General features: G+C 50.1%; 56 protein-coding genes and 6 tRNA genes (1 of these 62 only partly in view). 36 read left to right on the top strand and 26 right to left on the bottom strand.

Annotation, left to right across the window (positions count from 1 at the left end; genetic code table 11):
• On the bottom strand, positions 1–1,236 hold the 5' portion of the coding sequence (locus FMR86_RS18720; protein WP_163352927.1) for an efflux transporter outer membrane subunit. Its footprint begins 261 nt before the window's first position; only the first 1,236 of its 1,497 coding nucleotides appear in the window; its start codon is at positions 1,234–1,236; its stop codon lies off the left edge, out of view.
• A gap of 147 nt (positions 1,237–1,383) precedes the next feature.
• Here FMR86_RS18720 and FMR86_RS18715 point away from each other — a divergent pair, with 147 nt between their 5' ends.
• The 4 genes from FMR86_RS18715 (at position 1,384) to FMR86_RS18700 (ending at position 4,944) form a co-directional block, all read left to right on the top strand.
• Complete coding sequence (locus FMR86_RS18715; protein WP_163352926.1) at positions 1,384–2,085, top strand: response regulator; 702 nt, start codon at positions 1,384–1,386, stop codon at positions 2,083–2,085.
• A complete protein-coding gene (locus FMR86_RS18710; protein ID WP_163352925.1) occupies positions 2,085–3,458 on the top strand; it encodes a cell wall metabolism sensor histidine kinase WalK in 1,374 nt (457 codons plus the stop codon). The genes FMR86_RS18715 and FMR86_RS18710 overlap by 1 nt, the downstream gene beginning before the upstream one ends.
• A gap of 168 nt (positions 3,459–3,626) precedes the next feature.
• Positions 3,627–4,466 (top strand): hypothetical protein, encoded by an 840-nt coding sequence (locus FMR86_RS18705; protein ID WP_163352924.1) that lies wholly within the window; start codon positions 3,627–3,629, stop codon positions 4,464–4,466.
• A 52-nt stretch (positions 4,467–4,518) separates the two neighbouring features.
• Positions 4,519–4,944 carry a GNAT family N-acetyltransferase gene (locus tag FMR86_RS18700; protein WP_163352923.1) on the top strand — a complete coding sequence of 142 codons (426 nt, stop codon included), beginning with the start codon at positions 4,519–4,521 and terminating at the stop codon, positions 4,942–4,944.
• Positions 4,945–5,004: 60 nt separating this feature from the next.
• On the opposite strand, the gene trpA is transcribed toward FMR86_RS18700, so the two are convergent.
• The 12 genes from trpA to FMR86_RS18640 all read right to left on the bottom strand — a co-directional run bounded on the left by trpA (position 5,005) and on the right by FMR86_RS18640 (position 17,120).
• Positions 5,005–5,775, bottom strand: a complete 771-nt coding sequence (trpA, locus tag FMR86_RS18695) for a tryptophan synthase subunit alpha (protein ID WP_163352922.1) — start codon at positions 5,773–5,775, stop codon at positions 5,005–5,007.
• Between the two features lie 159 nt (positions 5,776–5,934).
• A complete protein-coding gene (trpB, locus tag FMR86_RS18690; protein ID WP_163352921.1) occupies positions 5,935–7,113 on the bottom strand; it encodes a tryptophan synthase subunit beta in 1,179 nt (392 codons plus the stop codon).
• Between the two features lie 162 nt (positions 7,114–7,275).
• Positions 7,276–7,893: a phosphoribosylanthranilate isomerase gene (locus FMR86_RS18685; RefSeq protein ID WP_163352920.1), complete on the bottom strand. Its 618-nt coding sequence runs from the start codon at positions 7,891–7,893 to the stop codon at positions 7,276–7,278.
• Entirely contained in the window at positions 7,890–8,669 is a 780-nt protein-coding gene (locus FMR86_RS18680) for an indole-3-glycerol-phosphate synthase (RefSeq protein ID WP_163352919.1), read from the bottom strand. The genes FMR86_RS18685 and FMR86_RS18680 overlap by 4 nt, the downstream gene beginning before the upstream one ends.
• A gap of 3 nt (positions 8,670–8,672) precedes the next feature.
• The gene (gene trpD / locus FMR86_RS18675; RefSeq protein WP_163352918.1) at positions 8,673–9,662 is read right to left on the bottom strand and encodes an anthranilate phosphoribosyltransferase; all 990 of its coding nucleotides are present in this window, start codon (positions 9,660–9,662) and stop codon (positions 8,673–8,675) included.
• Between the two features lie 96 nt (positions 9,663–9,758).
• Positions 9,759–10,331, bottom strand: a complete 573-nt coding sequence (locus tag FMR86_RS18670) for an aminodeoxychorismate/anthranilate synthase component II (RefSeq protein WP_163352917.1) — start codon at positions 10,329–10,331, stop codon at positions 9,759–9,761.
• Positions 10,312–11,727 (bottom strand): anthranilate synthase component I family protein, encoded by a 1,416-nt coding sequence (locus FMR86_RS18665; RefSeq protein ID WP_163352916.1) that lies wholly within the window; start codon positions 11,725–11,727, stop codon positions 10,312–10,314. Before FMR86_RS18665 ends, FMR86_RS18670 begins: the two co-directional genes overlap by 20 nt.
• A 312-nt stretch (positions 11,728–12,039) precedes the next feature.
• Positions 12,040–12,816, bottom strand: coding sequence for a prephenate dehydrogenase/arogenate dehydrogenase family protein (locus FMR86_RS18660; RefSeq protein WP_163352914.1), 777 nt, complete (start codon positions 12,814–12,816; stop codon positions 12,040–12,042).
• Positions 12,817–12,818: 2 nt separating this feature from the next.
• The gene (aroA, locus tag FMR86_RS18655; RefSeq protein WP_163352913.1) at positions 12,819–14,153 is read right to left on the bottom strand and encodes a 3-phosphoshikimate 1-carboxyvinyltransferase; all 1,335 of its coding nucleotides are present in this window, start codon (positions 14,151–14,153) and stop codon (positions 12,819–12,821) included.
• 44 nt (positions 14,154–14,197) lie between these two features.
• Positions 14,198–15,301: a prephenate dehydratase gene (gene pheA / locus FMR86_RS18650; protein WP_163352912.1), complete on the bottom strand. Its 1,104-nt coding sequence runs from the start codon at positions 15,299–15,301 to the stop codon at positions 14,198–14,200.
• A 7-nt stretch (positions 15,302–15,308) separates the two neighbouring features.
• Positions 15,309–16,292, bottom strand: coding sequence for a 3-dehydroquinate synthase II family protein (locus FMR86_RS18645; RefSeq protein ID WP_163352911.1), 984 nt, complete (start codon positions 16,290–16,292; stop codon positions 15,309–15,311).
• Between the two features lie 30 nt (positions 16,293–16,322).
• Complete coding sequence (locus FMR86_RS18640; RefSeq protein ID WP_163352910.1) at positions 16,323–17,120, bottom strand: 2-amino-3,7-dideoxy-D-threo-hept-6-ulosonate synthase; 798 nt, start codon at positions 17,118–17,120, stop codon at positions 16,323–16,325.
• A 558-nt stretch (positions 17,121–17,678) separates the two neighbouring features.
• Here FMR86_RS18640 and FMR86_RS18635 point away from each other — a divergent pair.
• The 7 genes from FMR86_RS18635 (at position 17,679) to FMR86_RS18605 (ending at position 26,998) form a co-directional block, all read left to right on the top strand.
• On the top strand, positions 17,679–19,049 hold the full coding sequence (locus tag FMR86_RS18635; RefSeq protein ID WP_163352909.1) for an ammonium transporter: 1,371 nt from the start codon (positions 17,679–17,681) through the stop codon (positions 19,047–19,049).
• A gap of 31 nt (positions 19,050–19,080) precedes the next feature.
• Positions 19,081–19,410, top strand: coding sequence for a P-II family nitrogen regulator (locus tag FMR86_RS18630; RefSeq protein WP_163352908.1), 330 nt, complete (start codon positions 19,081–19,083; stop codon positions 19,408–19,410).
• A gap of 274 nt (positions 19,411–19,684) precedes the next feature.
• On the top strand, positions 19,685–20,905 hold the full coding sequence (locus tag FMR86_RS18625) for an EAL domain-containing protein (RefSeq protein ID WP_163352907.1): 1,221 nt from the start codon (positions 19,685–19,687) through the stop codon (positions 20,903–20,905).
• Positions 20,906–21,001: 96 nt separating this feature from the next.
• Positions 21,002–21,901 carry an EamA family transporter RarD gene (gene rarD, locus FMR86_RS18620; RefSeq protein ID WP_163352906.1) on the top strand — a complete coding sequence of 300 codons (900 nt, stop codon included), beginning with the start codon at positions 21,002–21,004 and terminating at the stop codon, positions 21,899–21,901.
• A gap of 63 nt (positions 21,902–21,964) precedes the next feature.
• The gene (locus FMR86_RS18615; RefSeq protein WP_163352905.1) at positions 21,965–24,259 is read left to right on the top strand and encodes a diguanylate cyclase domain-containing protein; all 2,295 of its coding nucleotides are present in this window, start codon (positions 21,965–21,967) and stop codon (positions 24,257–24,259) included.
• A gap of 26 nt (positions 24,260–24,285) precedes the next feature.
• Positions 24,286–25,701 (top strand): aspartate ammonia-lyase, encoded by a 1,416-nt coding sequence (gene aspA, locus FMR86_RS18610; protein WP_163352904.1) that lies wholly within the window; start codon positions 24,286–24,288, stop codon positions 25,699–25,701.
• Between the two features lie 70 nt (positions 25,702–25,771).
• Complete coding sequence (locus tag FMR86_RS18605; protein ID WP_163352903.1) at positions 25,772–26,998, top strand: aromatic amino acid transport family protein; 1,227 nt, start codon at positions 25,772–25,774, stop codon at positions 26,996–26,998.
• Between the two features lie 45 nt (positions 26,999–27,043).
• Here FMR86_RS18605 and FMR86_RS18600 read toward each other — a convergent pair whose 3' ends face one another.
• The 10 genes from FMR86_RS18600 to FMR86_RS18560 all read right to left on the bottom strand — a co-directional run bounded on the left by FMR86_RS18600 (position 27,044) and on the right by FMR86_RS18560 (position 37,610).
• Positions 27,044–28,042 (bottom strand): discoidin domain-containing protein, encoded by a 999-nt coding sequence (locus tag FMR86_RS18600; RefSeq protein WP_163352902.1) that lies wholly within the window; start codon positions 28,040–28,042, stop codon positions 27,044–27,046.
• 169 nt (positions 28,043–28,211) lie between these two features.
• Positions 28,212–28,475, bottom strand: a complete 264-nt coding sequence (locus FMR86_RS18595) for an RNA-binding protein (protein WP_015852943.1) — start codon at positions 28,473–28,475, stop codon at positions 28,212–28,214.
• A 249-nt stretch (positions 28,476–28,724) separates the two neighbouring features.
• Positions 28,725–30,281, bottom strand: a complete 1,557-nt coding sequence (locus FMR86_RS18590; RefSeq protein ID WP_163352901.1) for a DEAD/DEAH box helicase — start codon at positions 30,279–30,281, stop codon at positions 28,725–28,727.
• A 229-nt stretch (positions 30,282–30,510) separates the two neighbouring features.
• The gene (locus tag FMR86_RS18585) at positions 30,511–31,221 is read right to left on the bottom strand and encodes a sulfotransferase domain-containing protein (RefSeq protein WP_163352900.1); all 711 of its coding nucleotides are present in this window, start codon (positions 31,219–31,221) and stop codon (positions 30,511–30,513) included.
• A 169-nt stretch (positions 31,222–31,390) separates the two neighbouring features.
• Complete coding sequence (locus FMR86_RS18580) at positions 31,391–32,599, bottom strand: hypothetical protein (RefSeq protein ID WP_163352899.1); 1,209 nt, start codon at positions 32,597–32,599, stop codon at positions 31,391–31,393.
• Positions 32,600–32,606: 7 nt separating this feature from the next.
• Positions 32,607–34,463 (bottom strand): carbamoyltransferase, encoded by a 1,857-nt coding sequence (locus FMR86_RS18575; protein ID WP_163352898.1) that lies wholly within the window; start codon positions 34,461–34,463, stop codon positions 32,607–32,609.
• Positions 34,464–34,469: 6 nt separating this feature from the next.
• Positions 34,470–34,619 carry a DUF5989 family protein gene (locus tag FMR86_RS20465; protein WP_203545008.1) on the bottom strand — a complete coding sequence of 50 codons (150 nt, stop codon included), beginning with the start codon at positions 34,617–34,619 and terminating at the stop codon, positions 34,470–34,472.
• Between the two features lie 12 nt (positions 34,620–34,631).
• Positions 34,632–35,018 (bottom strand): SxtJ family membrane protein, encoded by a 387-nt coding sequence (locus FMR86_RS18570; protein ID WP_163352897.1) that lies wholly within the window; start codon positions 35,016–35,018, stop codon positions 34,632–34,634.
• A 222-nt stretch (positions 35,019–35,240) separates the two neighbouring features.
• Positions 35,241–36,659, bottom strand: a complete 1,419-nt coding sequence (ahcY, locus tag FMR86_RS18565) for an adenosylhomocysteinase (RefSeq protein ID WP_163352896.1) — start codon at positions 36,657–36,659, stop codon at positions 35,241–35,243.
• 39 nt (positions 36,660–36,698) lie between these two features.
• The gene (locus tag FMR86_RS18560) at positions 36,699–37,610 is read right to left on the bottom strand and encodes a metalloregulator ArsR/SmtB family transcription factor (RefSeq protein WP_163352895.1); all 912 of its coding nucleotides are present in this window, start codon (positions 37,608–37,610) and stop codon (positions 36,699–36,701) included.
• A gap of 193 nt (positions 37,611–37,803) precedes the next feature.
• Here FMR86_RS18560 and FMR86_RS18555 point away from each other — a divergent pair, with 193 nt between their 5' ends.
• The 9 genes from FMR86_RS18555 (at position 37,804) to FMR86_RS18515 (ending at position 41,860) form a co-directional block, all read left to right on the top strand.
• Positions 37,804–38,307, top strand: a complete 504-nt coding sequence (locus FMR86_RS18555) for a DUF721 domain-containing protein (protein WP_163352894.1) — start codon at positions 37,804–37,806, stop codon at positions 38,305–38,307.
• A gap of 37 nt (positions 38,308–38,344) precedes the next feature.
• Positions 38,345–38,692, top strand: coding sequence for a hypothetical protein (locus FMR86_RS18550; RefSeq protein ID WP_163352893.1), 348 nt, complete (start codon positions 38,345–38,347; stop codon positions 38,690–38,692).
• A gap of 85 nt (positions 38,693–38,777) precedes the next feature.
• Positions 38,778–38,852, top strand: a tRNA-Gln gene (locus FMR86_RS18545).
• A 21-nt stretch (positions 38,853–38,873) separates the two neighbouring features.
• A tRNA-Glu gene (locus tag FMR86_RS18540) sits at positions 38,874–38,951 on the top strand.
• 96 nt (positions 38,952–39,047) lie between these two features.
• Positions 39,048–39,125, top strand: a tRNA-Glu gene (locus tag FMR86_RS18535).
• A gap of 149 nt (positions 39,126–39,274) precedes the next feature.
• Entirely contained in the window at positions 39,275–40,657 is a 1,383-nt protein-coding gene (locus tag FMR86_RS20460) for an FkbM family methyltransferase (protein ID WP_203545006.1), read from the top strand.
• A gap of 245 nt (positions 40,658–40,902) precedes the next feature.
• Positions 40,903–41,172, top strand: coding sequence for a type II toxin-antitoxin system ParD family antitoxin (locus tag FMR86_RS18525; protein WP_163352892.1), 270 nt, complete (start codon positions 40,903–40,905; stop codon positions 41,170–41,172).
• A 5-nt stretch (positions 41,173–41,177) separates the two neighbouring features.
• Positions 41,178–41,483, top strand: coding sequence for a type II toxin-antitoxin system RelE/ParE family toxin (locus FMR86_RS18520; protein ID WP_163352891.1), 306 nt, complete (start codon positions 41,178–41,180; stop codon positions 41,481–41,483).
• A 38-nt stretch (positions 41,484–41,521) separates the two neighbouring features.
• Complete coding sequence (locus FMR86_RS18515; RefSeq protein WP_163352890.1) at positions 41,522–41,860, top strand: hypothetical protein; 339 nt, start codon at positions 41,522–41,524, stop codon at positions 41,858–41,860.
• Here the strand turns inward: FMR86_RS18515 and FMR86_RS18510 are convergent.
• Positions 41,857–43,206 (bottom strand): D-serine ammonia-lyase, encoded by a 1,350-nt coding sequence (locus FMR86_RS18510; protein WP_373682504.1) that lies wholly within the window; start codon positions 43,204–43,206, stop codon positions 41,857–41,859. The two genes, FMR86_RS18515 and FMR86_RS18510, sit on opposite strands and share 4 nt — an antisense overlap.
• Positions 43,207–43,358: 152 nt before the next feature.
• Between FMR86_RS18510 and FMR86_RS18505 the strand changes: the two genes are divergently transcribed.
• The 3 genes from FMR86_RS18505 to FMR86_RS18495 all read left to right on the top strand — a co-directional run bounded on the left by FMR86_RS18505 (position 43,359) and on the right by FMR86_RS18495 (position 43,749).
• Positions 43,359–43,433 (top strand) — tRNA-Gln (locus FMR86_RS18505).
• A gap of 60 nt (positions 43,434–43,493) precedes the next feature.
• A tRNA-Glu gene (locus FMR86_RS18500) sits at positions 43,494–43,571 on the top strand.
• A 100-nt stretch (positions 43,572–43,671) separates the two neighbouring features.
• Positions 43,672–43,749 (top strand) — tRNA-Glu (locus tag FMR86_RS18495).
• A gap of 65 nt (positions 43,750–43,814) precedes the next feature.
• On the opposite strand, the gene FMR86_RS18490 is transcribed toward FMR86_RS18495, so the two are convergent.
• On the bottom strand, positions 43,815–44,228 hold the full coding sequence (locus tag FMR86_RS18490; RefSeq protein WP_163352889.1) for a hypothetical protein: 414 nt from the start codon (positions 44,226–44,228) through the stop codon (positions 43,815–43,817).
• 98 nt (positions 44,229–44,326) lie between these two features.
• Here FMR86_RS18490 and FMR86_RS18485 point away from each other — a divergent pair, with 98 nt between their 5' ends.
• The 11 genes from FMR86_RS18485 (at position 44,327) to FMR86_RS18435 (ending at position 54,297) form a co-directional block, all read left to right on the top strand.
• Positions 44,327–45,214: a LysR family transcriptional regulator gene (locus FMR86_RS18485; protein ID WP_163352888.1), complete on the top strand. Its 888-nt coding sequence runs from the start codon at positions 44,327–44,329 to the stop codon at positions 45,212–45,214.
• A gap of 93 nt (positions 45,215–45,307) precedes the next feature.
• A complete protein-coding gene (locus tag FMR86_RS18480; protein WP_163352887.1) occupies positions 45,308–46,048 on the top strand; it encodes a DUF3800 domain-containing protein in 741 nt (246 codons plus the stop codon).
• Between the two features lie 160 nt (positions 46,049–46,208).
• Positions 46,209–46,739 (top strand): HD domain-containing protein, encoded by a 531-nt coding sequence (locus FMR86_RS18475; protein ID WP_163352886.1) that lies wholly within the window; start codon positions 46,209–46,211, stop codon positions 46,737–46,739.
• A 258-nt stretch (positions 46,740–46,997) separates the two neighbouring features.
• The gene (locus tag FMR86_RS18470) at positions 46,998–47,552 is read left to right on the top strand and encodes a GAK system XXXCH domain-containing protein (protein ID WP_163352885.1); all 555 of its coding nucleotides are present in this window, start codon (positions 46,998–47,000) and stop codon (positions 47,550–47,552) included.
• A gap of 9 nt (positions 47,553–47,561) precedes the next feature.
• Positions 47,562–48,704: a hypothetical protein gene (locus tag FMR86_RS18465; protein WP_163352884.1), complete on the top strand. Its 1,143-nt coding sequence runs from the start codon at positions 47,562–47,564 to the stop codon at positions 48,702–48,704.
• Positions 48,705–48,798: 94 nt separating this feature from the next.
• Complete coding sequence (locus FMR86_RS18460; protein ID WP_163352883.1) at positions 48,799–49,071, top strand: amphi-Trp domain-containing protein; 273 nt, start codon at positions 48,799–48,801, stop codon at positions 49,069–49,071.
• Between the two features lie 2 nt (positions 49,072–49,073).
• A complete protein-coding gene (locus FMR86_RS18455) occupies positions 49,074–50,732 on the top strand; it encodes a PhoU domain-containing protein (RefSeq protein ID WP_163352882.1) in 1,659 nt (552 codons plus the stop codon).
• A gap of 24 nt (positions 50,733–50,756) precedes the next feature.
• On the top strand, positions 50,757–51,632 hold the full coding sequence (locus FMR86_RS18450) for a GAK system ATP-grasp enzyme (protein ID WP_163352881.1): 876 nt from the start codon (positions 50,757–50,759) through the stop codon (positions 51,630–51,632).
• Positions 51,632–52,732, top strand: coding sequence for an HprK-related kinase B (locus FMR86_RS18445; RefSeq protein ID WP_163352880.1), 1,101 nt, complete (start codon positions 51,632–51,634; stop codon positions 52,730–52,732). Before FMR86_RS18450 ends, FMR86_RS18445 begins: the two co-directional genes overlap by 1 nt.
• Positions 52,733–52,750: 18 nt before the next feature.
• The gene (locus FMR86_RS18440; RefSeq protein ID WP_163352879.1) at positions 52,751–53,938 is read left to right on the top strand and encodes a GAK system CofD-like protein; all 1,188 of its coding nucleotides are present in this window, start codon (positions 52,751–52,753) and stop codon (positions 53,936–53,938) included.
• Between the two features lie 26 nt (positions 53,939–53,964).
• The gene (locus FMR86_RS18435) at positions 53,965–54,297 is read left to right on the top strand and encodes an amphi-Trp domain-containing protein (protein WP_163352878.1); all 333 of its coding nucleotides are present in this window, start codon (positions 53,965–53,967) and stop codon (positions 54,295–54,297) included.
• 76 nt (positions 54,298–54,373) lie between these two features.
• On the opposite strand, the gene FMR86_RS18430 is transcribed toward FMR86_RS18435, so the two are convergent.
• The gene (locus tag FMR86_RS18430; protein WP_163352877.1) at positions 54,374–55,126 is read right to left on the bottom strand and encodes an ABC transporter substrate-binding protein; all 753 of its coding nucleotides are present in this window, start codon (positions 55,124–55,126) and stop codon (positions 54,374–54,376) included.
• 154 nt (positions 55,127–55,280) lie between these two features.
• Between FMR86_RS18430 and FMR86_RS18425 the strand changes: the two genes are divergently transcribed.
• A complete protein-coding gene (locus tag FMR86_RS18425; RefSeq protein ID WP_163352876.1) occupies positions 55,281–55,817 on the top strand; it encodes a hypothetical protein in 537 nt (178 codons plus the stop codon).
• Between the two features lie 115 nt (positions 55,818–55,932).
• Positions 55,933–56,796, top strand: coding sequence for a nitroreductase family protein (locus FMR86_RS18420; RefSeq protein WP_163352875.1), 864 nt, complete (start codon positions 55,933–55,935; stop codon positions 56,794–56,796).
• Positions 56,797–56,946: the final 150 nt, after the last annotated feature.

Below are 56,946 nucleotides of genomic sequence, written 5' to 3'. Positions count from 1 at the left end.
CCCTGCTTCATCAAGGTTAAGCTTTGCGGCCTGCAACTGGTTCTTACGGGCGGCAATATATTCATGCTGCCACTTTTCCTGCACCAGTGAATCCTGCACTTCCTTGAATGCAGTGTAGACCGTGTCCTTGTAGTTCAGCAGCCGCTCATCAACCACGGCCCTTGTGCGCTCGACCTCGGCCTTACGCTTGTAGCCGTCAAAGATCGGCCCGGTGATAGATGAAGCAAGAGAGGTCATCCAGCCGGAAAAAATATTTGCAAGCTGGGCACTGGAAAACATGGCCTCGGCTGAAAGAGTCATGGAAGGCAGACGGTCAGCCCTTGCGGCACTTACGGCCCAGTCCGCGGATTGCAGGTTCAGTCCTGCGGCGCGTACATCCGGGCGCATGGAAAGAAGATCAAAGGGAATTCCCAGTCCCGGCAGAACGGGCAGATCAGGAAAATCAGCAGTAGCCACATCAATGGCTCCGGCGGGTTTACCCAGCAGATAGGCCAGTTCATGCAGCTTCAGCTGCTCCTGGGATTCCACCGGAGGAATAAGGGCCCTTGTGCGGGCTGTGGTTTCCCGCTGCTGAAAAACATCAAGGGCGGTAGCAAGGGAGTTGCGGAAACGGAGTTCGATAAGTTCGAGGTAGGTTTCGTTGGTTTCCAGCTGTTTCTGATAAATGGCCTTTTTCTTGCGCTGCAACTGGATTTCCAGCCAGCGTTTGACCACTTCGGAAGCCACGGTCATGGCTGCGGAATTTACATCCTCACGAGAAGAAAGATAATCAAGCTCACCGGAAGCGGAGTTGGCCTCGATTTTTCCCCAGAGGTCTATTTCATATGATGCGGCCAGCCCCAGCTTGTGGGAATCACTGTCAGTGGCTCCCTTGGAACCTTCGGTGCCGTCATTGCCGGAACGGGAATTGGTATAGGTCCCGGAACCGTCCAGTTTGGGGTAAAGGTCGGCCCGCGACTTCACTGCCGTGGCCCGCAGCTGACGCAGCTTGGCCCAGGCGATACGTACATCAAAGTTGGCCTGCAGGGCCTCTTGCACCAGTCTGTTAAGCTCTTCATTATGAAAGCTTTCCCACCATTTGCCCGGCTCACGCGGTTCACTGGAGTAAAGTTCATATTTCGGAGGCACACCCAGAGTCAGGGTACTGCGCTGATCCGGCCTGAACGGAGAGCATGCGGAAAGCCCGAACAGGGCCAGCATACAGATCGCGGTTAATTTCAACTTTGTTGAGGACATATTTTTATTCTCCATTGCTTTCCATTTTCCATTCTAATACCCAGAAAGGTGCAAAAGAGTATTTTGCTGATGCTAAAAGTTGTAAACAAATGTAAAAATCGATCATTTCCCCTTCCACCAAAGGGACTGGATAGGTAGGCTTGAAAAATGGAACAACAACACCCCGTACTCATAGTTGATGATGATGCAAAACTCAGGGAACTGCTTACCCAGTATCTTGAAGGATACGGTTACGAGGTCGACACTCTTCCTTCCGGTGAAGGACTGGTCGAAAAAGTAAAAGAGACTTCACCGGGAATCGTCATTCTCGACATCATGATGCCCGGCAAGGACGGCCTTGAAGTGCTGCGTGAACTGCGCCCGCATTCCAACGTCCCGGTAATCATGCTCACTGCCAAGGGCGAGGATACCGACCGCATTGTCGGTCTTGAACTGGGCGCGGATGACTATATTTCCAAGCCCTTTAATCCCCGCGAACTGCTGGCCCGCATCAAAGCGGTGCTGCGCCGGGCACAGGAACCGGGCCGACCTTCAGAGCAGAATTCCGGAAATCTTAAAGTCGCCGGGGTGATTCTGCATCTGGCCCACCAGAAGCTGGAAATAGAAGGCGAATCAGTGGAACTTTCCTCCACGGAATACAAGCTGCTCAAGTCCTTGATGGATAATCCCGGCCAGCCCATGACCCGCGATGACCTGATGACCTCGGTCTGGGGCAAGGATTTCAACGCCTTTGACCGCAGTATCGACGTACATATCAGCAAGCTGCGCGCGCTCTTCAAACCCTACCCGGACCATGAATCCCGCATCAAAACCGTCTGGGGAACCGGATACATGTTTGTGAGCGAATAATGAAAATCAGCCGTACCTATCTCAAAATTTTTATTTCCTTCATGCTCGTGCTGCTAGTCTCTGAACTGATCATCTACGGCCTGCTGCACATGTCATGGGACAAAAGCCCGCGCGTCCACCACATGGAACGTCAGATTTTAACGGTAAAAAATCTCGTGGAAATGCAACTGGGCGAAAATCACACTTCTCCGGAACAGGAAAGAAGGCTGATCACTCCCCTGCTGAAAAACCTCAGCCTCTCTCTGGAGGCATACATATGGATAACCGGTCCGTACGGCGAGATCGTGGCCTCTTCAGCCCCCAAAATTCCGGATATGACCGAATTCACATCCGGGGAAACCGCAAGATCACGAGAAGGTATTTACGTCTATAAAAAGCGGAATGACGGCATGAAAAGCGTATACGGACTGTACACTGGCAAGCTTCCGATGGGATATCCATTCACCTACCATTTGTACCATTCCTTTCCCAAATTTGATGAGGAAAGCTGGTTCCTGCGGGCGCAATTAATCCTGACCGTCATTGCCGCCATCTTTCTCATCCCGGTATCAAGACGGGTCATCCGCCCGCTCAAGGAACTTACCGCCTCGGCAGCCAAAATGGGAAAAGGAGACCTTAAACAGCGGGTGGAAATCAAGGGTAAGGATGAAGTTGCCGAGCTGGGCAAAGCCTTCAACAACATGGCCGAAGGCTTGGAAAAAATGGTCAAATCCAGCCGCGAACTGACCGCCAATGTTTCTCATGAACTACGCAGTCCGTTGGCAAGGATGCGTATCTCCCTTGAAATGCTCAAGGAACGCATTGCGGACGGCAACACTTCCGGCTGCGATAACTTTGTGAACGGCATGCAGGCGGAAATAACCCACATGGACGAACTCATCGGCAGGATCATTGAATTTTCAAAGCTGGATATGCATAAACCTCCAGCCATGAATGAAACCGCTGACATGAAAGAGCTGCTCACCGAACTGCTGGAGCAGTACAAACATATTGCCGAGCGCAACAACCTGAAAGTTGAAACCGAACTTGCGGACCTCAAGCTTGCCGACTGCAACCGCAACGGCATCCGCATCATCATGGATAATATCCTCGGTAACGGCTTCAAATATACTGATCCAGGCGGAACCGTCTCAGTACGGATGTATGAACATGAAAACGGGGTGCGCATAGAAACCACCAACACCCACGCCCCCCTGCCTGAAGAAGAACTGGAAAATATATTCAGCCCCTTCCACCGTCTTAAGGCACAGGAAATCCCCGGTTCCGGTCTGGGGCTTGCCGCTGCGAAAAAAATTGTCCGTATCCACGAAGGAGAAATCCGGGCAGAGAATTGCGAGGAAGGATTTAAAATTATCGTCACAATACCAGCATAAAAATAAGCAGGCTAAAGACCAGGAAATTATCCGGCCCTGATCTTTGTTTTTTAAATCTAACTACATTATTCTAGATATTGCCAGCCAACTAGTATATTCTATAACAGCACTCAATTTCCAACATCTAAACAGCCGCATTACATAGGACATCAAAATATATGGATTAAAATGCGCCAATTCTGCCTTATATTACTTGTGCTGCTGGCATGTTCATTTCATCAATCTGCTGAAGCAGGCACCCAAAAAATAATCAGCGTTGCCGCAGTTCCCGGAACTGAAGAAGAGTATAGAAACTTCATAGATTCCAAGGGCGGCAATCCCCTTGCGGTCAATGATTTCAGTTCACTGCACGCTCACCGCTGGGTCCTAGCCCTGACGCTCATGCAGCAGGCCCTGTACAAAGGGGGGATGGATGCAAAATTATGTTTCATAACCTTCCCTAATTCCGCAAGATGTCTGGCCGAGGTAAAAAGCGGACGCACCCCCCTGCTGGCCTCAGATATGTGGGAAATCAACTTCGACGATTCAGTATACAAAACCCGTGCTATCATCCCCAAAGGATTCTTTGAAAAGGGTATTTACCATACTCTGCCCTCACCCTTGCCGAAATCAATCTCAACACTTTCCGAGCTGCAAAAATATACCCCGCTAATTGTTTCAGGCTGGGGAACCGACATCAGAGTCCTTAAGGAGATGGGCTTTGACAATATCATATATGCCCCCCACCACCTGCTTTTCGGAAAAATGCTGAGTAGGAAAAGAGCGGATTTCACCCTGCTTGAATTCAGCAAGGAAGATGATTTCAATTGGGAGATAGATGACCATCTCCTATATCCGGTCAAGGATGTAAAAGTAGTGTTTCCCTACAGCAGACATCTCATGGTCTCTAAACAACATCCGGATGGAGCGGATATTTTTAATGCCCTGCAAAAAGGTTTAAAAATACTGGATGAAGAGGGTACCCTAAAAAAGCACTGGAACAGGCAGGACAGAAAGACCCGCGAATAAAGGATTGGAAAATTATCTGGCCGGAGCAAAGTATAAAAGATATAAATCGGCAATGAACATCACTTTGCACTTCGAAATAAATAATATCGACTGGTTTAAGATAGCTGAAATTTTCGAGAAAGCACCGCTGGGCACCCGCGACCCGAAAAAACTGGCCCGGGCCGCAGCAAACAGCGCACTGGTCTGCTTTGCAAAGGACGGTGATGAATTCATCGGCTTTGCCCGCGCTATCAGCGACGGTGAATTTCAGGCCGCAATCTACGACCTCTGCATCCTCCCCGGATACCAGTCCCACGGACTGGGCAAAGAAATCATGACCTCCATGATGGAAAAACTCGGCCCGGTCAGCGTCATTCTCTATGCCGTACCGGGCAAGGAAGGATTCTACCGCAAACTCGGCTTCAAACCCATGACCACCGCTATGGGATGCTTTATCGATGAAGCCGGGATGATTGAGCGGGGGTATTTGGAGGGGTAAGAAAACTCCCGCCAGCACCAGCCAACGGGAGTTTCTTCATTCAACTAATTCCAATCAATTCTACTTCTTCCAGACCTTCATAAACTCAGCACTGCTCTTGCCTGAATCAATATGCTTGATCAGCGCGGAACCGAAGACTGCCGCATCAACCACTCCGTCCAGTTCCTTGAGCTGGGACGGTTCCTTGAGGCCGAAGCCGAGAGCTACCGGGATGTCAAAGACTTCCTGTGCTTTGGCGAGACCCAGCTTAACCTCCTCAGGCAGGGAAGCTGTTCCCCCGGTGGTACCCAGAACTGATACATAGTAGCAGAAGCCGTTTCCGCCCTTGGAGTAGAGAGCCATGCGTTCCTGTTCAGTATTAAGTCCCACCAGCGGGATGAGCGCGATGTCATACTTAGCAAGCATATCGCGGAATTCCACACCTTCCTCAAAAGGCAGGTCGGCGATAATCAGCCCGTTGACCCCGGCAGCACAGGCATCCTTGGCGAACTGCTCCAGACCGTACTGCAGTACCGGGTTGTAGTAACCCATGAGCAGCACTCCGGCGCTGATCTTGGCGCGGTGCTCGGAAAGCCCGGCCAGAATCCACCTCAGATCGATACCGTCCTCTAGGCATTTCAGGGATGCAGCCTCAACCACCGGACCGTCGGCCACGGGATCGGAAAAAGGCATGCCGATTTCAATTACATCCGCACCGTTTTCATCCAGTTCCAGAATCTCCTTCCAGAACTGGTCGCGGTTGGGGTATCCGCCGGGCAAGAACGGAATCAGTCCGATACGCCCTTCAGCCTTAGCTTCATTAATTTTATCTGCAAGTTTGGTAATACTCATTTTAAATTTTCCTCATTAGCCCATTAATCAGACACAGGCTGTTCAAAAATGGTGAGATGCTAGGCGCGAAAAAAGTTCAAGGCCGAAGCGTACTCCTCGTACGTGAGGATTTGAACTTTTTGAAGCAACGACGCAGATCGCCGTTTTTCAACAGCCTGACTATTTGGCATGTTCAGCAAGGTAATCTTCGAGAATGCCCATGTCCTTGTCGCCGCGACCGGACAGGTTCACAATTACGTTAGCGTCTTTGGGGATGGAATCCCGGTTCTCCAGCACCCATGCCACAGCATGTGAACTTTCCAGCGCGGGCAGGATGCCTTCCTTGCGGCAGAGCATCTGGAACGCGTTCAGTGCCTGATGGTCATTCACGGTGCCATACTGAGCGCGGCCTGATGCGTGCAGATGCACGTGCTCGGGGCCGACACCGGGATAATCCAGACCGGGAGCAATGGAGTGCGAAGGCAGGATCTGGCCTTCATCGGTCTGCAGCAGCAAAGTATTCATGCCGTGAAGCACTCCGGGGGTTCCCAGATTAATAGGTGCGGAGTTGGTGCAGCCCGGTTCCCCGGTTCCCGCAGCTTCTACGCCCACGATCTTGACCGACTCTTCCTGAACAAATTCGTGGAACATGCCGATGGCGTTGGAACCGCCGCCCACACAGGCTACGACCATGTAGGGAAGTTCCCCGGTCTTCTCCTTGAACTGTGCCTTGGCTTCACGGCCGATAATGGCCTGAAATTCACGTACCAGCAGCGGGAAGGGGTGCGGTCCCGCAGCAGTACCGAAACAATAGTGAGTTGTGCGCTGGTCGGCGATCCATTTACGCAGGGCAGCGTTAATGGCGTCTTTCAAAGTCTGGGTGCCGGATTCCACGGGTACGCATTTCGCGCCCAGCAGTTCCATGCGCCGGACGTTATGGGACTGGCGTTTCACATCCAGTGCGCCCATGTAGATTTCACAATCCAGATCAAGAAGGGCTGCGGCAGTTGCAGTTGCAACACCGTGCTGTCCGGCACCTGTTTCGGCCAGCAGCATGGGTTTGCCCATCATCTTGGTCAGCAAAGCCTGCCCCACGGTGTTGTTAACCTTGTGCGCTCCGGTATGGGCGAGGTCTTCACGCTTGAGCCAGAGGTTGAAACCCAGTTCGCGGGAGATGTTCGCGCAGTGGGTCAGCGCGGTGGGACGGCCTACGAAATCGGTCAGCAGTCTGGTGAATTCCTGCTGGAATTCGGCGGATTTCATGATCTTTTCCATGGCCTCTTCAAGTTCCAGCAGCGGCGGCATGAGCAGTTCAGGTACAAACTGTCCGCCGTAATCTCCAAAATATCCTCGTTTCATGATCTTATCCTTATTTAGATATGCCTTCGGCGACCCTGCCGGGGGCCTTAAACCCTTTTCCAAAAGGGTTTAAGAATCCCAAAACGTTTTAGTAGGGCTTTGCCGTTTTGTTTGACCAACCGTCATTGAATCAAAACGACCCGAAATACGTGTTAATATTTTCTACCGACCTATGGCTTCAAAAGCCGCAGCCAGTTTCTTTTCATCTTTTTTACCGGGTTCCGATTCCACGCCGGAATTTAAATCGACTCCGTTGGGTTCGGCTATAAACAATGCCTCTTTTAAATTATCGGCGGAGAGGCCACCCGCCAGCAGCCATGGACCCGGAATGGTTACATCTTTAAAAACATCGAAAGGTAATGATACCCCATGGCCTCCCCCGCAATTTCCGGCATCAAAGAGCATGTAGCTGCAATACGGTGCGAAACGGTCAATATCAGTCTGGAATTCTTTAACCGAATCATACTTCTGAGGCCAGAGCACTTTAATTACCCGCTCTTTACCTACAGTCTTGCAGAATTCTTCATTCTGTCCGCCGTGCAGCTGCGCAAAATCAAGTGCGCCGTTTTTCAGGATTTCAATCACTTCCGCCGCACTCTGCTTGACGAATACGCCTACTTTTTTTGCCCCCTCAGTTTTGATGGAACGGACAAAATCCGCATCCACATTGCGCGGGCTGGAAGGATGGAAAATGAATCCCAGAAAATCCGCGCCCAGCTCTTCGCACATGGCTGCATCTTCCACGGAAGTCATGCCGCAGACCTTGATCAGCAGGCTCATGACCGTCCCCCGGCAACCAGCTCGGCCAGCTTGGCCTGCGGGTCAGGACTGGACATAATCGAGGTGCCGATGAGCACGGTATCGTAACCCAATCCGTTCATCTGTGCGCAATCTTCAGGCTCACTGATTCCGCTGGCGCAGATCCAGATTTCGCCCCCGTCCTTCTGTTTGATGAATTCAATGGAACGGTTCATGTCGATGCCCAAGGTATCAAGGTCGCGGTTGTTGATCTGGATGATCCGCGCCCCGGCCTGCTTGGCCCGTTTGAGGTCGACTTCATCAAAGGCTTCCACCACCGCATCAAGACCTGCCGCATGGGTCTGCTCGATCATCTCTTTAAGATAACCGTCATCCGCGAACATACGCACGATGACCAGCAATGCCGAAGCCGGAGTCGCAAGAGTCTGCTCGATCTGCATCAGATCGGTCAGGAAATCCTTGCGCAACATGGGCAGTCCGCTGGGTTTAATCTCATCAAGATAGCTGAGATTACCCTTGAAGTATTCTTCCTCGGTAAGCACGGAAATAGCCGAAGCACCGCCCGCAGCGTACATTTTGGCAACATCCGCCGCGCTCAAGCCGAGGTTGATGTCACCCTTGGACGGGGAAGCCCGCTTGTATTCGGCAATGACCTTCAGCCCGGATTCATCCCGGCGGATGGCATCGGCAAAGGAAGCCCGCCCGCCCGCATAAGGGGTAAACGTTTTTCCTTCGGCCTGCATTTTAGCGAGCATGTCCAGCTCAGCCTGTTTTGCTTTTCTGAATTTATCCAGCATGGCTTAGTATTCCTTATCCACGCCCTGCGCGACTTTGGTCTTTGCTTTTTCCATACCTTCAGCCAGAGATACATTGTCCAGAATGGAGATTGCCGCGCCGAGGTTGATGGCAACCATATCGAGCATGGCCTGCGGTGCAGTTCCGGCCAGCACTTTGCGCATGGCTGCCAGTGCTTCATCCCGATTAGCCACCGCAACGTCTTCAGGTTTGGTCAGAGCAAATCCGTAATCCGCCGGATCAATCTTAACTTCGGTCAGTCCACCGTTTTCCACCAGAATGGTATCGTTCACACCAAAGGGGGTAAGTTCGTCAAAGTTGGCTGCCCCGTGAACAACGTAAGCCTTCTCAACATTGCTCAGTGCCAAAACCTCGGCCATGAGCCGCAGAATTTCCGGTCTGCCCACGCCCACAATCTGGTGGGTGGGACGAACGGGGTTCAGCAGGGGTCCCATGAGGTTAAACAGGGTCGGAATGCCCAGTTCTTTGCGGATGGGAGCGATCTTTGCGAAGGCAGGGTGGTAATTGGGGGCAAACAGGAACACAAATTTGTCCCGCAGCAGCACATCACGCGCATCATTTACATCCACTTCCAGCGAAATACCCATGGCCTCCAGCACATCAGCACTGCCGCAGGTGGAAGAAACCGCCCGGTTGCCGTGTTTGGTAACAAGGTAGCCCATGTCGGCAAGGTAAAGTGACACCGCAGTGGAGCAGTTAAAGCTGTTGGAGCCGTCACCGCCGGTTCCGACGGTATCGATGCATTTGCTGTTAATACCCTTGATCAGCTTGGCTTCACGCAGGGCCGCACGCACTCCCGCTGCAACTTCCACCGCTTTTTCACCTTTGATTCTAAGGCCCATGAGCAGTGCGCCCGCTTGGGCCTGAGTCATTTCACCGGAAAAGAGTTCCTCAAAGACCGCATCAGCCTGTTCAGTGGTCAGGTCCTGACCTGCGCTCAGTGCAGTCAGTGCTTCTGTTACTATCTGTGACATATTAATATCCTCGTGTATGCGAAGCTTAATAAAAGTTTTAGGAGAGTCCAGAGAACCCTTTTCCAAAAGGGTTCTTTGGCCGCCGGAGGCATGCCTTTAAATATTTCCATCCAAAAAGTTCTTCAGCAGCTTCGGACCATCCGGGGTCAAAATAGACTCCGGGTGGAACTGCAAGCCTGTCCACGGACGGTCTTTATAACGCAAGCCCATGACTTCATCCTGATCAGTCCATGCGGTCAGCTCCAGCTTGTCCGGGGCTTCGTCCACGTTGACCACCAGTGAATGGTAGCGGCAGACGTTGAACGGATTATCCAGTCCAGTGAAAATGCCTTCATTCTTGTGATGAATGTCAGAAGTCTTGCCATGCATGATCCGCCCGGCGCGAACAACAGAAGCCCCTCCGAAATGGCCGAGGGTCTGGTGACCGAGACAGACGCCGAGTACCGGAATTTCCTTGGGCAGCCGGGAGAGGAACTCAAGGGACAGCCCTGCGTTTTCCGGGTTGCTCGGTCCGGGGGAAAGAACAACCCGCTCCAGCTTGCCGGATTCGGCCAGCTCGAGGATTTCCTCACGGTCATTGCGCAGCACCAGCGGATCAGCACCGAGCTGCTGGAAAGCCTGCACCAGATTGAAGGTGAAAGAATCAAAATTATCTACGAGTAAAAACATCACCGCCCTCCGACTGCAGAATTTCCTTCAGAACCCTTGCCTTGTTGTTGCATTCCTTCCATTCCATTTCAGGATCGGAATCATAAACGATCCCGGCCCCGGCCTGCCAATGGCACTTGCCGTCCCGAATCCACATGGAACGGATGGTGATCCCGGTATCAAGGTTCACGGTATCCTTGTCCAGACCGATGAAACCGATGCAGCCGCCGTAAGGCCCGCGCGGAACTTCCTCAATCTCGGAGATTATTTCCATGGCCCGGATTTTCGGGGCACCGGAAAGGGTTCCCGCCGGGAAGGTGGCCTGCAAGACGTCGATGGCATCGTGATCGTCACGCAGGTCCGCTTCCACGTAGGAAGTAATATGCATAACGTGGCTGAAGTATTCGATCTGCTTGAATTTCTCCACAGAAACGGAACCGGGTTTGGCAATACGTCCGAGATCGTTGCGGCCGAGATCGACCAGCATGACATGTTCGGCAATTTCCTTGGGATCTGCGAGCAGCTCCTCAGCAAACTTGCGATCCCCGGCAGCATCCTTGCCGCGCGGACGGGTTCCGGCGATGGGCCGTACTTCCAGCCTGCCCTTTTCGCAGCGGGCCATGACTTCCGGGGATGAGCCGAGCAGAATTTCTTCGCGGCTGAACTTCATATAAAACATGAACGGAGAAGGATTGGCCTGACGCAGTCGGCGGTAGAGATCAAAGGAATTGCCGCTGAACGGCGCAGAGAAACGGGTGGAAAGGACCACCTGAATGCACTCACCGTCGGCAATCAGATCCTTAACCTTGTTGACCCCTTCCATATATTTTTCTTTACCCGGAACAGCCACCGGATCACCGACCTTGGTAGGTTCGCAGGTTGCGCCGAAAACCGGAGGGGTAAACTCAAGGTCAGCGTCTTTATCAATGGAAAGGAAACAGCAGCTGTGCTTGAGGTGATCAAAAAGAACAACCTTACCGGGCAGAGCCAGCTTCACTTCCGCGTCATCAGCGGGCAGCTTGTCTTTAAGCTTCGGCTCCAGCATCCCCGCGATACCGTAACCCAGTGTGCCGTAGAGACCACGGGTCAGAGCAGGCAGTTCACCCACTTCCGGCTGAGGTGTCAGGTGCAACGCCTTCATGACTGCACGCATGCCGTCCAGAAAATCCATACCGGAATAGGAAGCCAGCCCGGCAAGACGGGAATCCGCACACTCCACAGACAGCTTGCCGTTTACCGGCGCAAGCTTGAGCCTGAAATCCCAGGCGATGAGACTGTAACGTCCCATACGTCCGTCAACCTCGGCACTTTCCAGTAGAATCCCCGACGCATCGCCCACCAAGCCTAAGTAAAGGCTGATCGGGGTCTGCGTATCAGCCGGCAACCATTTGCCGTACTGGGTAAGTTCAATTTTCATTTTAGCTCCATGTTGATCTATAGATGCCTTCGGCGACCCTGCCGGGGGCCTTAAACCCTTTTACAAAAGGGTTTAAGAATCCCAAAAACTTTTATTAACGCTTCGCGTCTTTTTATCCTGAAAGACTGCTTGTATTTTCAGGGCGGCGAAGCCCTAATAAAAAGTTTTGAAGAGTCCAGAGAAACTTTTCCAAAAGTTTCTTTGGCCGCCGGAGGCATCTTTGTTCTATTGTAACTACTCACACCAATTTTACATATAAAAAAAGCCGCGTTCAGGGAGAACGCGGCTTTTACTTTTTAGATGCACTTCTCCCTAGGTATTGTTTTCACGCCACCACCAGGAAGCACGGTCTGCAAGCAGATCCATGTCACCTGCGGCTGCAAGGGAGAGAAAAGAACGGAACAGACGGGTCGCTTCCTGACTGTACTGGTTGGCGTCAGTGATTGTCCCGAATAGATCGCTGTCCTGAGTAACCATCTTACGCGCGGATTCCAGTCTGCGCTTAAAAGAGGGGGTTACAAATTTTTTGATATTGGGAATTTCCCGTGAACAGGCCAGAAAGGCGATGGTTGAACTGAAGTTCAGGGCCTGAATCATGGCCATGGCCTTGTCGTGCTCTTCAACGGAAGATTCAAACGCTCCGAAACCGAGACGCTGGAAAAAATCCTGCACTGCCAGCATGGAAGAACGGTCTTCCTCCCGCTCGGCAACAAGGGCCACGGTGGGTTCGAAATCAGTGGGAATAATTGGTCCGAAGAGCGGATGGGTGCCGACCACGGGACCATCATAGGAACGCAGCATCTGCTGCACCGGACGGCCTTTTACCGAACCCACGTCAGAAAGGATCGCGCCCTTCTTCATATGCGGGATGACCACGGGCAACACCTCGTCCATGACCGTCACCGGGATACACAGGATAACCAGATCGGTATCCGGCAGACGGCGGGCCATCTTCTCCTCATCCAGCGGTGTGTCGAAACGGTAGACCATCAGTCCGGCCCGTTCGGCAGTGAGCGCGAGGAAGCCCCCCATCTGGCCGCGAGACCCGACGATGGCTACACTATGAATTTTTTCAAACTCGCACTCCATGACTAACAACCGTTTCCTTTTTTAACTTTATCCCATTCATCCCAGAAACCGGGGAAGGATTTGGCAACACAGCCGGGTTCTTCGGGAATGGATTCAATGCCTGCCAGCGCGAAAATAGCGGTACACATGGCCAGGCGGTGATCATCGTAAGTGGTGAAGACAATGCGTTCGCCCTTCTTGAGCGGAGCCGGGATGATGGTGATGGAATCATCGGTGATCTCGGCCTTGCCGCCCGCGCGCATGACCTCGGCAGCACTAGCTTCGAGGCGGTCGCATTCCTTGATGCGCAGGTGGGCTACATTGGTGATGGTGGTGGGGCTGTCCGCAAAAGAGGCAACCACAGCCACAGTGGGAACGAGGTCGGGACATTTACCCATGTCCACTTCCACGCCGTGAAGCTTGGAAGGATACACAGTTACGCTGTGATCGTCACTCTCAATCTTCGCGCCCATGGATTGAAGGATGTACATGATTGCCTTGTCACCTTGAAGTGAATTTACGTTCATTCCTTCAATCTTCACAGGATTGTCACCTACAGCCCCGGCAGCGAGGAAGTAGGAAGCGTTGGACCAGTCACCTTCCACCCGGTATTCATCACGCTCGAACTTGGAAGGCTCGACCACGAAACGGATTTCACCGGGAACAACCTTCTCAACTTTTCTCCAGTCGACCTTCTTCCATTCGCCGTCCTGCCTGCTCTGAACCTCGAATTTAACCCGGAAATCTTCCATTACGTTCAAAGTAAGAGCAACATAGGGCCATGAAACAGCCTTTTTGCCTATTATATTAATGATGGTGGTTTCATCGGCAAGCGGCGCGCCCAGCAGCAGGCCGGAAACATACTGGCTGGACTCCTCAAGTGAAATATCAATTTCCCTGCCCTTGAATCCATTGGCCTCAAGAGTTACCGGAGGATAACCTTCCTTATCGGAAAAAGTAACCTTCACATCCTGAGATTCCAGCGCGCTGGTGAGTGCCCCGATGGGACGGTCATGCATGCGCGGGGTTCCCTGCACCCGGAAAAGCCCTTTACCTGCTCCGGCCAAGGCTGTGATCAAACGGCAGGTGGTGCCGGAATCACGCATTTCCAGAACCGCAGGTTCCTTATCGCCGCCCTTGGGACCGCCATCCATACCCGTTACGGTAGTGGCTGTTCCATCAATATTGAACTGCGCGCCCATGGTGGACAGACAATCCATGGTCCGGTTGATATCGTTGCTGTCCAGCGGATCAAGGACAACAGTATTTCCATCAGACAATGCCCCGGCGATGAGTGCCCTGTGCGAAAGCGACTTGGATGAGGGGGCTTTAATTACGATCACGTTTTCAGAAGTCATTTTATATAGTTCCTGACTATTTCTAGTCTATTAAATTTATTTAATTAAATCTTACCGCCGTCTTGTGCGCCTGCGGGGTAGCTGCCCAGTATTTTAAAGGTCAGGCAGCGGGTTTTAAGATCTTCGATGAGCGAAGCGTGTTCTTCGGCTCCAAGATCGCCTTGCAGATCGACGAAAAACATATACTTCCACTTTTCGCCAAGGGCGGGACGCGATTCAAGCTTGGTCATGTTGATATCATGGCCTGAAAGCTCGTTGAGGACTTCCACCAGCGCACCGGGACGATCCGGGGTGGTGAAAAGGAGTGAAGTCTTATCGCGTTTGCCTTCCTGACCTGGCTTGGGTCCGATAATGAGAAAACGGGTCCAGTTATCGGGCAGGTCTTCAATGGCTTCGGCTGTAACATGCAGACCGAAGAGGTTTGCCAGCTTTACATGACCTACAGCGGCTACAGGTTCGTTACTTTCTGAAACCATCTGGGCAGCCTTGGCAGTGGATTCCACAGACACGAGCTCTGCGCCGGGCATATTGGCACGCAGCCACCCGGTGCATTGCTCAAGTGCCTTGGAGTGTGAATAGACAGTTTTGATCTCGCTGATGTCGGCACCCTTGGTCATAAGTCCGTGGCTGATGCGATGATACAGCTCGGCCTGAATGAACACCGGGTAACGCATAAAGAGGTCAACGTTCTGTCCGACCGTTCCCTTGAGCGAATTTTCAAGGGGAATGATGCCGAGATCGGCCTCGCCCTTGGAAACGGCCACAAAAATATCTTCAAAATTGTTCTTGGGGAGCAGGTCGGCCTGACGTCCCATGTGCTGCAGTCCGGCAAAATATGAGAATGTCCCTTCGGGGCCTAGATAGACCACGCGCTCAGGCCGCTGCAGCCTGCGGGAGGAAGAAATAATTTCGCGATAAATTGCTTCAAGGTGCTCAGGCGGGAGAGTCCCGGGGTTGCGGTCGATGAGGCCGCGCAGGACTTCCTGCTCCCGGAAAGGCTTGAAAATCTGGTCAGATGATCCGGCCTTGATTGCTCCTACTGCGAGAGACGCAGCGGCACGCTTATTGAGAAGCTCTAAGATTTCACTGTCGAGGGAATCGATTTCCACCCGCAGATCACCGAGATTTTTTTTGCTGGACTGTGACATTTTATTATTAATCCTCTGAAATTTCTTCTTTGATGCGCATGCCGAAGTGACGGCCCGCTTCATCCATGCGGCAAAGAACTTCGTCGCCTTCTTTCAGTGTTACCACACTTACAGGCTCACCGTCACCGCTGACTACACGAATGGTTTCCGCATTCTGAAGGAAGACCTTTCCGGAAACCGGACCTTCGGGGGTCTGGACCTCGGCGGTGATAAGAAGCATGGGACGGACTTCAAGCTTGCTGCGACCCACAACTGCCACAGAAGTTTCGCCGGACTTATCGACCACAAGAACCTCGGAACCGGAACGCAGTTCTTCAAGATAAGTGGTCTTGTCGCCGGGCAGAATGGCGTAGGCATGAACAGCCCCGGCATTCACCCGGAAAGGACGCGCGGCAACGTAAGGGTTGGATTCGGTCTCAGCATGTACGAGAAAGGTGAAGGCGGAAGAATTTCCGGTCAGGATTCCCTGTCCTTTCTTGAGCTTGGAGGTGGTATCGACGCAGACCCGGTGAGCGAGTCCGGCGGATTCGATTTTGGTAACTGTTGCTTTCTGAAGTTCCATCTTGCCCTGCGAGAGTTTCAGTTCGGCGACGATCTGCTTGAGATCGGCAGCCCCTTCGGGAGTGACCACGATTGAGTCGGCACCGCGCTCCATTACGCTGGCAGCCAGTCTTGCACGGTCAAGGGATTCAGCTTCAAGGGTGAGGGAGTCGATCTGGGCGAGCAGGTTTTCAACCGGGATAATTTCCCAGCCTGCAGCGAGACAGACATCTTTGCCTTTTTTGTCAAGATCAACCGCAACAGCTTCATCCGCCTTTTCGTTGATGGCTACGCAGGGCATATCATCAGGGGTGATGACAGTTACCCGGCCGAGGGATTCCACGGCTTCCTTGTCTTCCGGGGAAGTGAGGATCGCATCCACTCCGGACTCAAGGGCAAGGCTGAGCAGTTTTTTATCGAAGGGGATCGCTTTATAAATAATTTTTTTCATTTTCCTGTTCCTGAGCTTTATGAGCGTGAACTATTCGCCGATGTGAGCGAGAGCGTTATCAACAGTTTCGTCTTCGTGAACAACCATGTGCAGGGCTTCCATCAGCTTAACGCGGTTTTCATGCTGGAAGACATTGCGGCCGACAGAAAGTCCGGCACCGCCGGCTTCGATAGAATCGGAAACCATCTGCAGGAAATCGCGGGTGGAATCGAGCTTGGGACCGCCTGCAATCACAACCGGGATGCAACAGCCTTCAACCACGTCTTTGAAAGTTTCAATGTCTCCGGTGTAGGGAACTTTTACGATATCGGCACCCAGTTCTTCACCTGCACGGGCGCAGTGGGCCACAACTTCGGGATCGAATTCGTCTTTAACCAAGGGTCCGCGAGCGTAAACCATTGCCAGAACCGGAACACCCCAGCTGGTGGCGGCGGAAGCGACTTCACCGAGATCGGAAAGCATCTGCGCTTCAGCTTCATCACCGAGATTTACGTGGACGGAAACAGCGTCCGCGCCGAGACGAAGTGCGTCTTCAACAGTGCCGACCAGAGTTTTCTTGTTGGGCAGCGGGGAAAGACAGGTGGATGCGGACAGATGAACGATGAGACCGACGTCGCCGCCTTCTTCGCGGTGGGAGCAGCGGACGAGACCCTTGTGCATGAGCACTGCATTGGCTCCGCCTTTGACCATATCGTTAACTGCCCGGCGCATGGAACGAAGACCTTTCAGGGGGCCGACACTGATACCGTGGTCCATGGGAACAACGATTGTCCGGCCTGTATTGCGGTTAACTATCCGCTCCATTCTTACGCTTTTACCAATCTGCATTTTAAATTCTCCGTCAGGTTTGCCTCTAAGTTCTCCAAGTACCGCTTCCCTTTCTGGCGACCCGTGTAACAAAAAAAGGGCCGCCGGCGAGTTCTCGCCTGCGGCCCTTCTGTAGAGGTCGTTTGCTATGCTACTTTTTTACTTTTCGTACAAGCAAACCTCCACCCGACCACAAGCGTGGGTGCACCAAAAATAAAAAAAGTAAAAAAAGTATGAGAGGCCGGTGCCTAGGGTGTTGAAAGTCTGCATGGGTGTTACTTAACCGGGTCCTGAAAAAATTGTCAACAACTTTATTTATTTTTTTACCATCATTAATATAATGAACACCATTTGTTAATTTCTCTTAAGTTACAAACTGTAACACTTGCACTAATTTACCTTTTTGTAATTTAATACCTATCCAAATAAGACAAAAACGTTCAAAAATACATTTTTGTAATCGTTTTTTTGGCTTAACCCAGTCTTTTTATCAGCAAATTCAGACACTTACAAGTTTGGCACACTCCCTGCTATATCGAAAACATCCTTGAAGCAATCAACATCCCTAAGGAGGACTGTATGACTATTAAACGTTCCATGGTAGGCCGCAAAATCCCGGCCCTCGCTACCCTCATGCTCCTGGCAGCACCTTCCGCGGCATTCGCAGCCGAAGAAGCCATGTCCCAGACTCACGGTAACATTCTCTGGACCCTTCTCGCAGCTATTCTTGTTTTTCTGATGCAGGCAGGCTTCGCATGTGTAGAAGCAGGATTCACCCGCGCAAAGAGTGCCGGTAACATCCTGATGAAAAACTTTCTCGATTTTTCCGCAGGTTCAATCATCTTTTTCCTGCTCGGTTTCGGCCTCATGTTCGGCCTTGACGCAGGCGGCTTTATCGGAACCTCCGCCTTCGGACTCTCCGGTACCGGACTTACCGACGGAGACTCCCAGTGGACCCTGACATTCTGGTTCTTCCAGTCTGTATTCGCAGCCACTGCGGCGACCATCGTATCCGGCGGTATTGCTGAACGTACTAAATTCAGCAGCTATATCCTTGTAACCGCCATTGTGACCGGACTCATTTATCCTATCTCCGGCCACTGGGCATGGGGTTCCCTCTGGCTCGGCGACGCCGGTGCTGGCTGGCTCGAAGGTATGGGATTCATGGACTTCGCAGGCTCTACTGTAGTTCACTCCGTAGGTGGCTGGATCGCTCTGGCAGGTGCCATGGTTCTCGGACCCCGTATCGGTAAATACACTGCAGACGGCAAAGCAAAAGCTATCCCCGGCCACAACATCCCCATGGCGGCACTCGGCGTATTCATCCTCTGGTTCGGCTGGTTCGGTTTCAACCCCGGCTCCACCACCACTGCAGACGGTTCCATCGGTCTCATCGCCGTAACCACAAGCCTCTCCGCCTGTGCGGGTACCCTCGGTGCAATGTTCACCTCATGGTTCAGATTCGGCAAGCCTGATATCTCCATGACCTGTAACGGCGCGCTGGCAGGACTGGTCGGTATCACCGCTCCCTGCGCAACCGTAACTCCCGCAGCAGCTATCATCATCGGTATCATCTCAGGTGTGCTGGTAGTACTCTCCATCGAGTTCATTGATAAAGTGCTCAAAATCGACGACCCGGTCGGTGCTGTATCCGTACACGGCGTCTGCGGTGCCTGGGGAACCCTCGCTTGCGGTCTCTTCACCACCCCGGCTCTTAACGATGGCACAGGCGGCCTCTTCTACGGCGGCGGATTCGGAATCCTCACTACCCAGATCATCGGTATCGTAGTCTGCTTCATCTGGGCATTCGGAATGGGTTACCTCGCATTCACCATCACCAAGGCAATCATGGGCATCAGGGTTTCCGCTGAAGAAGAAATGAAGGGCCTCGACATCGCTGAACACGGCATGGAGTCCTACAACGGCTTCCAGATCTTCTCCAACGAATAGTCCAAACCATCACCAAGAGAGGAATAATATAATGAAACTCATCATCACATACATCAGGCCCGAATGCCTTACCCCGGTAAAGCAGGCCCTCTACGCCAAAGGAATCTACACCATGTCGGTAACCAACATCCTCGGCTCCGGCCGGGGGGCGGGATTCACAGAAACCTACCGCGGTGTTGTAATGGAAGTTAACCTGCTCAAAAAAGTCCGCATTGAAATCGGTCTGGATGAAGAAAAAGTCGAAAGCGCACTGGAAGCAATCAAAACCGGTGCCCAGACAGGCAAAGAAGGTGACGGCGTCATCTTTGTACAGGACCTCGGCAGGACCATCAGAATCAGAACCGGCGAAGAATCACTTTAACCACACAAAAAACATTAACCATATAACTCTTTAAGCAAAATCACTCTAACCCCAATTAGTGTACAGCAGGCCGGGGTTATCATCGGCAGAAAATCCCGGCCAACCCCGATTCGGTGACCACCTCCACCGGATCACACCGCCCGGAAGGGACTTCCCACCCTTCCGGGCGTTTTTTTGAAAGAAATGCCTCCGGCGGCTGGGGAAGGGAAACCTTTTAGTTTGCTTCGCAGCTTCGAATACAAAGACGCCGAAGGCAAAACAAAGCGACTGTTACATGAATACGACACCAGACTTCTCCATACACGAACTCATTGAAAACGATGGTTTAACCACTGTCCTGCAGCCGCTTATCTCCATGAACCGTAAGGGCCTGATAGGATTTGAAGCCCTGACCCGGGCCATCCACCCGCGTACCGGAGATAACATTCCCCCGTTCACACTTTTCAATATGTGTGAAGATCTTGAGACCCTGACCCGGCTGGACCGGGCCTGCCGCAAAAAAGCCTTTGAGACCTTTGCGCCCATTTCAAAAACCGACCGTTCCCTGCTTCTCTCCGTCAATATTGATGCGGCCATTATCAATGAAGAGACCTTCAATTACGGACTGACCGGGAAAATGGCCGCCCAGTGCGGTATTCCGGCCAGCAATATCATTCTTGAAATCATTGAATCAAAAGCCGGAAGTGATGCGGCCCTGACTTCTTTTGTGGGCAAATCCCGTGAACACGGATTCCTCATCGCCCTTGACGACGTAGGCACCGGACACTCAAACCTCGACCGTATCCCTTCGCTTGAACCGGACATCATTAAAATTGACCGTTCCCTGATCACTGACATCAATGAAAAATTTTACAATCTGGAAGTAACCCGCTCCCTGATCAGCCTCGCCGAGCGCACAGGTTCACTTCCCCTTGCCGAAGGCATCGAGACCGTAGAGGAAGCCCTGACCCTGATGACACTGGGAGTGGATGTGTTTCAGGGCTTTTATTTCGGTAAACCCATGCCCGCCGCCATTGCGGTCACCCCGGACACAACCCCCATAAAATATCTTGCTTCACGATTCAAAACCCATATTCTGGAAAAGCTTAACCGCCAGAAAATTATGGAAAACAGCTATAAACGGATGGCCGGAAAACTGCGCGAAGCACTTATGGACGGCACTCCCGGAACTGCGGACTCGGCACTTTCCGCCTTTATTACCGAAAACACGGGAATCGAGTGCGCATATATTCTGGACACCAACGGCTCCCAGATTTCCGAGACAATCTGCAACCCATACAAACTTAAGGAAAACAGGCGGCTTATTTACCAGCCTGCCCCGCTGGGTGCGGACCACTCACTCAAAGAATATTACCTGATCATCAAGTCCGGCAACCAGTGGCATACCACTGCCCCGTACATTTCCCTTGCCTCGGGCAACAACTGCGTCACAGTTTCCACGAAATTGTACGACACCCCCAAATCGCCCATTCTCTGCATAGATATCAGCACATAACAACCCTGCCCGTATGGTTGTAGCTATAATGTCTGTTGCAACCTCACGGGTATTGGCATATCTTTCCCGCCTCACGAAATTTAAGGATACGGAAAGATGAACAAGAATACCCACGACGGCCTTATCTACGCCGCAGGCGCTTTCATTCTCTGGGGCTTACTGCCCATCTACTGGAAATCACTGGAAGAGGTTCCGGCACTGGAACTGCTCTGCAACAGGATTGTCTGGTCTCTCGTCTTTGTGGGGATTCTGCTCACCTGCAAAAAACGCTGGGCTGAAGTGAAAACCGCCCTTGCGGATAAAAAAGGCAAGCTCCTGCTCACCTTAAGCAGCTGCCTCATCGGCACAAACTGGTTCATCTACATCTGGGCGGTCAACCATGACCATGTGGTGGACACCAGCATGGGCTATTACATGACCCCGCTCATGAACGCACTGCTCGGCTTCATCTTCATGAAAGACAGGCTGAACAGGATGCAGGGACTTGCCATCATGCTCGCGGCCTGCGGAGTTGCTTATTCTATAATTGATTATGGACACATTCCTTATATAGCATTGACTCTGGCCGTATCTTTCGCCTTTTACGGGCTGGTGCGCAAAGTAATGAAGGTGGAGTCATTGCCGGGACTTTTTATAGAGACTGCCGTGCTGACCCCTATTTCTGCCGCTTACCTGATCTGGCTGGCTTTTTCAGGCGAAATAAGTATATATAAAATAGGCTTAACGGATAACATCCTGCTCCTCGGAGCCGGGGCGGCCACATCCATGCCGCTGATCTTTTTTGCCCACGGCGCACGCAGGCTGCGGCTGGTAACACTGGGGATGATGCAATACATCGCCCCCACGCTGGCACTCATACTCGGCGTATTTGTCTATCATGAGCCTTTCAACTCAGCCAGACTGATAACTTTTGCCTTTATCTGGAGCGGAATTGCTGTCTATGTTGCAGATGGAATAAGCAAAAATTTCAAAACCATGCAAAAAATCAGCAACTGACTGAAATAATTCAAACGCTGAATACACCTAAAGAGAGTGCTGAAAAACAGCCCGGAGCCGAATTTGATTTTCTCAGCCAGAACAACCAACCTTTTCAGCAAATGGATTCCATTCAGATTGATTATCCCGCTGGTCGTAATCCTGACCATTGCCGGATATCTATGTTTAAAACTGGATTCAATGTCCATCCGTGATCAGGAAAGAATTTTCAATGAACAGCAGGCCCTGCAGGCAAAGCTGGTTGCAACTGCACTGAAAGACAAGCTGGACAGCATTGTCAACTCCTCTTCCACTCTCGCTGAATACTCGCTTGTGGACTTCATAAGTGGAAAACGCTCCGCTGAATCCATCAAAAAACTGTTTAAAATCAAACAGAATGCCATGACAGCACTCACCCTGATCAGCTTCCACACCTCACCTGAAAACGAGCCCATCACTTCCGATATAAATTCGCCGAGACTGGTGCAGGCCCATCAGGTGGCTCAGGAATGGACTGAAAAATATTACTCCGCAATTTCAGGCATGCGCTCCGGGTTCATTACCCCGAAACCGCTGGTCAATGAAAAAATGCGTCTTGCCGGACTGCTGGTGCCCGTCTGGAACGAAAACAATTTTGCAGGGCTGTTGACTGTAGTAATTGACCTCGACAGGCTGACCGACAAATACATTGTTCCGCTGCAGGTCGGCAGATTCGGTTCCGGGTACATTGTTGACGGTTCCGGTACAGTTATCTTTGATCAGGAATCTGAAATTCTGGGCAAAAACATTTTCGAACTTCACAAAGGCTATCAGGACCTGATCAGAATAGACTCCCGTATGCTGCACGAACAATACGGAACCGGGGAATACTCCTTTACCGTAAAAAGGAACCAGCGCGTAGAACGCAAGCTGGTGGCCTGGAACACCGCCAGGCTGGGAGAAATGCGCCTTGTGGTCGCCATCTCCGCTCCGGAAACCGATGCCACCAACTCCATGACTTCCATCCAGACGGTGCGCGCGGCCATGCTGATTTTTATCCTGCTGCTCTTTTTCGCCATAGTTTTCTTTTTTTACTACCATAGATCGCAACAGATCCTTCTCCGCCAGAACAAAGAGTTACAGAGCAAAGATAACCTATTCGAAGCCATTGCCGGAAATGCTCCGGGCATCATCTACAAATGCGAAATGAATCAGCCGTATGCAATGCACTACATCAGCACCAAGGTACGCAAGGTTACCGGATATGACCCTGAAGATTTCCTCAGAGGCGGCAAAAGCATGTACTATGATCTGGTACACCCTGAAGACCGTGCCGGCCTGAAAAACGAAATCAACGAAGCCTTGGGCAACAACAAATCCTTTGAATACGAATATCGCATTCTGCGCAGCGACGGCAGTGAACGCAAGGTTTACGAAAAAGGGATCAAACTTCCGGAAGAAGGAAGCATGGTCGGATTTATCCTTGATATTACCGATCATAAAAAGAAAGAAGAAGCCCTGCGGCAGGCCGAAGAGAACTACAGCGCGCTGGTCACTACTGCGCCGCTGGGAATTTTCCAGACCACTCCGCAGGGAGAATTCATCAACGCCAACAGCCAGATGGCCCATTACTACGGCTACAGCTCACCGGAAACATTTCTTAATGAAGCCTCCAACATAGCAAAGGACTGCTATGTCGTGTCCGGCGAAAGAGACAGACTGCTGACCATTCTGAAAAAATTCGGACACACGGAAAACTTTGAAGCCAGACATAAACGCAAGGACGGGAGCACATTCTGGGCCAGTGAATCCATCATGGCCATTAAGGATGAAGACGGAAACATCATACGCATGGACGGCTTCCTCATGGATATTTCCGAGCGCAAGGAACACGAAGAGACCATGCGCCGACTGGCAATGTTTGACAACCTGACCGGGCTGCCCAACCGGGTGCTCTTTGACGACCGCCTGAAACAAGCCCTTTCCCACGCCAATCGCAACCGCATGAAAGTGGCCATCCTATACGCCGACCTCGACAACTTCAAACAGGTTAACGACGAACTGGGGCACATGTCCGGAGACTCCGTACTCAAGGAAGTAGCAGGAAGATTCAGTGACTGTCTGCGTACCAGCGACACTCTTTCACGCATCGGCGGAGATGAATTCATTTTCATCCTGCAGGATGTGGGAACCCGCAATGAAATCGAAGTAGTTGCACAGCGCATAATTGATTCCATGCGCGCGCCGTTTTACGTGGGAGAAAAAGTCTACCGCATCGGGGTCAGCATCGGAATAAGCATCTTCCCGGATAATGGAGAAGAAAAAGAAAAGCTTATCCGCCTTGCAGACGAAGCCATGTACAAAGCCAAAAGCCGGGGCAAAAACGGATATTCATTTTAAAAAACAACAACTCTTTGGAGAAAGAAATGAAATTTCGCAATGAACACGATTGCATAGGCCGGAAAAAAGTCCCCGAAGACGCTCTCTACGGGGCCCAGACCATGCGGGCTTCCGAGAATTTCCGCATCACCGGGATTCCTATTTCCCACTACCCGCACATCATTTATTCACTGGCACAGATCAAAAAAGCAGCAGCTCTGACCAACAACGAACTTGGCAAACTTGATGACGATAAAACCAAAGCAATCGTCTTTGCCTGTGAAGAGTTACTGGCCGACAAGCACCACGACCAATTTATTGTCGATATTATTCAGGGCGGAGCCGGAACATCCACCAACATGAATGCCAATGAAGTCATCGCCAACATCGGCCTTGAACATCTCGGCTTCAAACACGGTGAATATGACAACCTGCACCCCAACATCCACGTCAACATGGCCCAGTCCACCAACGACGTGTACCCCACCTGTTTGCGGCTGACCCTGATATCCCAACTGAACCTGCTCGTTGAATCCATGGAATACCTGCAGGAAAGCTTCGCCGCCAAGGGTAAGGAATTTTCCCATATCCTGAAAATGGGCCGCACCCAGCTTCAGGACGCCGTACCCATGACGCTGGGGCAGGAATTCACTTCCTACTCCGTAATGGTCGGTGAAGATATTGAACGGGTCCGCGAAGCAAAGGCCCTTATCTGCGAGATCAACATGGGCGGAACCGCCATCGGTACCGGGCTTAATGCACCGCCCCGATATGCCCAGATGGTCACCGAGAAGCTGAAAGAAATCAGCGGATTCGACCTTGAACTGGCCCCTGACCTTGTGGAAGCCACTCAGGACACCGGAGCCTATGTGCAGCTTTCCGGGGTTCTCAAACGCGTGGCCGTTAAAACTTCTAAAATATGCAATGACCTGCGGCTGCTTTCATCCGGACCCCGTTGCGGATTCAATGAAATCAACCTCCCGCCCATGGCTCCGGGATCATCCATCATGCCCGGCAAGGTCAACCCGATCATCCCGGAAGTGGTCAACCAGATAGCTTTCACCGTTATCGGCAGCGACGTTACCGTCAGCATGGCCGCCGAAGCCGGGCAGCTGGAACTGAACGTAATGGAACCGGTAATCGCCGCAAGTTTAATCAACTCCCTGACCATCATGCGCCGCGGTTTCCGCACCCTTGCCGACCGCTGTATTTCCGGCATCACTGCCAACGAAGATATCTGCCGCGGTTATGTGGAAAACAGCATCGGGCTGGTCACCGCCCTCAACCCGTACATCGGTTACGAAAAATCCACCGAAGTAGCCAATGAGGCCCTCAAGTCCGGACGCTCGGTATATGATATCGTCATCGAAAAAGAGTATATGTCCAAAGAAGAGCTTGATAAGGCCCTTTCACCCGAAGCCATGGTCCACACCCATCCGCTGAATCTTATTGAGACCAAGTAGAGAACAATTCAAGCCCGCGCAGCATTGCTGTGCGGGCTTTTTTACAACTGATTTGCAACAGGAGAAATGAATGACGCAGGAAAAATCAGCTTCCGCCCTGTCCATGATGTTTGTTGTCGTCGGGAATATGCTTGGCGCGGGCATCCTCGCCCTGCCGGTCAATCTCTGTGCGGCAGGATTTTATCCATCCATCGCCGCCACCCTGCTCATGTGGGTGCTCATGACCTACACCGCCCTGATTTACTCCGAGCAGAAAAGCCTGACCACCAGTGAAAACGCCGACCTGCCCACATTTTTCCAGCAGGAACTGGGCAATGGCGGGAAGTGGGTAACCATCGTCGCCAACCTGATTATCCTTTACGGGGTACTGGTGGCCTATCTGTGCGGTATCACGGCTATCATCATGAGCCTGCAGTCCACCCTGCCCAAATCCGTGGTCATGATTCTCTACTTCGCGCTGGTCACGGGAATGACCGCCTTCGGCATGAAAATGATGAAAAAATGTACCCCGTACATGGTCACCGTCATGTGGATAACCTTCGGCGCGCTGGTCTTCATGGTAGTACCAGATGTATCCGCGCCCAATCTGGAAGCATTTGACTGGACCTACATTCCGGCGGGGCTTCCGGTGCTGCTCATGGCTTTTCACTTCCATAACATTATTCCCAGCATCTGCCGCACACTGGGCCATGACCGCAAAAAAATCCGCACTGCCATCATCGGCGGCACAACCATCGGCATGATCATGAATATCACATGGCTGCTGGTGGTGCTCGGCTCACTGCCCCTTTCCAACCCGGAAACCCAGATCGACCTGATCACCGCCTTCGGCAACAACGATCCGGCCACCATCCCGCTGGAAAAGCTGCTCCAGACTCCTGTATTCACTTATGTGGCCCTGATCTTCGCCGTGGTGGCCATGTCCACCGCTTTTATGGCTAACGGAACAGCCATGCTCAGCTTCATGCGCGACCTGACCTCAAGCAACTTCGGCATTGATAACAAGATTGTTGTCTGGTGTTTGTCATTCGTTCCGCCGTTGCTGGTCGGTCTGCTCTACCCGGACATCTTTCTGATTGCCATCAACCTTGTGGGCGGGGTCGGCGAATGCATCATTTTCGGTATTCTGCCCGGCTTCATCGTCTGGAAATATTCGCCGCAGGGTTCTATCCGTAAATACTCCGGCATGCTGCTCATCATCTGCTTCGCCTCAGTCCTGCTTATCGAGCTGGGGCAGGAATTCGGCCTGCTGCATCTCAGCCCGGATGTTGAATACTGGACCCACCATACGAGGTAAGTATTAAAAAGGGGAGATGAATAAACCATCTCCCCTTTTCAATTTCTAAAACTCAGTCTTATTCTTAACCTTCCATTCCCCGTACTCTTTCTTCAGGTGAAACAGGGCATTTTCCGTTACCTGATGCGACTTCATGTCGTAGATGACGGTGTATTCCCCTTTGACCCAGAGTTCCACCTGCGTGGGGGTCTGGGTGCGGATGCTGAAGCGCAGACCGGAAGTGGACACAACCGCACTCTGATATTTATCGAGCACCTTGCGTTTTTCAAGCATGGCCCGGAAATTTTCGAAGGTTGAGCTTTCCAGCAAAAAATTATCCTGCGTGTACATACGCGGATACTCTTCATTGATGGTCACAAAATAGGTGTAGAATTTATCGAAAAAGACCTTCATTTCATCAAGCACAACCTGCTTCTTTTCAAGCTTGCTCATTTTATCATAAAGGACCTTTTTCTCCTCGGCACTCATTTTACGGGGCTTAACCACCACAGCTTCCCCAGCCACGGCTGTATCAAGTTTCCCATTTTTGGGGACGGCAGCAGCTTTAATCTCTTCCGGGGTAATGCGGTGGTATTTAATTACAACCTCGGCAAATCCGGCATGCTCCACACTTTTTTGTTTATAAACAGAACGGACATTGAACCCCAGACTGGTGGTGGGGAACTTGCGGATCCTGGGACTCTGCTTCTGCGCTGAATCCATAAGGGTAAATTCCTGCCGCTGGCCTCCGGAAAAGGCAACCGATACATCCTTGATACGGCCGACCTCATCGATATCAGGGCCGCCATCGACCCCGTTTACGATCTGAACGGAATCCACAATTACCTGCGCCGGAAAAAAGAACTGGACCCATTCCCCGGAACCGCTGCCCTCACTGTTTTCAATCCACCCGGTGCTGGAGTTGCTGTCGGTAAGATACCTGCTGTCAAAGACGGTTTCATTTTCCATGGGCACAAAAGAAGAGGCGCGGACGTGAAAAGGCTGGGCAACGGCTATGGAAGGAAGCGCCATAAAACAGATCAGAAAAATAAATTTGCGCAACATATGAAAATCTCCGGGAATGATAGTCTGGTAAAAATTTTAACTTATGCGAACGGGGAAGTTATAACGAAATGAGGATAGGCTGAAAACAGAAAAAAGCCCGTCTTTCAACAGAAAAACGGGCTTACGAGCAAATTCATGCTCTAAAAAAGACAGTCAAACTATATATTGACTACCAGCGGGGGCGCGGTGCACGGGGCTTCGCTTCGTTAACCTTGAGGTTACGACCGCCGAAGTCTTTACCATCCAGATTGTCGATAGCTTCCATTGCGCCAGCGTCTTCCATTTCAACAAAGCCGAAGCCGCGAGGACGACCGGTTTCTCTGTCTTCGATGAGTTTAACAGATACAACTTCACCGAAAGCTTCGAAAGCAGCGCGTACTTCGTCTTCAGTTGCAGACCAGGGCAGGTTACCGACATAGATGTTCTTGGACATTAAAAATTCTCCTAAAAGGTGTAAAAAACTTTCACGCAAATGCGTCAGGCATAAAAAAAAGGGCAGCGTACAAAGATGCGCACACTGCTCCTTGATATACCTTTTTAAACTAAAACCAACTTCCTTCGCGGAGGCCGTTGGCAACTAAAGACACTGTTTGACTACTTCCATGCAAATGTCAAGGGAAATATTTCAAAAATAAATTATTTTCACATAAAAGTTACATGAAGCAGAGAAAGAACAGTTCGCTTATACTTTGGAAAAACGTGATGAACTGCGCCTTCTTCTTGAAGGACGACCTGTTTTACGCTTTACGCTGTCCTCGCCGCTTCCTTTAGAATTACCGGGCTTGCGTTTCCGAGCCGGACGGGAATCACGCCTTTCATCAGAATGCTTTGCCGGGCCGCTGCTTTGTTTGCGACCTCCGCCGGACTTACGTCTGTTATCGGACCTGCGATTTTCGTCTCTACCGCGATTTTCAGCAGTGTCGCGGCCTTCGGAAGATTTACGGCCTCTACCCGGCTTACGTCTGCTATCCGATCTACGCTCTTCATCCCTGCCGCGATTTTCATCAGCATTACGCCCCTGAGAAGGCTTACGTCCTCTTCCCGGCTTACGCTCTCCGGAAGGCTTTCGTCCTCCCCCCTTTCGCGGAGCCGGGGCCGGATGGGTATTAGGCTTGTCGTAATCAAAATCTTCCACAGTACGATGCTCAATGGAATAGCCCACAGCTTTTTCAATCTCACGCATGAGCCGCAGGTCATCGCGGGTCACAAAGGTGAATGCACTGCCGCTGCGCCCGGCGCGGCCGGTGCGGCCGATACGGTGGGTGTAGGTTTCGGCTGTGTCGGGAATATCCAGATTTAGCACATGGGTGATGCGGTCGCAGTCAATGCCGCGTGCGGCAATGTCAGTGGCGACCATCACTTTAAATGTTCCGTCACGGAATCCGTCGAGGGATTTCTGACGCTGGTTCTGGCTCATATTACCCTGTAAAAAAGTAGCCTTGTGTCCGCGTGCGGCAAGACGGCGGGCAAGGTTCTTGGCCTTGTGCTTGGTGCGGGTGAAGACCAGCATGCTGTCGTAATCAGTCTCTGCAAGGACCTTGAAAAGCAGGTTGTTTTTCAGATGCTGGCTGACCGGGTAGAAAGCATGCTCCACGGTCTTGGCCGGGGCGGTGTTGGCCACCTGCACAGTTACCGGGCGGTATAGAATTTTATCCGCAAGGTCACGAATATCATTGGGCATGGTCGCAGAAAAAAGCAGGTTCTGACGACGCTTGGGCAGCTTGGCCATAATCCGGCGGATATCAGGCAGAAAGCCCATATCCAGCATACGGTCAGCCTCGTCCAAAACAAGAGTATCCACCTTGTCCAGCTTGATCACACCCTGATTCATCAGGTCCAGCAAGCGTCCGGGACAGGCAACCACGATGGAAGAACGCCGTGCAGCCTGAATCTGGGGCATGGCCCCCACTCCGCCGAAAACAGCGGCACTGCGGATTCCGGCCTCAATACCAAGCTCCATGATATTATCATGAATCTGCAGGGCAAGTTCACGGGTCGGGGCCAGCACCAACACGCGAATCGGTCCCTGACCGGAGAATTTTTTCTCCAGCAAGCGCTGCATGATAGGCAGGGCAAAGGCTGCGGTTTTACCGGTTCCGGTCTGGGCAAGGCCCATAACATCATGGCCGTTGAGCACTTCAGGAATGGCCTTGGTCTGAATGGGGGTCGGCGTTTCATAGCCGCAAGCATCGATTCCGGCCATTATACGCCGGTCAAAAGAAAATTGTTTAAAACTCACAAATATATCCAGTGGTGAAAGGACTTAATCCGACGGTCACGCGTGACGGTAACCGTGCTGCGGAAATAATTTCCGAATATTTAATAATCTCTGGGACGTAGAGGATAAAGGGCTTCTATATACGAAGCGGATTTTCCAGAAAAAGAATATTATCTTTGCATGCGTCCAGTCACGCCGAGGTGGGAGTTAGTGACTTATTATGCGGCAAATGTAAAGAAAAATGTTCAGGCTAGGGATAGCCCAACTCCTTCAACACTTCGCCGTATCTATTATGAATCTCCTGCAGCTGCTCCTCCGACAACTTTTCTTTATAATCCCCAACAACACCTTTCCTGTCGTGACTCCCAACATCTTCTTTACCGGCATTGCGTCCGGTTGCAACTTTGAAAGACCTTTTCTCCACAACCTCAATCAGCTGGGTCATATTGACAGGGATCTCCAGATGTTTACAAATTTTTGTCAGATAATAGGGTGTATCCTCTTTAAGCTCTTCATATTTAACCGCAAGATAATTCGGATGAGACAGCTGCGCCCATTGTTTTACGTCATATAGATAACGATCATTTTTAGTGTCGATTTCAAATTGGAAAATCTCGTCAAAACTCATATCCGCAAAACTTTTCCTGAACTCACCTTTCTGCTTAGATTCCACATGCTTACGCATGTAAATAGACGACACAATAACATCCCTCAGATCCCTATAAAGCATAACTATCTTGAAATCGTTCTTTTCACTTTGCGTCAGGAGATGTGTATGCCAGGCAAACTCATGCAAATGCTCCAGCATGATAAATTCATTTCCCTGTTCATCGATAAACGCCTGCGGGGAAAAATCAATCTCACCTGGTACAAATTTATATTCCATACCAGTTATATCGCTAAGCATTCTTGACAACCAGTGGGTTCCCGAGCGCCATAAAGTATAAACAAGAATTCGCATTAATCCTCCTTTATCTGCAAAGCATAAAACTCTATTCAAAATACAAATATAACTTTGCTTTAAAACACTTCAACATAATTAATCAACTTAAATTATTGACTGCAAATAAAAATTCCGCAGTACCGATGCACTGCGGAATTCAAATTTTCACATATTGAATGCCCTAAAACTAATTTACGGATTCAACCTGCCCGTTCACATAATCAGCAAGGATTCTTCCCAGCCCCTCATAACCTGCCCGGTTGAAGTGAGTCACGTCCCGAGGGCCATGCAGCATCTGTGTTTTGGCCAGCTTTCTCAACTCCGGGGTGGTGTTGATGAAATCGAGATTTTCATCTTTAGTGATCTTCTCGATGTTACGCTCAACTTCCGCACCGATCCTGCGCATGTCGCTGACCTTGTAGATCTCACGTTCTCTGCCGGATTCTATATAATCGGATTCATAATCATAACATTCGGGAACCGAAGGAATGAAGACAACTGTGAACTTTGTATCCGGGTAATTCTTTTTCAGAAACTGCAGAGACTGCTGAAAAACGTACAGGCTCAAACGAATTTCCTCTTCGGTCAATCCCAAGGTGTAGCATTGCAAATCGGTTGCCACATGGTGCACCTTTTCTCCCAAACGGATATTGTTCAGGGAACTGTTAGTGGCAGCTATGTAGAAATCCTCTTCCTTTGTTTTGCCTGCAACTCCTTCAAAAGTATCAGCAACATAGTCGATTACCTTGTTGCACTGAGCGAAAAAGGCGCGGGTTACGAAAACAAGGGTGGGTGAATATTTCAGAGGATTATACTCATTCAACTCTTCAGCAACATCATGCATGAAGGACTGAAAATACTCTGAACGCTCAAGTTGCTGCTTGTCATATTCGGGATAGAAGTTTTTCCGTAGGCGGCGCCTATTGTCCCAGAGATCATTCCCGGCATAAAAGAAAACAAATGCTTCCTTGGGCGGCGCAATTTCAAAACCCGAGTAATGACTTGCGTAGTCGATAATACCAGGCAGCATAAGTGCTGAGAGCACATTGCCTGCACCGGGACGACCGAAGCTGAGCACATCACGCCCAGTTTTATCATGAATGATATGCGCAGAATGAAAAGGATCATTCGTACTTTTATCCAGAGACTTAAACCAGTCCCCTTCGCCGTAAGCATATGAATCGCCGATAATTCCGATGTAGTCATCTTTGGGCACTACACCTTCTTTGGACGACTGGCCGAATATCCGGAATGAACGCTCGAGGTATTCGTGCTTGTTCAGCGGAAGATCCGTTATCACGGTCTTGAAAATGAATTTATCAAAGATAAATACAGTAAACGCGATGCTGCTGATGACCAGCAGTGAGTTAATGATGAAACTCTTAAATTTTGACATTTTCACACTAATCAAGTTCGAACAGATTTTCCCAATCCACTTCTTCGTTCCATTCCGGCTGAGCGGTTTTTTCGAAGATGAAATCACCCACTACCAAATAATCCATGTCTGTACGCATGAAACAGGCGTAAGCATCGTTAGGAGTACAAACGATTGGCTCACCACGGACGTTGAAGCTGGTGTTAACGATAACCGCGCACCCGGTCTGCTCGCGAAAGGAGTTGATCAGCTCCCAATAACGGGGGTTGACGTCCTTATTCACAGACTGAATCCTTGCGGAATTATCAACATGGGTGATGGCCGGAATCTCGGAACGGTTCACGTACAGACGGTCATACATCTCCATCTGTTCGTAGCCTGCAGGCAGCGGATGGCATTTATCTTCCGCAACCGGGGCTACCAGCAGCATGTACGGGGACGGACTGTCGATCTCAAAGAAATTGGAAATTTCTTCTTCCATGACCGAAGGAGCAAAGGGACGGAACCCTTCCCGGAACTTGATCTTCAGGTTCAGCTTCTTCTGCATCTCAGGATTTCTGGGATCACCGATAATGGAACGGTTGCCCAGAGCACGGGGCCCGAACTCCATGCGGCCCTGAAACCAGCCAATAACCTTTCCATCATTGAGAAGTCCGCCCACTTCGGAGCAAAGCTCTTTGAAGTCATCAACCTTGCGATACGGGGCCTGATATTTACGAACCACGCGCATGGTATCAATTTCGGAGAACTGCGGTCCCAGATAGGCACCCTGCATGCTGTCCACAGATACGACAGTACGCTCGTTGGCCTGTCCGATATGCCAGGCGGCAAGTGCGGCTCCGAGCGCGCCCCCGGCATCACCGGCAGCGGGTTGGATCCAGATACTATCAAAAACTTTTTCTTTGAGCAGCTTACCGTTGGCAACGCAGTTCAACGCCACACCGCCGGCCATGACCAGATTATTACACCCGCTCAGTTCGCGGGTGGTAGCGGCCAGCTTAAAAACTATTTCCTCGGTAATGCACTGCACAGTCCACGCGAAATCCATATATTCCTGATCGATATCAGTCTCGGGAGTACGCGGGGGCAGATCAAGAAGCTTCTCCCACTTGCGTGCGTTGAACATGGTCAGCCCGGAAGCGAAATCAAAGTATTCCATATTAAGCAGCATGGAACCATCGGGACGGACATCAATAAGGGTCTCATAGATAGCTTCCTTCCACTTCTTGACCGCAGGATTGGAAGGATTGCCGTAAGGAGCCAGTCCCATGAGCTTGTATTCACCGGAATTGACCTTGAATCCGCAGAAAGCGGTCACCGCGGAGTAGAACAGTCCCAAAGAATGGGGAAAATGCAGTTCGCGCAGGATTTCAATATCCTTGCCGCTTCCTTTGGAAATTGTCGTGGTCGCCCATTCGCCGACACCGTCCACGGTAAGGATGGCCGCTTCTTCAAAAGGGGAAGGATAAAAAGCACTGGCGGCATGGGAAAGGTGGTGTTCCGGAAAAAGCAGCTTGTAACCGGATTTCCCGAACCGTGCCAGCTCCTTTTTGAGCATATGGCGCATGAAGAGCTTTTCTTTAATCCACACCGGCATGGCGGTGATGAAACTTTTCAGCCCGGCAGGGGCAACCCCGTTATAGGTTTCCAGCAGCCGCTCAAACTTGAGGAACGGCTTGTCATAGAAGGCCACAGCCTCCACGTCCGCCAGAGTGAGTCCGGCCTCTTTAAGCACGTATTCGATGGCCTTGCGAGGAAACGATTCATCGTGCTTCTTGCGAGTGAAGCGCTCTTCCTGTGCGGCGGCAACAACCTTGCCGTCAACCAGAATCACAGCAGCTGAATCGTGATAAAAGGCCGATATTCCGAGAATTGCTTTTTTCATAATCAATTAGAATATAGTGTAAATAAAAGGAGCAATGGCTGAACCGCTGGTGAATACAATCAGAAAACCGAACAGCAGCAGGACAATAACAATAGGCAGCAGCCAAAATTTTTTACGCTCTTTGAAAAAACCGAGCATATCGGAAAGAAAATTCATCTCAAAATCTCCTTAGAAGGGATATTCAATATCTTTTGGTTGGAACTTGTAATCTCTTTGTACAAAAACGGACTCTGCATCTTTCTTCCATTTACGGGCGGCCATGGGATCGTGCCCGAAAACCTTGAGAACCAGAGCCAGCGGAGTGAGCATTACGTAGTAAAGCAGAGTGAGGATCACTTTGGACATAACCGCACCCAGCAGAGCGGAAAAACCCAGCCAGAGCTTTGCAGGCAAAGTATATACTTTCGGCACAATCATATTGACCAGCAGCAGCCCTACGGCTGCGAAGAGGTACTCGTCCTGCCTAAGCACAAGATAGGTAATCAGCGCAATCAGCACGAATGCCATTCCTGTATCGGAACACTCTTTTTTAGAAATCTTTTTATTCAATGACATTTTTTAACCTGATTTTTTTACCACAAAAGGGGAAATAACAACTTGTGACTTCTCGTATGATAATTCCCTTTGAAAGGCAATTGTTTTCCCAAAGATAGATTAGGCGGGTCTAGGCTTCGCTAAAGTTTGAGGACCATTTGGATACAGCTACAAAAAAATTCCGCAGCACCGGGATGCTGCGGAATTTAATATTCAAATCAATATCCCCCGAAGGGAATCAGATTAGTAGCGGTAGTGATCAGGCTTGTAAGGACCGTCAACAGCAACGCTGATGTAATCGGCCTGTTCTTTGGAGAGAACATCAAGCTCTACACCGAGGCGTTCGAGGTGGAGTCTTGCAACTTCTTCGTCCAGTTTCTTGGAGAGAATCATTACTTTGGGCTCGTACTCGTTCTTGGCGAGGTCGATCTGAGCCAGAGCCTGGTTGGTGAAGCTGTTGGACATTACAAAGCTGGGGTGTCCGGTAGCGCAACCGAGGTTTACAAGGCGTCCTTCAGCAAGAACGATAACGGACTTGCCGGATTCCATAACCCATTTGTCAACCTGAGGCTTGATTTCGATCTTCTTGGCTGTCTTGCTGTCTTCAAGGTAGCCCATTTCAATTTCGTTATCAAAGTGACCGATGTTGCAGATGATTGCTTCATCTTTCATCTTGGAAATATGCTCGCCGGTGACAACGTGGTAGTTACCGGTGCAGGTAACGAAAACATCGCCGCGTTCAACAGCGTCGGCCATTTTGCATACTTCGAAACCTTCCATGGCAGCCTGCAGCGCGCAGATGGGATCGATTTCAGTAACCAGAACACGGGCACCGAAGCCGCGCATGGACTGGGCGCAACCTTTACCGACATCACCGTAACCGACAACAACAACGACCTTACCGGCGATCATTACGTCGGTAGCGCGCTTGATGCCGTCAGCAAGGGATTCACGGCAACCGTAGAGGTTGTCGAATTTGGACTTGGTAACGGAGTCGTTAACGTTGATTGCGGGGAAGAGCAGTTCGCCTGCTTCCTGCATCTGGTAGAGGCGGTGTACGCCGGTGGTGGTTTCTTCGGAAACGCCGCGTACTTTTTCTGCAATGGCAGTCCATTTGCCGGGATTTTCGGCAACGGAAAGCTTCAGGCGATCCAGAACGCACTGGAATTCTTTGTTATCGGTCTTCTCATCAAGGATGGAAGCGTCTTTTTCAGCCTTTACACCGTGGTGGATGAGCAGGGTTGCGTCGCCGCCGTCATCAACGATGAGATCGGGACCGGAACCGTCAGGCCAGGTCAGGGCCTGCTCGGTGCACCACCAGTATTCTTCGAGGGTTTCACCCTTCCATGCGAATACTTTTGCAGTGCCGTTTTCAGCGATGGCTGCTGCTGCATGGTCCTGAGTGGAAAAGATATTGCAGGAAGCCCAGCGGATATCAGCACCGAGAGCGTGCAGGGTCTCGATTAGCATTGCGGTCTGGATAGTCATGTGCAGGGAACCCATGACTTTGAGACCCTTAAGGGGCTTTTCTTTGCCATATTTCTCACGGATAGCCATGAGACCGGGCATTTCGCGTTCGGAAAGCTGCATTTCCTTGTTACCCCAGTCGGCAAGGGAAATGTCAGCAACTTTGTAATCAAGTTTAGAATCTACTTTAAGCATTGAAGCCTCCATTTAAGGGCGCACGGCCCAAATTTTTACTTACTTTTTCTCTGATATACATACAAGGACGGTCAGTCCTTCATTTACGGGATAACGGCGGACATCCATGGAGCCGAGCCCGGCATCCTTCATCCAGCCGCTGAGTTCTTCTTCTGTAAAACCGAGTCTGCGGTCACCGAATTCACTGCGCATACGCTCATTTGAGTGGGACAGAAAATCGGCAATGACCAGCTTGCCGCCGCTGGAAAGGGTCCGCGCTGCTTCGGCAACAGCCTTGTCCGGACGCGGCAGATGATGCAGGACCATGGAAATAAAAGTCAGGTCCGCCTCCCAGTCGCGCAGGGGCAGGTGGGTCAGTTCACCGATACGCAAACTCACGTCAGGATGGTTACCCAGACGTTTCTCCGCCAGCTCCAGCATCTTGGGAGAACTGTCCACACCGATGACTGTTTCGCATTTGGAAAGCAGGCTTTCCAGCAGGGAACCGTTTCCGCAACCGAGGTCAACCCCCACTTTGCAACGGTCCACAAGGGTAAGCAGCTCGCTGTCCAGATTAAATTCACCGAACACATCGCTCTGCAAACGCTCCCAGTCCTCGGCGATTTCATCAAAAAATTTACGGGTCTCAAGATTACGCTCAGCCAGCACTTTGGTTACCCGGTGGCGGTCTTCATCCACTTCAGGTTCGTTTTCAATGAGCCAGCTGATGGATTCCGCAAAACGGTTGCCGCTGCCGGACCGGGCCAGACGATAGAAATTCCAGAGCCCTTCCCTTCTGGACTCCAGAAGGCCGCTCTCATGCATGATTTTCAAATGACGGGACACACGGGGCTGGGACATGCCCAGAACCTGCACCACCTCACCAACATTGAGTTCGTTGTCCCGCAGCATGGCTAAAAGCCTGATACGAATCTCATCGGACAACGCCTTGCTGAACTTCAAAATTTCCATCAATTACCCCATCGACAAAACATAACGACATCTTTATATAACAAAATCTCAATCTGCACTACCCATAGTACAAGAAAGCGTCAAGCACTAATATAATATGACACCGATTCTGATCAGTCTGAAACCTTTTGCCAAGCGCGGATTTAGTGTATAAAGAACCTTCACCGAGAACATTACGGGTATATCATATAATATGGCAGCAAAGAAAAAATATAACGGCCCCCGCAAACGGGTTTTCCATCCCCGGCAGCGCAAAATCCGCCACATGGGTGAAGCCATGGGGGATTATGTCTCTTCCATGGACGGCGACTACAAGCTCATGATTCCAAGACTTTGGAAGGCATGGCCGGAACTTATGGGAGAGCTGTCCGAATTCGCCAAACCGCTGGGCCACCGCAAGCGCACGCTGATCCTTGCATCCGATGATTCGGTGGCTGCGCAAGAGCTGTCATACTTCGCCCCGGAGATTCTTGAGAGAATAAATTCATTTTTTGGCAAAGAAGTCTTTGACAAGGTGCTATTCGAACTGTTAAACGGCAGGGTTCCATTGGACGGGTACGAATTAAAGCGTACTGAGTTCAAGGACGCCAAGATCAAGAAACCCGGCAAAATCGGCGGGTTGAAAGACAAATTTGATCCAGAATCGGCGGTCGGAAGATGTTATCTTAAATACGTCCGCCTTTTTGAAAAATCATAATATTTCAGGGCACAAAGCCCACCTTAAGGAGGACAATATGAGTGATGAAACCCCCACCCTCGAGAGTCTTGAACTGAAGAAGCCCCTCGAAAAAATGACCACCAAAGACCTGCGCCAGCTCTGCATCGATAAAATGCCCCTGATCGCTGGTGCTTCCGGTATGGACAAAGACACCCTGATTTCCAACATCAAGGAATACCTCGGAATCGAGGAAGAAGAAGGCGCAGTTTCCCCTTACAAAGATCGCATCCTCAACATCAAAAGACAAATGAGAGAAATGCGTATCGAGAAAAAAGCTGTTACTGGCCGTAAAGAGCGCGCACAGCTTCGTCGCAAAATCAACCGCATGAAAAAGCAGACCCGCGCTCTCGCTAAGTCTGTATAATTATTTTATTTTCGAAATACTTTAATAATTTCGAAAATAGTTGTTGACAGGAAGAGTCATTCCAAATAAACACTCTTCTCGTTGCTGGGACATCGTTCAATTGGCAGGACGACGGGTTCTGGTTCCGTTAATCAAGGTTCGAGTCCTTGTGTCCCAGCCAACAACAAATTTTATGAGATGCGTCCCCATCGTCTAGCCTGGCCCAGGACACCGGCCTTTCACGCCGGCGACGGGGGTTCAAATCCCCCTGGGGACGCCACTTCATAAAAAAGACTTGAACTGCCAGACCAAGTCGACCTAAAAATCACGCTTCACGCTAAAAGGCCATAGTGAAGCAGGTACATATTCAAGATGCGTCCCCATCGTCTAGCCTGGCCCAGGACACCGGCCTTTCACGCCGGCGACGGGGGTTCAAATCCCCCTGGGGACGCCACGAAATTTCTAAGCCCGATTCGCAAGAATCGGGCTTTTTCGTTTTCTGTGTATCCAGCCAGAACAAAAAAACTTGCTCTAGAATATGAGAACATATAATTTACCGTGAAACTCATAAGTACTTCTTCACATTAAATCTTAGGAGATTTTATGCGCGTTCTGCTAAGCGGCGATTTTAACACACACGAGTTTCAATACGTAAAGGACAACAAGAACCTAAGCATTGATACGTACTCGCTTACAAACCGCACAGAAGACCTGCCGGACTTTATCCGTCAATGCAAAAAATATGATTTATTAATATTCAATATTACAGAGCAGATCACCACTGAGTTCATAAAGGATCTCCACGAACTGAATCTGCTTTCAGCTTTCTCCAATCTGACCTGCCGTAAAATCTTATGTTCGCAGGCCTCTGCTCAGACAGCAGCTCCCCCAGCTCAAAAATATTTCGACACTTATTATACAACACATTTCAGCAACGACAAATTACTGGCTAATATAGTTCTAAGCTGCGCTAATTCCAATGTGCCATTCACAGAATATTGTCGGTTAATGGAAAGCATAAACAATGAAAGCCTTTCCCTCAGCATGCATAGCACTACTCAAGAATTGGCTTCAATCACGGAACAGGCCAATAATGTTTTGGACTACTCCATTTACCAGCACCTTATGGTAAGTACTTTGTTTTCCCACCAAGCTGCCGGAGATCTTTCCGTAAAATTATACACCAAGCTCGCTGGAAACATATATCGGGACAACTTGGATTTCTTTGCGAAGACACATCTGTATGAATCAAATTTACAATTGCTTGACGGGTGCTACAGGACCATAGGTCTTCTTAATTGTCAGGATAATTTCACTTCCGGCGAGGCGACTTTTCTGCAGCAATATCTGGGGAGCATTTCCGACCCCACGATACTAGACATCGGTGCACACAATGGATCTTATTCTGCACTAGCAAAAAAGATTCAACCCTCAGCGAAAATTTACGCATTTGAACCGTCGCCAAAGACTTTTGCAAGACTACGAAGCAATGCCAAAGAACATAACTTTTTTTCTTTTGAAATAGGCTTTTCAAACAAAGAAGGCACCGCCAGACTTTACGACAGAACTGATTGCGACGGTTCAGAACATGCTTCACTTTACCGTGATGTGATCAGCGATATTCATTGCCAAGACTCCTACTCGGAAGAAATATCTATCACCACTGTTGATTCTTTTGCAGAAAAAGCGGGCTTATCCTTTATCGACTTATTAAAAATTGACACCGAAGGACATGAATATCAGGTTTTGCAAGGAGCAGCGAACATGCTTGCGCAAAATAAAATCAAGGCAATCCATTTTGAATTTAACGAGATGAATGTCTTCAGTCGTGTTTTTATGAAAGACTTCTATGAACTGCTCCCGGATTATTCATTTTACAGAATGCTCCCGGACGGACTCATACCTCTCGGGCCGTATAAACCGGCGACACATGAACTTTTTGCATTTCAAAACATTGCGGCATTGAACAATTCATTATTTCAATAGCAAAATGATGGCCTATGCCCTCCAGCTGACTTCATGACGCGTCGCCTTATCTATAATTATTTCTTCTCAGCCACTGCACCGGCCTTTCACGCCGGCGACGGGGTTCCCCCTTGGGGACGCCACGAAATTTCAAAGCCCGATTCGCGAGAATCGGGCTTTTTCGTTTTCTACGAACAACTCCCCTTCCTCACTTGCCCAAGCCTCTATCCATATGGTATGACTTAGTCATACCACAGGAGAATACCATGCCTAATGTCGAAAAAATCACCATAGCATTGACCCCGGAGCTTTCCGCACTGGTCAAAGAATCTGTCGAGCAGGGCGACTACGCTTCCACCAGCGAAGTCATTCGCGATGCCCTGCGGGACTGGAAGCATAAGCGCGCCCTCCGGGATAAAGAGATAGAGGAAATACGCAAGCTCTGGAAAGAGGGAATTGAAAGCGGGCCGGGGCGGTTTGGGAGTATAGATAAGTTGATTGGCGAGGCTAAGAATCGGCTTGAGGATGAACGGTAAGACTCATGGCGCAGTTCACACTCCTACGCAAAGCTGAAGATGACCTCATTGAGATATGGAAATATATTGCTGAAGACGATCAAGACGCTGCAACACGTACACTTCGCTCACTTGAAAAGAAATTTCATCTACTTGCTGCAAATACAAAGCTAGGCCCGGCAAGGCCGGACATTGCCCCGGATTTACGTTACTTTGTGGATGGCAATTATTTGATACTGTACCGCGAAGCTGGTGATGGTATTGAGATTGTTCGTGTGGTGCATGGGGCACGGAATCTAAAGGCACTTTTTGAGAATAAAAACAGTATTTAGCTTCTAGCCCTAAATACAGATTTTGACGGAGAAAAAATATGCTTCAAATGTTATCAACATTCGGATTAGGTGCCCTTACGGTTGCCGTTGTTCAATTCTTCATGACAATTTACCGTGATAAAAAGACACTTCAATTTCAAGAAAAGAAAGATGCATATTTAGGATTATTGGAAGCTTACCACTTAGCAGCAGTAAAACCATCACCAGAGGCAGCAAAGAACTTTGCGCTCTGGCAAATGCGTTGCGAACTTGTCGGCAATGAAGAAGTAGTTAAATCAATTCAAGAAATAGTTGATACGAATGAAGACTATGCAAAAAGATCTCTAGCTCATGAGAAAATGAAGAAAGCCATGAGAAAAGATTTAAAAGTAGCTTAGCACATCCCCCGCCCCCGCTCATAATACCCCCGCATCTCCTCCTCAGGCACCATACTCCCGCCAGTACACCAGACAAGATGCGTAGCCCGATCCATTTCCCCAGCCAATCCATGCAACGCAAGATATTCCTTATCCCCCAGCACACGGACAATTCCGGGAACACCTGCCACAGCGGAAGGTTCAAGAGCCAAATCCTCGCTATCAGCCATCATGGCCAGATAGCGATATAAATTCTCATCACTGACCGTATAAACCCCGTCCAGCAGTTCATGCATGGTCCGCCCCACAAAACCGGAAGGACGTCCTACGGCCAGACCGTCTGCGGCAGTGAGGTTATCGATTCCGAAATCCTGCACGCTGACCCCGTCATGCAATCCGGTATACAGTCCCAGAAGCATAGCCGGGGAATGAGTAGGTTCTGCAAAAATACAATGTACATTGTCCTGAAAAGCCAGCTTCAGGCCGAAAGCCACCCCGCCGGGACCGCCCCCAACACCGCAGGGCAGATAGGCAAACAAAGGATGATCCGCATCAACCACAATTCCCAGCTCAGCAAACTGTTCCTTGAGCCGTTCGGCAGCTACGGCATAACCCATGAAAAGGTTGATAGAATTTTCATCATCAACAAAATAACAACTGGAGTCGGAAGCAGCCTCTTTACGTCCCTCGGCCACGGCCAGACTGTAATCCGACTCATATTCCAACACATTCACGCCCTTGGAGCGCAACATATCTTTTTTCCACTGCCGGGCATCTGCGGACATATGCACGCTGACCTTGAACCCCAACTGCGCACCCATGATGCCGATGGAAAGCCCAAGGTTACCCGTAGACCCCACGGCAATGGAATATTTCCCGAAGAAGGAACGAAACTCATCTGAATCCAGAACAACGTAATTATCATCCAGTGCCAGCAATCCGGCCTCAACGGCCAGAAACTCAGCATGTTTCAAGACTTCGTAAATCCCGCCACGGGCTTTGATGGAACCGGAAATTGGTAAATGGCTATCGCATTTAGCGAGCAACCTACCGGGCAAAAATTGTCCAAACAACTCTTCCAGCACTCCTTTCATGGCCGTAATTTCCTGAACCGGAGATTCGATATGCCCGTTCGCTGCGGCTGTTTCCGGGAAAACTTTCGCAATATACGGGCTGAATCTTTCCAACCTGTCTGCAGCGTCCTGAACCTCAGCCCCGCCGAACGGAATGTTGAAAATAGTTTCCGCAAATTGCTTTGTACCGGGATTGAACCAACTCACTTCTTTAAGTGCTACCAGATCCGCGATGATCCGGTGTTCAGCGATCCACTCATCCATACTTCTGCCGTTGATTTTGTTGTCCTGCACAGCTTTCCCCCAAAAGATGATTTGTCAGGGCAACAATAGGGCATATCGAGATATTCACCAACCAAAATCCAGCCCCCTTCACTTTTTCCAAAAAAGTCTTATTTTCTTGTTGACAGTAACCCCGATTCTACATAAAAGGTTTTCTCCGCTGCTGGGACATCGTTCAATTGGCAGGACGACGGGTTCTGGTTCCGTTAATCAAGGTTCGAGTCCTTGTGTCCCAGCCAGCCAAATTTCTATCCGCTTCGCTAAAGTGTCAGGCCACTGAAACGGATATTTTAAGATGCGTCCCCATCGTCTAGCCTGGCCCAGGACACCGGCCTTTCACGCCGGCGACGGGGGTTCAAATCCCCCTGGGGACGCCATCAGCACTCAAGACTTAAAGTAACCAGCTTAAGTCTTTACATAACCGGCTTCGTAAGTAGTGATTCAGGCCACTGAAGCAGGTCCATATATTTAAGATGCGTCCCCATCGTCTAGCCTGGCCCAGGACACCGGCCTTTCACGCCGGCGACGGGGGTTCAAATCCCCCTGGGGACGCCACTTTTCCTAAAAAAAGGATTGAATCTTGCGATTCAATCCTTTTTTGCTTTCCGGGTCGGACAAAATTACTTGTTACCTGTGACCACACCGCTACGCTGTACAAATTTCACCTCCCCGTCCCGGTCTACATAAATCGCTTCCGGGAGCGCACTTAGTTTCTTAACGGCCATTATCCTGCCGTCCGCCGCCACTTTGATTACCCGCCGCTGCGAACTGGAAAGTACGTAGAGGGAATTATCCGGACACACGGCCAGACCGCTTATGCGCCCGAATCCGTCCGCAAAACGCACCCACTCTCCATCGCCGTACACAACATAAACAATGCCCTCATCCTGATCGGCTATGTAGTGGCTGCGCTTCCCCTCGGCCACCAGCATGCCCGCCGCAGACGGCTTTGCCGTCACACTCAATACAAACGCAAGAACAATCGCCGCAAGCGCACTCCGGCTCACAAATCCTGAAAAATACAATCCGTACATTTTGCTGACCTCCATTTAGTGTTTGATTAAACCTATGTCAGCATATAATACGAATCCAATACCATTTAACCATTCTTTAAGATCAAAAAGGTATCATTATGCGCATGCGTCAACTTCGCTACTTCATAGCCGTTGCAGAAGAACTCCATTTCGGAAAGGCTGCGGAAAGACTGCACATCCAGCAGCCGCCGCTGAGCAGACAGATTCAGAACATGGAAGAAGAACTGGATGTCCAGCTATTCAAACGCACCAACCGCAAAGTTGAACTGACCGATGAAGGCAGCTATTTCCTGCAGGAAGCCAAGGAAATGCTGGCCATCATGGACCGCTCCAGAACAACACTGCAAGCCATGGGCGACGGCACAGCGGGCAAGCTGCAAATCAGCTTTATCTATCTGGCTCTTTCCTCTTCATTTCCACAAATCATAGGCGATTTCATCAAACAATACCCGGATGTGGATGTCAGTCTCTACGACGAGAACACCTATTCTCAGGTCAACGCAGTAAAAGAAGGCACCCGCCATGTGGGCTTTGTGACCATGAATCTGGTAGATACCAAGGGCCTTGAAAGCATGACCGTGCACAAATCGACCACTTGCGCCGCCATCCCGGCAAGCCATCCCCTTGCTGAAAAAGATGTGCTGACCCTGAAAGATATCTCGGCACTGCCCTACATCTGCAGCACAGATTCATACTGCCGCATGCGTGTAAAAGAAATGCAGCGCATCTTCGCCCAACGAGACCTTGAGCTGAAAATAGGCATGCAGTACGAGCGCAAACATACCGGAAACGTCTTCGTAGCCGCCGGGCTGGGCTGGACCGTCATCAACACCGATTCCACCGGAACCATCCCCGACGGCATCGCCCTCAAGCCATTGGAGATTGAACTGCATCCCTTCGAGATCGGCATGATCTGGAATGCTGAACGCATAACCCCGCTGGTGCGCAATTTTATTGAGTTTTATCGGGAGCGGGTGGATGAGTGATGGTTTTGTGCTTGATTAGATTGCGGTGTTTATTCTAATCAGGATTTGATTAGAATAAACACCCAATGACAATTTCACTGCAAAGGATTTTTGATGCCACAATTTAGTGACTATATCGTCTATGTCGATGAAAGCGGTGACCATAGCCTCACTTCAATAAATAAAGACTACCCTGTTTTCGTCCTGTCATTTTGCGTCTTTCATAAAACGACCTATGCCAATAGCGTTGTTCCCGACTTGATAAACCTGAAATTCAAACACTTTGGGCATGACATGATTATTCTCCATGAAAGAGAAATAAGAAAACAAAAACGACCATTCAACATCTTGCGAGACAGAGAGTATCGCAACACATTCCTGAACGAACTGAGTTCTTTTGTAGAACAATCAGATTTCACGCTAATCTCTGTTGCAATAAACAAACTCAACTTAGTTTCGCAATACACAGATCCACAAAATCCATATGAAATGGCAATGAAGTATGGCTTGGAACGAATTTTCCATTTTTTGGAACAGAACAATCAAGAAAAATTAAAAACGACCTTTATATTCGAGAGCAGAGGAAACAGAGAAGACAAAGACTTGGAACTTGAATTCAGGAGAGTGTGCGATGGGGCCAACTGGAGGCAAATACCATTTCCGTTTAAGCTCAAAATGGCTTCCAAAAAATGCAATTCCTGCGGTTTGCAACTAGCAGATTTAACAGCACGCCCGATAGGACAACATGTTCTGAATCCTTTTAAAAGAAGCAGGGCTTTTGATGCACTGTCCCCCAAACTATATTCTTCTAATGGAAGTACTTATGGGTGGGGATTAAAAATATTTCCCCGATAAAAAAACGAAAGGCCCCAACGCCAAACGCTGAAGCCAAACGCCGATCGGGAACGCCCAATCCAGTTACTTATGAAGTAAGCATATCCTGACTCTATGTCAACTGGCATAATTTAAATTGTCAGCAGACATAATTTGAAAATTATCATAAAGGACCCCAACCATGCCCAACATCCCCACCCCAGACCAATGCGAACAAATCCTCGCCTCCCACAACACCCCGGAAGCGACCATAATCCACTCCCGAATGGTCCGCGACGTGGCCAGAAGCATCGGACGCGATTTGAAATGGCTGCGCGACCGGGGGCCGAACCTGGCCCAGATTACCGCAGCAGCCCTCTTACATGACATAGCCAAAGGACAGGCTGACCATGCTGCTGCCGGGGCAGAGATTTTACGCGGTGAAGGGTATGACGAGGTGGCGGATATAGTTGCCGCCCATAACGATCTTGAATATTCCGGCGAGCTTCCGGTCACTGAGAAAGAAATCGTCTTTATTGCCGACAAACTGGTCAAAGGCGACCAGATGGTCACAGTTATATATATGTATGACCACAAGATCGAAGCATGTGGGAATGACGCCCAAAAAGCAGCTGACCTGAAACGGCGCAAGAAAGCCGCCCTGCGCATCAAGACAGCTATTGAGCAGGAAACAGGCAAGAACCTCGAAGAACTGGCTATTGCCGAGAACTAATCTTTCCCACCGTAACTTATTTTCAAAAAAGCCCGTAATCAGAATTGGTTCCGGGCTTTTCTGCTAAATTCTTACTGGTCTTTCCCCACTATCAGGGTGTACGATATGGAACGACTTAGGAGATCTCAGGCAACTCAGTTGCAAAATCGTAACAACATCGCAACTTTTATGCTGCAATGTTCATTTAAACATTGATCGGATAAGCAAAACAGCAAATAATATTTCGTACATAAACAGACGAGCCTCTGGAGAACAGCTATGGCAAAGAAAAGTAAAATCGAAAAATATATCCAACCGGGAGAACTTCCGACTTTCCTGCGCAAAATGGCCGATGCCATTGAAAACGGAGCCTCGGAAGAGGATGCCTATCTGGTTATGATTGAGGGTTTTAAAAAGCTCAAAATCAACATCCGTAATGAATTCGGGCACACAGCGGTAAAGGTCACTGCCAAACCCATGCCTGCGGAAAAAGAAGACATTACTGAAAATGCAGCCCCGGATTCTGCAGAGAAAGAAAGCTCAGACAAGCCCAAATACAAAAATCTGAAAAAACGCATGAAAACTTCCTTCAAAGTCATCTTCAAATCCGTACATGCCGGAACCATCCCTCCTGCTCAGGTGGTGGAGGAATTCATGGCTGATTCACAGCTTATGATCAGCTATGAAGGCTACGGCGATGAGTACTATGATGAATACATGGCAGCATGTGACAGCTTTCAGCAGGCATGCAACGATTCAGACGTTGAAGCCGCCCACAAAGCCTGTGACGAAATCAACAGCATCACCGCACACTGCCATTCACGGTATAAATGAGAGGACAAAATGAACGCAGCAGCATCCTGCCCCGCGGCAGTAAAAGTATCCCCTGAAATCACAGATGATGATCGCCAACTCTTTCACGAGGTAATATCCACAGAACTTGCCGACTGGCAGATCGAACAGGTGGTCACCCCTTCCAAGGTGCATGCCCGGCAGGAAAACCTGCTGGCTGTACACTGGCACCCGGAATTCGTGCCCTTCAAATACATCACCCAGCGCGTGGACAGGATGTTCCCCAATGTGCACGACAAACTCATGATTCCCACCCAGCACAATGTGCTCATGAGCTATGGCGACTACACCGGGGTGGAAGTGGACTGCTATGCCAGCGGCTTCAACCAGAAAGTGCAGCTCCTGCTCCATTTCGAAAACGAAAAAGTGGAAAATGCCGACGTGCTCAAATCCATGCTGGCCCACACTTTCAAATACCGCTCCTCACAGCTTTTCCAGTACATGGACACCATCACCAAGCCCATGGAAGAACGCATTGGACTGGCGGCAAAATCCACCGGTGCGGATGAGGACCTTGTGGAAATGGTCCGGGTCTATGTGACCAAAATCCAGACCATGCTTGATGAAGAATGGTCCAGCGTGCCCAAGGATTCCATCAAGAACAAACTCCTGCGCAACTACTTTGATGCCATGCGTCCCAAATACGGCGACACCCTGATCAACCGCATTCAGGCATACCTCAAGGCGGTAAAAAAGCTGGTCAAAGCCGACTTCTCCCTGAAATTCTTCTACCGTGCTACCGAGGTAATCGAAGAAGCGCGCGCTCTCGGCGGTTGTGTGGTCATCCCCCACCCGGAAGAATTCTGGCCCATTCTGCTGGCAAAATACGATGTGGACGGCATCGAGGTCTGGAACCCGCAATCCCAGCGTTATACCGATTTCCTTATTTCCGTGGTCAACGAGCAGAACCTTTCCCGTCCTGCCGGGAGCAAAGAACTGCTCATCTTCATGGGCGACGACTGCCACATGAGCGAAAAGACCAAAACCGTCGAGACTCAGGACGCAGCCAAGGCTGCCCGCGAAATCGGCCTCCAGCCCGCATGGGATGACCTGAACATCAGGAAGAAGCTGATTGTGGCTGGAATCGACCGCCCCTCGGTAATTGAAGAGTACAAAGCCCGCATGGCCGGTTAGCAGACCTGCTTTCGTCATCGAATCTTTACATTGCTGCAATAATTAAAAATTCCCAGAGTGCTAGTAAGCAGCAAAACCTCTATGGAGAAATCTGATGGCCAGCGAAAAAAAATTCGTATTTGAATCACTTCAGGACGCGGATACCATCCGCACTTTCCTGCAATCCCTTGTTGATGGCTTTGAGTCCGGAACAATCAATCTTTCCACCAACGGTGATAACATTGAACTCCAACCGGAAGGTCTGCTCAATTTTACTGTTAAAGCGAAAAGAAAAGCAGGAAGCAACAAAATCAATATCAAGATCGGCTGGAAAGATTCCAGCGCGGAAGCTGACACAAATAACAAAACACTCAACATTGATACCTAGACATGCTCACATTTGAAGGATTGGATGAAAACTTCAAATTCCTCATCATTGAGGTTTTGAATCAGCTTAAGGCCACACGGGAATTCGTTAATTCACCTTCCCGTTCCCTGTTTCGCAAGATAACTTCACGGGAAGACTATATCGATAATCTTAAAACCGTGATTGAAAACAAAGCCTATTCACGCATCAACAGCACATTGGACCTCGACCCAAAACTGCTGAACAAGATCAGGGCCATTCAGCTCTCCTCAGTGAATCTGGAACGTATCGGCGACCATTGCGTCAATATCGTCAACCAGATGGCCTACCTTGAGGACAAAAGCTATGTGAACCGTTACGAGTGCGCAGAAGCATTCGACATCATTGAAGGTGCTGTAGGAAAAATCACTACAAGCTTCACTTCTGATGATATGCCCACGGCTCTTGAAATCTGCAAATCAGAAAACAGTCTGGATTCACTTTACAAGGATAATTTCAACCGCATCATGGCTGAAATGGGGAGCGGTAAGAATATCCCCAATTTAGTAACCTGCCTGTTCATTTTCCGCTATCTGGAACGCATTGGCGACGGGTTGCTTAACATCGGTGAAGCGATCATTTTTTCCATCCTCGGCGAACGCATCAAGATTGAGCAATTCGAATCCCTGCAGCAGACCCTGAGCGTTTCCGGCTATGAGGGATCATTCTCCGACATCGACTTTCAGGGTATCTGGGGCTCCCGCTCAGGGTGCCGCATCGGCCGGGTTCAAGCCAAGGACGATGACAACACGGACAATCCCCCGGTGGCACAGGGTAGCATCTATAAGGAAGGCAACCTCGATAAAATCAAACTCGAAAAGCAAAGCCTTGAACAATGGAACAAGCGTTTTCCGGGCATGGTTCCGGAAATATTCGGTTTCCATGAGACCAAAGATGAGAACAAAGGCTCCATGCTGGTCGAATTTCTGCCCGGCTGTACCCTCGACACCATGATCCTGACCTCGGACGACAATGATCTGGAAAACGGACTGTTCACTCTTGAGCAGACTCTGCGTCATGTCTGGACCAATACCATGAAGAAACAGCCCATCCGCACCACCTTCATGGAGCAGCTTAAATCCCGCCAGAACGGAGTCTTACAGGTTCACCCGGAATTCAACCGCAACGGACGCCAGATGGGCTCTGCGGAAATCATTTCATCCGCAGAGTTGCTGGATGAATGCGCGACCATTGAACAATCGCTTCCGGCACCGTTTACTGTATTCATTCACGGCGATTTCAACTGCAACAACGTTGTTTACAGTGCCCACGACGAAAGGGTCAGGTTCATCGACCTGCACCGTTCCCGCGATTTCGACTACATTCAGGACCTTTCCGTATTCCTCGTGTCCGGTTTCCGCATGCCTGTTTTCGAACGGCCCATCAGAAACAAGATCAACGCGGTGGTCTCGCGCATGTACAGCTTCGCTGAAGAATTCGCCAATGAATTCAACGATGAAACATGGCAGGCCCGTTTGTCACTAGCCTTGGCCCGTTCCTTCTACACTTCCACCCGCTTCGAATTCAACTACGCTTTTGCCAAGGAGATGTTCAACCGCTCCATGTTCCTGCTGGAAAAAATGAACCGCTACAGCGGTAAATGGAATAACTTTATTCTGCCCGAAGACATTCTTCACTACTAAACAAGCTAATTGAAGGTGCAAACTATGAAAATAGGTGTAATCGGCCTTAAGGGCGCATGGTCATCCGAACAACTTGCCAAAGCAGTGACCGAAAAAACCGGCCGGGAAACAAAGATTTTTGAAATGCAGGACGTGCGTCTGGACCTGCCCTCCGGGCGGGCCATGGTGGAAGGTGAAGATCTCTCCACTTACGATGCGCTGATCATAAAAAAGATAGGCAAGCAGTACTCCCCGGACCTGCTGGACCGTCTTGAAATGCTGCGCATGCTCGAAGGGCGCGGGGTAAAATTCTTCTCCTCCCCCTACTCCATCCTGCGCGTGCTGGACCGTCTGACCTGCACCATCTCCCTGCAGCTGGGCGATATCCCCATGCCCCCGACCACCATCACCGAGGACGTGGATCACGCGCTGGCCGCAGTGGAAGAATACGGCGAAGCTGTTTTCAAGCCGCTCTACAGCACCAAGGCCAGAGGCATGTTCGTACTGAAGCCCGGCCCCGATGCCCGCAGGACCATTGAGGAATACCACAAGGAGTACAACACCATGTACATCCAGAAGACCATCGACCTCAATGACTCCGATCTCGGTATCGTATTCCTCGGCGGTGAGTACCTGACCACTTACGCCCGCTGCAAGACCACCGATTCGTGGAATACCACCACAGTCAACGGTGGCAAGTACGCACCCGTTGATCCTCCGCAGGAAATCATCGACCTCGCCCGGAAAGCACAGGCCATCTTCAATCTTGACTTCACCTGTGTGGACGTGGCCATCACTCCTGACGGTCCCTTTATTTTCGAAGTATCGGCTTTCGGCGGTTTCCGCGGCCTGCTCGATGCACGCGGCATCGACGCTGCAGCCCATTACGTAGACTATGTAATTGAAAAGGTGAAAAAATAATGAACCAGTCCGCAATGACCAGATCCGCAATTGTTAAAAAGTACCGCAGCGAATTCCCGGCAACCGAGTCCATTTTCATAGACTTCGGCGGCTGCGTAATCGAAACCCGGGTCAACAACTCCGACCTGCTGGCCGATCTGAACAACTACTTCAAAGAATTTCTCGCAGATACCGATAAAGGCGACATCCTGATCACCGCCCACGAATGTCCGGCAGTGGACCTTGGCCTTGAGTACACCGTCAAGCAGCCTGATCCGGGTAAGGCTAAGATCAAGGAAGAGTTCTACAACCTTCCCGATGGCCGCGTAGTCTATAAAAGGCTGACCGGAATGGTCTTCGTTTTCGGCGAAGGTGAAAACATCGCCATGGGTCCCTGCATTGAAAACTCCAATCAGGTCATCAACTTCATCAACAACCGCTTCATTGAATACAAACTCAACAGCGGCAACTTCCTCGGCCATGCTGCCGGTGTTATTGAAAACGGTCGCGGCATCGCCATGGCCGGATTCTCCGGCATGGGCAAATCAACCCTCGCCCTGCACCTCATGAGCCGCGGCACAACTTTCGTCAGCAACGACCGGGTCATGGCTGAAGAGAACGCCGAGGGTAACGGTAAATCCCTGACCATGTACGGCGTTGCCAAGCAGCCGCGCATCAACCCCGGCACCGCGCTGAACAACCCCGACCTCTCCTGCATCGTGGCCCCTGAAGACAAGGAAAAATTCCTCGCCATGCCCAAGGAAGAACTTTGGGAACTGGAACACAAATACGATGCCCTCATCGATGAATGCTACGGCAAAAACAAGTTCGTGCTCAAAGCTCCCTTAAGCGCACTGGTCATTCTCAACTGGCAGCGCGACAATTCCGAAACCGTAATCAAGGTCGTTGACCCCAAGGAACGCAAATACCTGCTGCCCGCGTTCATGAAAGGAACCGGACTCTTCTACCTGCCCGATTCCCCTGAAAAGGAAGATGATCCCGATGTTGACGCCTATGCCGAAATGCTGGCAAAAACAACTCTCATTGAGATCAGCGGCGGTGTGGATTTCGACAAAGCCGCAGATGCCTGTCTGACGTTTATGAAGGACGGGAAAATATAATTTTTAGGCAAACAAAAAATGCGCATCAAAATAAAACGTGAAGTACGGGTACCGGACCCGATCAAGCTGGAACGGTACCGCAGAACACCGGACCTCGGTCCCAAGCTTCTATTTTTCAGCGGCGGTACTGCGCTTAAAAAGACTTCCACCGTACTGACCCAGTACACCCACAATTCCATTCACGTGATCACCCCCTTTGATTCCGGGGGCAGTTCGGCTGTTATCCGTAACCAGTTCAAAATGTTCGGCATCGGCGACATTCGCAACAGGCTCATGGCCCTTGCGGACCAGTCCGTGCTGGGCAACCCTGAAATTTATAAGCTTTTCTCCTACCGCCTGCCCAAAGATGCGGACGACAACGAATTGCGTGCGGAATTCGAAGAAATGATGGAATGTAAACACCCGCTGGTGCGCGATATTCCGTCCCCCATGCGCAAGATCATCCGCAACCATTTCATCCAGTTTGCAAACGTCATGGATGACTTCAACCTGCGCGGAGCCAGCATCGGCAACCTTATTCTCACCGCCGGATATATCAACAACCGCAGACACATCGACCCGGTGATCTTTATTTTTTCCAAGCTGGTTGAGGTGCGCGGCATTGTGCGCCCCACTGTAAACAAAGATATCCATCTGGCTGCCGAGCTGGAAGACGGGACCTTTGTGGTCGGCCAGCACCTGCTGACAGGCAAGGAAGCATCGCCCATCGGCTCCGGCATTAAAAAATTGTGGCTGGCCGAACATCTGGAAGACTCCACCCCCTGTACGATCCAGATCCGCAACAAAATGCGCAAGCTGATCAAAAGCGCGGAGCTCATCTGCTATCCGCTGGGCAGCTTCTATTCCAGCGTAGTGGCCAACCTGCTGCCCGAAGGCATCGGCACAGCTATCAGCGAAAACCGCTGCCCGAAAATTTTCACCCCCAACACCGGAACCGACCCGGAACTGAAAGGCCATTCACTGAGCGACCAGATCCACAAATTACTTTATTACCTGCGTAAGGACGACCCGGAAAATATCGCTGTAAGCGACGTTTTGAATTTTATCCTTGTGGACTCGGTAAACGGAATCTACCCCGGTGGAATCGATAAGAAAGAAATAAACAAACTCGGTATTCGGGTAATCGACTGCGAGCTTGTCAGTGAAAAAAGCACCCCTTATCTGGACCCGCTTCTTCTCTCGCAAGCCCTGCTCTCACTGACCTGATAACCGCATAAAAAGGCAGGTTCATTATGGGTAAAGAAGGAAAAGCCAAGGTCAGTCTGAAAAAGACAGTCGGACAGGAAGAAGCCATTGCCATTCTGGAAGACATCCTTAAAAGCTTCAAAGCCGGGAACATGGTTATCCAGAACGGTGAGGAATCAGTCACCCTGCTCCCCTCCGATGAAATCAACATGGAAATCAAGGCCAAAACCAAGAAGCTGAAAAACAAACTCAGCATGAAGCTCTCATGGAAAGCCGCTCCCGTAGAAGCTGAGTCCGCAAACCAGAAGACTGAACCGGAAAATCAAGCTCCTGAATCTGATTCAGGCAAAGCCAGAGTGGTCAAAAAAGCCGACAAATAGACTCTTATATTTAAACGAACAACAGCTCCCCGTGGCCATGGCTGCGGGGAATTCATTTTTTAATCTCAGTTGCCGGCTATGGATGGACAATCTTTTCAATGGTGCCATCTGATTTCATCTTATCCAGCACCTCGTTAAGCTTCGGAACGAGGGCAACATGAGGAGATTTTCTGGAAACAGCCATATAAACATGGCCGACTGCAATCGGCTTTTCCGCCCTCGAAAACATGCCTTGAAATTCAGGATACTTCTCCATTAGATAATTGAACCGGAACTCATTGCTCAGAACTAAATCAACCCAACCCTTGGAGAGCATGACAAGACCGGACTTAACACTTTGAATTTCAATTATTTTCAATGGAATTTCTACTACTGCATTTGTAAATTCCTGCCCATACTTGAATCCACGCTGACTTCCTATTGTATAAGGCTTCAAATCGGCCCACGTCTCCCATTCAACTCTGCCTAAGATATCGGGATTGTAGTAAATATACGTCGGAATGGAGAGATACGGGTCTGTAAATTCTGCATAAACCTCCCTCTCGGCGTTTTTGATAGTCATAAAACAACCGTCAAAAACACCATGTTCGGTATACTTAAGGCAACGCTTAAAGGGCAGGGCTTCCATATGGACAGTTATACCGGAACGGCGTGACAGCTCATTCATAATATCCACAGCCAAGCCACCGATATCAGTAGGGGAATCTCCATTCTTAATCGTCCACGGCGGAGAATCAGCCGAACAAAGAGTTAACTTATCCTGAGCATGCACTGGCAGGGAGGTTAAAAACAAAATTATTATCCACAAACAAGGAATTAGCTTTTTCATTTTATTAATATGCCTGAATATGACTAACAGGGCAATTAGAAGCGAGACCGCCCTCAGTCACATTGACTTTCCCCATCTACCCCTTACCTATATAGTAGGAAGGTACGTGTTTTTATCAAGCCCAACGTAATTGTACAGCCGCAAGGAGGGCCAAATGAAGTTCAATACTGTTAAAACTTTGTTTGTCATTGTTCTGGCGGCTGCAATGCTTATTTTTGCAACCGTCGCCCACGGCTCCAGTTTCAAGTTCGTGATGGAAAACAAAGGTAAGACATGGGAACTCGGCAATAATAACTATCTGGGTTCCATCGGATTCTCCAAACTGGAAGCCACCGACACCTTCACTATCGGCGACATTGACTCTCATATTGACCATGGTGTCACAGTCCGCTTCTACGCCGGAAAAGGAATGGTCGGCTACAACGAATACAGCCCGCTCACCGCTCAGTCCGTCTTCGACTACACCTCAATCGCCGGGATGCAGACCATTGAAAACGCTTTCTACGTAGAATTTGAACCCAAGAAGATTCGCTTCGCCCACTTTAATTACGGCGGACACAAGAACCTGCATGCCAACGGCAAGATGGGATTTATGGAGTCAGTTCCCGCGCCCGTCCCCATTCCCGCCACATGGATGCTCGCAGCAGCAGGACTCCTGCTCGTTACCGCAGTCAAACGAATCAAAGCCTGATCACTCTGCCCCGGCCACAAGCCGGGGCTTTTTTTTACGCTGGTCAAACCATGAATAATGCTTATCTTTTCCGAACTCCCAATCAAATTAACGAAAACAATCACAGGATATGAATATGCTGCCAGTTGTAATTGATGCGGCCCTCTGCAAAAAAGACGAGCTTTGCGTTCACGAATGCCCCCTCTCCGTACTGACCGTGGAAGAAAAAGGAACGGTTCCCACGGTCCATCCCAAAAAAGCCGGCTACTGCATAAACTGCGGGCACTGCATGGCAATCTGTCCCACCGGGGCCATCACCCTGAGTGCATTTGATGGACGGCAGGCAACACCCTTTGCCAAAGAAAATCTGCCTGAGCCGGACGCAGTTGAAGGCCTGATCAAAAGCCGCCGCTCCATCCGCAAATTCAAGAAAAAGCCAATCACTGCCACAGAAATCGGCGAGCTGATCCATATTTCCGCCTATGCCCCTTCGGGGCACAATGCCCAGCCGGTTTCATGGACCGTGCTCGATACCCCTAAAAAAGTTCATGAACTTGGTGAAGTGGTCGTTGAATGGATGCAGGAAATGGTACGCCAGAAAAATCCGCTGGCTGAAAAACTCTTTCTGGCCGGACTGGTCAATGCATGGAAGAAAGGAAATGACGTAATCTGCCGCAATGCTCCTGCCATAGCAGTTGCATGGGCACCCAAGCTGGGTATTACCCCGCAGGCGGATACAGTCATCGCCACCAACACTCTTGAGCTTGCCGCCCACGCCAGAGGATACGGCACCTGCTGGGCCGGATACGTTGTACTGGCTGCTGCATACAGCCCGAAAGTTCTGGATTTTCTCGGTATACCCGAAGGACACATGGCCCACGGGGCATTATTCTTAGGACACCCGGCTGTAAAATACAGGGCAATCCCGCCCCGGCATGAAGCAGTCGCAGAAGAAATAGATGGAAAATATATTTTCAAGGCAAAACCAAATACGCATTAAGAAATGCCTAGTACGTCTTGATTGACGTTGTTTAACCAATTAAACAGTTGTAATTTTGCATGGCAGACCGATTTTGCCTTGGTTTTTTAAGACCGTGCCGGAGCTTGGGTCGTCATGCTTTGTTCTTCTAACCCGAACCGTTGCTTGGGA

The organism is Desulfovibrio sp. JC010 (assembly GCF_010470675.1).
Classification (GTDB): domain Bacteria; phylum Desulfobacterota; class Desulfovibrionia; order Desulfovibrionales; family Desulfovibrionaceae; genus Maridesulfovibrio.
This window is presented reverse-complemented; position numbering and strand designations above follow the sequence as displayed.

What these genes read in the sequence shown, in the direction of transcription:
- FMR86_RS18470 (WP_163352885.1), top strand. Translation starts at nt 46,998, where the DNA reads ATGGCAAAGAAAAGTAAAATCGAAAAATATATCCAACCGGGAGAACTT.
- FMR86_RS18555 (WP_163352894.1), top strand. Translation starts at nt 37,804, where the DNA reads ATGGCAGCAAAGAAAAAATATAACGGCCCCCGCAAACGGGTTTTCCAT.
- FMR86_RS18630 (WP_163352908.1), top strand. Translation starts at nt 19,081, where the DNA reads ATGAAACTCATCATCACATACATCAGGCCCGAATGCCTTACCCCGGTA.
- aroA (WP_163352913.1), bottom strand. Translation starts at nt 14,153, where the DNA reads ATGACTTCTGAAAACGTGATCGTAATTAAAGCCCCCTCATCCAAGTCG.
- FMR86_RS18705 (WP_163352924.1), top strand. Translation starts at nt 3,627, where the DNA reads ATGCGCCAATTCTGCCTTATATTACTTGTGCTGCTGGCATGTTCATTT.
- FMR86_RS18430 (WP_163352877.1), bottom strand. Translation starts at nt 55,126, where the DNA reads ATGAAAAAGCTAATTCCTTGTTTGTGGATAATAATTTTGTTTTTAACC.
- FMR86_RS18550 (WP_163352893.1), top strand. Translation starts at nt 38,345, where the DNA reads ATGAGTGATGAAACCCCCACCCTCGAGAGTCTTGAACTGAAGAAGCCC.
- FMR86_RS18585 (WP_163352900.1), bottom strand. Translation starts at nt 31,221, where the DNA reads ATGCGAATTCTTGTTTATACTTTATGGCGCTCGGGAACCCACTGGTTG.
- rarD (WP_163352906.1), top strand. Translation starts at nt 21,002, where the DNA reads ATGAACAAGAATACCCACGACGGCCTTATCTACGCCGCAGGCGCTTTC.
- aspA (WP_163352904.1), top strand. Translation starts at nt 24,286, where the DNA reads ATGAAATTTCGCAATGAACACGATTGCATAGGCCGGAAAAAAGTCCCC.
- pheA (WP_163352912.1), bottom strand. Translation starts at nt 15,301, where the DNA reads ATGTCACAGTCCAGCAAAAAAAATCTCGGTGATCTGCGGGTGGAAATC.
- FMR86_RS18715 (WP_163352926.1), top strand. Translation starts at nt 1,384, where the DNA reads ATGGAACAACAACACCCCGTACTCATAGTTGATGATGATGCAAAACTC.
- FMR86_RS18485 (WP_163352888.1), top strand. Translation starts at nt 44,327, where the DNA reads ATGCGCATGCGTCAACTTCGCTACTTCATAGCCGTTGCAGAAGAACTC.
- FMR86_RS18605 (WP_163352903.1), top strand. Translation starts at nt 25,772, where the DNA reads ATGACGCAGGAAAAATCAGCTTCCGCCCTGTCCATGATGTTTGTTGTC.
- trpA (WP_163352922.1), bottom strand. Translation starts at nt 5,775, where the DNA reads ATGAGTATTACCAAACTTGCAGATAAAATTAATGAAGCTAAGGCTGAA.
- FMR86_RS18575 (WP_163352898.1), bottom strand. Translation starts at nt 34,463, where the DNA reads ATGAAAAAAGCAATTCTCGGAATATCGGCCTTTTATCACGATTCAGCT.
- FMR86_RS18635 (WP_163352909.1), top strand. Translation starts at nt 17,679, where the DNA reads ATGACTATTAAACGTTCCATGGTAGGCCGCAAAATCCCGGCCCTCGCT.
- FMR86_RS18580 (WP_163352899.1), bottom strand. Translation starts at nt 32,599, where the DNA reads ATGTCAAAATTTAAGAGTTTCATCATTAACTCACTGCTGGTCATCAGC.
- FMR86_RS20465 (WP_203545008.1), bottom strand. Translation starts at nt 34,619, where the DNA reads ATGAATTTTCTTTCCGATATGCTCGGTTTTTTCAAAGAGCGTAAAAAA.
- FMR86_RS18440 (WP_163352879.1), top strand. Translation starts at nt 52,751, where the DNA reads ATGCGCATCAAAATAAAACGTGAAGTACGGGTACCGGACCCGATCAAG.
- ahcY (WP_163352896.1), bottom strand. Translation starts at nt 36,659, where the DNA reads ATGCTTAAAGTAGATTCTAAACTTGATTACAAAGTTGCTGACATTTCC.
- FMR86_RS18625 (WP_163352907.1), top strand. Translation starts at nt 19,685, where the DNA reads ATGAATACGACACCAGACTTCTCCATACACGAACTCATTGAAAACGAT.
- FMR86_RS18455 (WP_163352882.1), top strand. Translation starts at nt 49,074, where the DNA reads ATGCTCACATTTGAAGGATTGGATGAAAACTTCAAATTCCTCATCATT.
- FMR86_RS18490 (WP_163352889.1), bottom strand. Translation starts at nt 44,228, where the DNA reads ATGTACGGATTGTATTTTTCAGGATTTGTGAGCCGGAGTGCGCTTGCG.
- FMR86_RS18700 (WP_163352923.1), top strand. Translation starts at nt 4,519, where the DNA reads ATGAACATCACTTTGCACTTCGAAATAAATAATATCGACTGGTTTAAG.
- FMR86_RS18515 (WP_163352890.1), top strand. Translation starts at nt 41,522, where the DNA reads ATGCTTCAAATGTTATCAACATTCGGATTAGGTGCCCTTACGGTTGCC.
- FMR86_RS18520 (WP_163352891.1), top strand. Translation starts at nt 41,178, where the DNA reads ATGGCGCAGTTCACACTCCTACGCAAAGCTGAAGATGACCTCATTGAG.
- FMR86_RS18450 (WP_163352881.1), top strand. Translation starts at nt 50,757, where the DNA reads ATGAAAATAGGTGTAATCGGCCTTAAGGGCGCATGGTCATCCGAACAA.
- FMR86_RS20460 (WP_203545006.1), top strand. Translation starts at nt 39,275, where the DNA reads ATGCGCGTTCTGCTAAGCGGCGATTTTAACACACACGAGTTTCAATAC.
- FMR86_RS18420 (WP_163352875.1), top strand. Translation starts at nt 55,933, where the DNA reads ATGCTGCCAGTTGTAATTGATGCGGCCCTCTGCAAAAAAGACGAGCTT.
- trpB (WP_163352921.1), bottom strand. Translation starts at nt 7,113, where the DNA reads ATGAAACGAGGATATTTTGGAGATTACGGCGGACAGTTTGTACCTGAA.
- FMR86_RS18570 (WP_163352897.1), bottom strand. Translation starts at nt 35,018, where the DNA reads ATGTCATTGAATAAAAAGATTTCTAAAAAAGAGTGTTCCGATACAGGA.
- FMR86_RS18660 (WP_163352914.1), bottom strand. Translation starts at nt 12,816, where the DNA reads ATGGAGTGCGAGTTTGAAAAAATTCATAGTGTAGCCATCGTCGGGTCT.
- FMR86_RS18445 (WP_163352880.1), top strand. Translation starts at nt 51,632, where the DNA reads ATGAACCAGTCCGCAATGACCAGATCCGCAATTGTTAAAAAGTACCGC.
- FMR86_RS18435 (WP_163352878.1), top strand. Translation starts at nt 53,965, where the DNA reads ATGGGTAAAGAAGGAAAAGCCAAGGTCAGTCTGAAAAAGACAGTCGGA.
- FMR86_RS18425 (WP_163352876.1), top strand. Translation starts at nt 55,281, where the DNA reads ATGAAGTTCAATACTGTTAAAACTTTGTTTGTCATTGTTCTGGCGGCT.
- FMR86_RS18665 (WP_163352916.1), bottom strand. Translation starts at nt 11,727, where the DNA reads ATGAAAATTGAACTTACCCAGTACGGCAAATGGTTGCCGGCTGATACG.
- FMR86_RS18475 (WP_163352886.1), top strand. Translation starts at nt 46,209, where the DNA reads ATGCCCAACATCCCCACCCCAGACCAATGCGAACAAATCCTCGCCTCC.
- FMR86_RS18710 (WP_163352925.1), top strand. Translation starts at nt 2,085, where the DNA reads ATGAAAATCAGCCGTACCTATCTCAAAATTTTTATTTCCTTCATGCTC.
- FMR86_RS18640 (WP_163352910.1), bottom strand. Translation starts at nt 17,120, where the DNA reads ATGCAGATTGGTAAAAGCGTAAGAATGGAGCGGATAGTTAACCGCAAT.
- FMR86_RS18600 (WP_163352902.1), bottom strand. Translation starts at nt 28,042, where the DNA reads ATGTTGCGCAAATTTATTTTTCTGATCTGTTTTATGGCGCTTCCTTCC.
- FMR86_RS18480 (WP_163352887.1), top strand. Translation starts at nt 45,308, where the DNA reads ATGCCACAATTTAGTGACTATATCGTCTATGTCGATGAAAGCGGTGAC.
- FMR86_RS18645 (WP_163352911.1), bottom strand. Translation starts at nt 16,292, where the DNA reads ATGAAAAAAATTATTTATAAAGCGATCCCCTTCGATAAAAAACTGCTC.
- FMR86_RS18670 (WP_163352917.1), bottom strand. Translation starts at nt 10,331, where the DNA reads ATGTTTTTACTCGTAGATAATTTTGATTCTTTCACCTTCAATCTGGTG.
- FMR86_RS18560 (WP_163352895.1), bottom strand. Translation starts at nt 37,610, where the DNA reads ATGGAAATTTTGAAGTTCAGCAAGGCGTTGTCCGATGAGATTCGTATC.
- FMR86_RS18685 (WP_163352920.1), bottom strand. Translation starts at nt 7,893, where the DNA reads ATGAGCCTGCTGATCAAGGTCTGCGGCATGACTTCCGTGGAAGATGCA.
- trpD (WP_163352918.1), bottom strand. Translation starts at nt 9,662, where the DNA reads ATGTCACAGATAGTAACAGAAGCACTGACTGCACTGAGCGCAGGTCAG.
- FMR86_RS18680 (WP_163352919.1), bottom strand. Translation starts at nt 8,669, where the DNA reads ATGCTGGATAAATTCAGAAAAGCAAAACAGGCTGAGCTGGACATGCTC.
- FMR86_RS18465 (WP_163352884.1), top strand. Translation starts at nt 47,562, where the DNA reads ATGAACGCAGCAGCATCCTGCCCCGCGGCAGTAAAAGTATCCCCTGAA.
- FMR86_RS18460 (WP_163352883.1), top strand. Translation starts at nt 48,799, where the DNA reads ATGGCCAGCGAAAAAAAATTCGTATTTGAATCACTTCAGGACGCGGAT.
- FMR86_RS18525 (WP_163352892.1), top strand. Translation starts at nt 40,903, where the DNA reads ATGCCTAATGTCGAAAAAATCACCATAGCATTGACCCCGGAGCTTTCC.
- FMR86_RS18595 (WP_015852943.1), bottom strand. Translation starts at nt 28,475, where the DNA reads ATGTCCAAGAACATCTATGTCGGTAACCTGCCCTGGTCTGCAACTGAA.